Consider the following 49,513-nt stretch of genomic DNA (forward strand, 5'->3'; position numbering starts at 1 on the left):
CCGATGATGGCGCGCTCCAGGTACAAGGCGGGGTGCGGGTGACCTATGTACCCCAGGAGCCGGCACTGTCCGAGGAGGACACCGTATTCACCGCAGCCAGCGCCGGGCTCAAAGATGCCATCCTGGCCCGCGAGCAGTTCGAACGCGGCGGCGACGGCGCCGATCTGCACCAGCTGCAGGCGCGCATTGAAGCGCTGGATGCCTGGAACTGGGAAAGCCGGGTGGCGGAGACCCTGGACCGTCTGCACCTTGATCCGCAGCTTCGCATCGGCGCGCTCTCGGGCGGCAACCGCAAGCGCGTGGCGTTGGCGCAGGCGCTGGTGAGCCGGCCCGACGTGATCCTGCTGGATGAGCCCACCAACCACCTCGACCTCGACAGCATCACCTGGCTGGAAGACCTGCTGCTGGATTTCCCGGGTAGCGTGGTGGTCATCAGCCACGACCGGGCCTTTCTCGATCGCGTGACCACCCGCATCGTCGAACTCGACCGCGGCCGCCTGCTCAGTTTCCCGGGCAACTTTGCGCAGTACCAGGTGCTGAAGGACTCACAGCTCGCGCAGGAGGCGGTGATCAGCGCCAAGGCGGACAAGCTGCTGGCCCAGGAAGAGGTCTGGATCCGCAAAGGCGTGGAGGCGCGCCGCACGCGCGCCCAGGGCCGCATCGTGCGCCTGGAACGGCTGCGCGAGCAGCGCGCCAGCCGCCGCGATGCCGTGGGCCGCGTCAAGCTGGAGATCGACAGCGGCTCGGCGAGCGGCAAGATCGTCTCCGAACTGCAGGGGGTGAGCAAATCGTTCGCCCTGCCCGACGGCGGCCACAAGACGGTCGTTCGGGACTTCTCAGCCACCATCCTGCGCGGCGACAAGATCGGTCTTATCGGCCCCAATGGCGCCGGCAAGACCACCTTGCTCAAACTCATCCTGGGCGAACTGGCGCCCGACAGCGGCAGCGTGCGCCAGGGCAGCCGCGTCCAGGTGGCCTATTTCGACCAGATGCGCGAGCAGGTGAACCTGGACGCCACGCTCGAGGACTTCATCAGCCCGGGCAGCGAATGGATCGAGATCGGTGACAAGCGCACGCATGTCAAAAGCTACCTGAGCGACTTCCTCTTCTCACCGGCGCGCGCGAACGCACCGGTGCGGACCTTGTCGGGCGGGGAGCGCAACCGGCTCTTGCTGGCCCGCCTGTTCGCACGCCCGGCGAACGTGCTTGTGCTCGACGAGCCCACGAACGACCTCGATATCGACACGCTGGAGCTGCTCGAGGAGCTGCTGCAGCAATACGACGGCACCGTGTTCCTGGTCAGCCACGACCGCCGCTTTCTGGACAACGTGGTCACCAGCACGCTGGTGGCCGAAGGCGAAGGCCGCTGGCGCGAGTACGTGGGCGACGTGCAGGACTGGCTGACCCAGTCGGCCCGCGCGGCCGCGAGCGCCCCTGCGGCGCCCGTGGCCAAGCCCGCGGCTCGACCCGCCGCCCCCGCGCCGGCCGAGGCCGCGCCGCCGCGGCGCAAGCTGAGCTACAAGGAGCAGCGCGAGTGGGACGCGCTGCCCGGCCAGATCGCGGCGCTCGAGGCCGAACAGGCCGCGCTGTCGGCCGAACTCGGCGATGGCAGCCTGTACGCCAGCCATCCGGCGCGCGCCGCCGAGATCGCCGAGCGCCTGGTGGCGGTGGAAGAGGCCTGGATGGCCGCGCTCGAACGCCAGGAAGCACTGGGCGTGCGCTGACGCCGCGGCTCAGGCCTCGGCCACGCGGCGCGAAAACACGCGCCAGAAGGCGGCGTCCTGGGCGGTGGCGAAATTGATGCGCATCAGCGTGCTTGGCTGGCGCACGGCATGGAACAGGCCACCGGGCGCGATCAGGTAACCATCGTCGATCAGCCGCTGCGCCAGCGCATCGGTGTCCACGCCGGTGTCGAGCCATCCGAACAGGCCCATGGGCTCGGCCACGAAGCGGCAGCCGGCCGCCATCGCCAGCTTGACGCTACGCGCGCGGGCGGCGTCGAGCCGCGCGCGGATGCGCTCGGCGTGCCGGCGCAACTGCCCTTGTTCGATGCAGTGGGCCAACGCCTTTTCGAGCAGGGCCGGCGTGGTCAGCGTGCTGAGCAGCTTGGTGTCGAGCAGCGGCTCCACCAGGCCAGGCGGCGCGGCCATGAAGCCGATGCGCCAGTTGGGCGCCAGGATTTTCGCGAAGCCGCTCACGTAGATCGTGCGCTGCAGGCCATCGAGCGCACACAGCCGTGTGGCGTGTTCGGGCGCGATGTGACCGTAGGTATCGTCTTCGACGATGTGGAAGCCAAAGCGCTGCGCGAGCTGCAGCAGGCGGTGCGCACTGCCGGGCGACAGGCTGTAGCCGGTCGGGTTGTGCAGCACGCTCACGCTCACGAACAGCTTGGGTCGGTGCGCCTCGGCCAGCCGCTCCATCACGCCCAGGTCGGGGCCTTCGGGGCCGCGCGGCACGGGCAGCACGCGCATGCCCAGCGCGGTCAGGCGCGCGAACTCCACCGACCACCCCGGCTCCTCCACCAGCACCGGGTCGCCCGGGCGCAGCAGCGTGCGGCTCACGATGTCGAGCGCGTGCGTGGCGCCGACCGTGGTGATGATCTGCTCGGTGCCCGCATTCACGCTGATGGACGCGAGCTTTTGCGCCAGCACACGCCGCAGCCCGTGATCGCCCATGGGCTCACCGTAGTGCAAGGACGCGTCGTTGAGCGCCCGCGTGGCGACCACGCGGCGCACCGCGGCGGGCATGAACTCCGACTCCAGCCAGTCGGGCGGGAACGCGCCCATGCCGGGCTGGGGTTTGTCGCTCACGCGGTGGAACATGCCGCGGATCAGCGCCGTCGCATTGATCGGCCCCATGTTCTGCGGTGCGGCCGAGGGGCTGCGCGCATCGGTCCGCGGCGACAAGGCCTCGCGCACGAAGAAGCCGCGCTGCTTGCGCGCCTGCACCAGGCCTTGCGCCAGCAGCAGGTCGTAGGCGGCCACCACGGTGGACGGGCTCACGCCATGCAGCCGCGCGCATTCGCGCACCGAGGGCAGCCGCGCGCCAGGCGCCAGCAGCCGCTGCCGGATGCGTTCGGCGTATCGCTCGGCCAGTTGTTCGGTGAGCGACTGTGTCGCGCTCTTCATGAGCATGGGAAGCCCTCGGCTGTATGGACGGCATGGGCAGTACAGATTCACATCTGAGCCGGTGAACTGTATTGCTTGTGTATTGATGGGCGAGGGTACATTGATCGCCCCGACACCGCCAGCCCCCCATGTCCGCCACCGAACTGACCGCCCTGCTGCTCTTCTGCACCGCGATGAGCTTTTCGCCCGGGCCCAACACCACCCTGTCCACCGCGCTCGCGGCCAACTTCGGTCTGCGGCGCGCGCTGCGGTTCTGCCTGGCCGTGCCCACGGGCTGGACCCTGCTCATGCTGGTCACCGGCCTCGGCCTGGGCGCCCTCATCACCGGCGTGCCGCTGTTGCGCTGGGCGGTCAAGTTGGGGGGTGTCGCCTACATGCTGTGGCTGGCCTGGCAGTTGGCCCGGGCGGGCAGCCTGTCGCAGGCCGACCCGGCGCGGCTGCAGGTGGGCTTCTGGCAGGGGGTGGGCCTGCAGTTCCTCAACATCAAGGCCTGGATGCTCGCGCTCACGCTCAGCGCCGGCTGGGTGGTCAGCGCCGCCGGCGCGCCCGCGCCCAACCCGGGCGAGCGGCTGCTGCTGGTCTGCCTGGTGATGGTGCTGTTCGCGTTCTCGAGCAACTTCGCCTACGCACTCATCGGCTCGCTGCTGCGTGCCTGGCTGGCGCAGGGCCGGCGGCTGTTGTGGTTCAACCGCGTGCTGGCCGCCGTGCTCGTGGCCACCGCGCTGTGGATGCTCACCGTATGAGGCGCGGCATGAAGGGTGGCCTGATGAGCGACGAGACGCGCGGCCTGCTGCTCGGCCTGCTGGGTGTGGCGGTGTTCGGCCTCACCCTGCCCATGACGCGCCTGGCCACCGGCAGCGCCGACGCGCCGCAGCTCTCGCCCTGGTTCGTGACCTGGGCGCGCGCGGCCATCGCGGGCCTGCTGTCCATCGCCTACCTCGGGCTCACGCGCTCGCCGTGGCCGCAGCGCGCGCAGCGCGGTCCGCTGGCGCTCGCGGCGCTGGGCAACGTGCTGGGCTTTCCGCTGCTGCTGGGCTGGGCGCTGCGCCACGTCACGGCCAGCCATGCCGCGGTGTTCATCGCGCTGCTGCCGCTGGCCACCGCGGCCACGGCGGCCTGGCTCATGCACCAGCGCGCGCGCATCGGCTTCTGGCTGTTCGCGGGCCTGGGCAGCGCACTGGTGGTGGCGTTCAGCCTGCTGCGCGCCCACCAGATGGGTCACGGCTTCGGCTTCACCTGGGCCGACACCCTGCTCGTGGGCGCGGTGCTCGCGGCCGCGCTGGGCTACGTGGGCGGCACGCAGGTCACGCCGACGCTGGGCGCCGAGCGCGTGATCAGCTGGGTGTGCGCGCTCGCCCTGCCCATCACGTTGCCCGGCGCGCTGCTCACCTGGCCCACGCAGGCGGTGAGCGCCGGCGCCTGGATCGGCCTGGCCTACGTCGCGGTGTTCTCCATGTGGGCTGGCTTCTTCGCGTGGTTTCGCGGGCTCGCCCTGGGCGGGGCGCTGCGCGTGAGCCAGTTGCAGTTGATCCAGCCTTTCATCGCCATCGCGGTAGCGGTTCCCCTGCTGGGCGAATCGCTCGAAACGCTTACGCTCGTGTTCGCGCTGGCCGTGGTGGCCAGCGTGTTCCTCGGCCGCCGCTTCGGCGGCGCCCCTTCCGCCACCACGCCCCGTCCCACCGCCAAGGCCACGCCATGAACAAGCCCTCCTGGACCCTGTCGCGCCGCGCAGAGCGCATGAACCCCTCCGTGCTGCGTGAAATCCTCAAGGTCACCGAGCGCCCCGGCATCATCAGCTTCGCAGGCGGCCTGCCCTCGCCGCGGACCTTCCCGGTCAGCGCATTCGCCGAGGCCTGCGCCGATGTGCTGCGCAACGACGCCTCGGCCGCGCTGCAGTACGCGGCCAGCGAAGGCCATGCGCCACTGCGCGAATGGGTGGCACAGCAGCTGCCCTGGAACGTCGACCCGTCGCAGGTGCTGATCACCACGGGCAGCCAGCAGGGCCTCGATCTCGTGGCCAAGGTGTTGATCGACAGCGGCAGCCGCGTGCTGGTGGAAACGCCGACCTACCTGGGCGCGCTGCAGGCCTTCTCGCCCATGGAGCCGGTGTTCAATGGCGTGGCCGGCGATGCCGAGGGCGTGGACCCCGACGACCTGCGCCGCCAGGCGCCGGGCGCGCGCTTCGTCTACCTGCTGCCCAACTTCCAGAACCCCACGGGCCGCACCATGAGCGAAGCGCGCCGCGCCGCGGTGGCCCAGGCCGCGCTCGACACCGGCCTGCCGATCGTGGAAGACAACCCCTATGGCGACCTGTGGTTCGACGCCCCGCCGCCCGCGCCGCTGACCGCGCGCAACCCCGAGGGCAGCATCTACCTGGGCTCGTTTTCCAAGGTGCTCGCACCCGGACTGCGCCTGGGCTTTCTGGTGGCGCCCAAGGCCATCTACCCCAAGCTGCTGCAGGCCAAGCAGGCGGCCGACCTGCACACGCCCGGGTTCAACCAGCGCCTGGTGAGCCGTGTGCTCGAGGGCGGCTTCCTCGAGCGCCACGTGCCCACGATCCGCGCGCTGTACCAGGCGCAATGCCGCCACATGCTGGCCGCGCTCGAGCGCGACATGGCCGGCATGGACGTGCGCTGGAACGCGCCGGTGGGCGGCATGTTCCTGTGGCTGCGCCTGCCCGAGGGCATGGACGCGACCGCGTTGCTGCCGCACGCGGTCGAGCGCGGCGTGGCCTTCGTGCCGGGCGCGCCCTTCTACACCGACCTGCCCGACGCGCGCACGCTGCGCCTGTCCTTCGTGACCGCGAGCACCGAGCAGATCGACCGCGGCATCGCCGCGCTCGCGCAGACCGTGCGCGAGCACCTGCCCAGCCCCGTGGCCGCCTGACCCCATGGGCCTGCACCTTTGGGGCCGCCTGAGCTCGATCAATGTGCGCAAGGTGGTGCTGTGCGCGCAGTGGCTGGGTCTGTCGCTGCCGCGCACCGACGCCGGCATGGCCCACGGCGTGGTCGACACGCCGGGCTACCGCGCGCTGAACCCCAACGGCCTCGTGCCGCTGCTGCAGGACGGCGACTTCGCGCTCTGGGAGAGCAACGCCATCGTGCGCCACCTGTGCGCGCGCGAAGGCCGCGGCTACCCGGCCGACCTGCGCCAGCGCGCCGACGCCGACCGCTGGATGGACTGGCAGCAGACCACGCTCAACCGCGCGGGCGGGCCGGCCTTCGTGCAATGGATCCGCACCCCGGCCGAGCGGCGCGACCACGCCGCCATCGAGGCCTCGGTGCGCGCCACCGAGCCGCTGCTCGACTGGCTCGACGCCCACCTGGCGCAACGCGCCTTCATGGCCGGCACCGAGGCCACCATGGCCGACTTCCCCATCGTCTGCGAGCTGCACCGCTGGTTCGGCCTGCCGCAGCCGCGGCGCGCGCGGCCGCACCTCGACCGTTACTTCGAGCACTGGCTCGCGCAGCCCTGCAGCCGCGGTGTGCTCGACCTTCCCCTGCAATGAACCCGCCATGAAAACCCGCCCCTTCGCCCAGGTCGACGTCTTCACCGCCACGCCCTACCGCGGCAACCCGCTCGCGGTGGTGCTCGACGGCAGCGGCCTGAGCACCGAGCAGATGCAGCACTTCACGAACTGGACCAACCTGTCGGAGTGCACCTTCCTGCTGCCGCCCACGCAGGCCGGCGCCGACTACCGCGTGCGCATCTTCTGCCCCGGCCGCGAGCTGCCGTTCGCCGGGCACCCCACGCTGGGCACGGCCCACACCTGGCTCGCCGCGGGCGGCCGGCCCGCGGGCGAACACCTGGTGCAGGAATGCGGCGTGGGCCTGGTGAAAATCCGCCGTGACGGCGCTCGCCTGGCCTTCGCCGCGCCGCCGCTGCGCCGCTCGGGCCCGCTCGACGAGGCCGACGTGGCGCTGATCGCGCGCGGCCTGGGCGTGGCCCGTGGCGACATCGTGGCGCACAGCTGGTGCGACAACGGCCCGGGCTGGCGCGGCGTGATGCTGCGCAGCGCCGAACAGGTGCTCGCGCTCAGGCCCGACGCCGCGGTGCTCGCGGGCCTGGACGTCGGCGTGGTCGGCCCGCGCGGCAAGGTCGGCGTGGTCGGGGCCAGCGACAGCGAAGGCATCGCCTTCGAGGTGCGCGCCTTCTTCCCCGGCAACAACGGCCTGGCCGAAGACCCGGTGACCGGCAGCCTGAACGCCGCGCTCGCGCAGTGGCTGATCGGCGCGGGCATGGCGCCCGGGCGTTACGTGGCCTCGCAAGGCACGGCCCTGCAGCGCGCGGGCCGCGTGCACGTGGACCGCGCGGCCGACGGCACCGTGTGGATCGGCGGCGAAACCGTCACCTGCATCGAAGGCACGGTGCGCTTGTGACCGCGGCCTTCGACCACCTCGTGGTCGGTGCGGCCACGCTCGACGAAGCCGTGGCCTGGTGCGAACGCACGCTGCGACGCACGCCCGACCCCGGCGGCGCGCACCCGCTGTTCGGCACCCACAACCGGCTGCTGCGGCTCGACGGCTGCGAACGCGCCTACCTCGAGCTGATCGCGGTCAACCCGGCGGCCCGACCCACGCGCGCCGCCCCGCTCAAGCGCTGGTTCGACCTCGACCAGCCCGCCATGGCCCGGCGCCTGGCGGTCCACGGCCCGCAGGCCATCCACTGGGTCGCGCGCGTGGCGGACATCGAAGCCGCGCGGCGCACCTGGCTCGCACTCGGCATCGACCCGGGCCCGGTGCTCACCGCCTCGCGCGAAACGCCGCGCGGCCTGCTGCAATGGCGCATCACCGTGCGCGACGACGGCGCGCGCCTGTTCGACGGTGTGCTGCCCACGCTGATCCAGTGGGGCGGGCTGCACCCCACGAGCACCCTGCCGCCGTGCGGTCTGCAACTGCAGGGGCTGTCGCTTGCACACACCGAAGCCGCCACCGTGCGGGCCGCGCTCGACGCCATCGGCCTGCACACGGTGGCGGTGCGCCACGGCGCACCCGCCATCGGTGCGCAGCTACACGCCGCCGACCTGCCCGCCCTCACTTTGCACACGCCGCCATGAGCCCTGCCCTGCCCTGCCTCACCGACATCGAAGACGCCGCCGCCGTCGTCTACCGCGCGTTCGGCGCCACGCCCCAGTACCGCTGGGCCACGCTGAGCGCTCGGCTGGGCACCGAGTGCTGGCTCAAGCACGAGAACCACACGCCCGTGGGTGCGTTCAAGATCCGCGGCGGCCTCACCTACTTCCACGCGCTGGCCCGGCGCGGCGCGCTGCCCCGGGCCGTGATCAGCGCCACGCGCGGCAACCACGGCCAGAGCGTGGCCTGGGCCGCGCGCGCGCACGGCGTGCCCTGCACCATCGTCGTGCCGCACGGCAACTCGGTCGAGAAAAACGCGGCCATGCGCAGCCTGGGCGCTCGGCTCGTCGAGCACGGCGACGAGTTCCAGACCGCGCGCGAGCACGCGATCGAACTCGCCGCGCAACAGGGCGCCCACATGGTGCCCAGCTTCCACGCCGACCTGCTCAGCGGCGTGGCCACGGCATGGTGGGAATTCCTGCGCGCCGCGCCGCACCTCGAGGTGCTCTACGTCCCGATCGGCCTGGGCTCGGGCGTGTGTTCGGCCATCGCGGCCAAGCGCGCGCTGGGCCACGCGGTGCGCATCGTGGGCGTGGTGAGCGCCCACGCCACCACCTACGCCGATTCGCTCGCCGCCGGCCGCGTGGTGGAGGCGGCGGTGAGCACCGAACTCGCCGACGGCATGGCCTGCCGGGTGGCCGACGCCCAGGCCCTGGCGGTCATGGCCGAGGGCCTGGACCACCTGGTGCACGTGAGCGACGCCGAGGTGGCGCAGGCCATGCGCATGCTGTTCGCCGACACGCACAACGTGGCCGAAGGCGCGGGCGCCGCGGGCTTCGCGGCGGCCTGGAAGGAACGCGCGCAGCTGCGCGGCCGGGTGGTGGGCACCACGCTCAGCGGCGGCAACGTCGACAGCGCGCGCCTGGCGCAGGTGCTTGCGCCCGCGGCCACGCCGCTGGCGGCCGAGGCCACCGCCTGACCGGACTCAGGCCGCGGCCGGCTTGATCAGGCGCGCCACGACCTCGCAGAACTGGTCGACCGCGTCGGTCTTGAAGACCACCTCGCGCACGCCCGCGGCCTTGGCCTGGGCCTGCAGCTCGTCGGTGATGTAGCCCGAGGCCACGGCCACCGGCAGCGTGGGGTCGGCCTCGAGCGCCTGGCGCGCCACGTCCAGACCCGACAGGCCGGGCATGTTGTAGTCGGTGAGCAGCAAGGCGAAATGGCCCGGGCGTTCGCGCACCAGCGCGAGCGCTTCTTCCTGCAGACCCACCGCGGTCACGCGGTAGCCGCGGCGCTCGAGCAGGCGGCGCACCAGAAACACGAGCGTGTCGTCGTCGTCGAGGTACAGGACGTGCGGGGCCTGACCATCGTCGGCCAGCGGTCGGGGCGGGGCAGGGTTTTCCACGCGGGTCATTGTGACGGGTTTGGGAGCGGGTGCGGCCAAGGCCGGAGCGGCGGGGGGAAACAGCAGCGTGACGGTGGTGCCGGCGTCCACACTGCTGCGCAGCGCGATGTGGCCGCCATGGGCCTCCACGATACCCATCACCACCGGCAGGCCCAGGCCCGTGCCCTGGCCCACCGGCTTGGTGGTGAAGAAGGGTTCGAACACCCGGCGCAGCACGGTCTCGTCCATGCCGCAGCCTTCGTCGATGACGCGCAGGCGCAGCGCGGGCTGGTCCACCGCGCGGCAGGCCTGGGCCAGCTCGGGCGGCAGCTCGGGGGCGTCGGCGGCGACGGTGTCGAGCACGAAGCTCACACGGCCGCTGCGGGTCTGCATGGCATGCAGGGCGTTCGTGCCGAGGTTCACCAGCACCTGCTGCAGCTGCGTGGCGTCGCCCTCGATGTCGGGCACCGGGTCGGCCAGCGACTGCACCAGCTGCACCCGCGGCGGCAGCGCCGCGCGCAGCAGGGCGCACGACTCGCTCACCATCGCGGCCAGCTGCAGGCGTTCGCGCGCCAGGGGCTGCTGGCGGCTGAAGGCCAGGATCTGCCGCACCAGCTCGCGCCCGCGCCGCGCCGCGGTGGCGATCTCGGCCAGGCTCTCGTGCGCGCGCGCCGCCGGTGGCAGGTCTTCGCGCGCGATGTCGGCATTGCCCAGGATGGCCGCGAGGATGTTGTTGAAATCGTGCGCCACGCCGCCGGCCAGCGTGCCCAGCGCCTGCATCTTCTGCGACTGCGCCAGCCGCGCCTGCAGCGCCTTCTGTTCGGACTGCGCGGCCTTCATGGCCGTGATGTCGATGAAGGTCAGCACCACGCTGCGCAGGCCGCCGTGCGCATCGCTTTCGGGATAGCCGCTGCACAGCGCCCAGCGCGGCGGCTGGCCGGCCTCGCCGGGCAGGCCCACGATCACGTCGCGCACCGGCTGGCCCGTGACCAGCACGCGCTCGAAAGGCATGTCGTGGCGGCGCAGCGGCTGGCCGTCTTCACCGAGCAGCTTCCAGTCCACGCGCACCGGCTCGGGCAGCAGGCTGCTGCCACCGGTGACGGACCAGCCCAGCAGGCGGCGCGCCGCGGTGTTCACGCGCCACAGCGTCTGGTCGGGGTGGAACACCATCACGCCGGCGTCGAGGTTGTCCACCAGGCGGCGCAGGTCGGCCTCGCGCTGGCGCTGCTCCGCGCGCGCGGTGTCGGCGTCGTCGCGCAGGCGCAGCGTGACCAGGCCGTAGTAGGCGAGCGAATTGAAGAGGAAAACGAAGAAGAAGCAGAACAGCATCAGGCCGACGACCTGCTGCGGCTGCAGCTTCAGCGCCTGCGCCAGCACCAGCGAGGCCACCATGAGACTGGCCTGCGCGCGCAGCGCCCAGCGCACGGCCCGCCACTCCATGGGCAGGGGCCGCGGCGCGTGGCGGCGCACGTCGCGCATGATCAGCCCCACCAGCGTGAGGTTGGTCGCCGCCCACAGCAGGTGGCGCGCCCCCAGGCTGTCGAACCCGACGATGAAGTACACGTAGAGCGGGGCCTCTGCCGCGATCACCAGGGCCATGGTTTGCAGCAGCCGCCGCGTCGGCAGGCCCAGGTGCGCGCGCAGGCCGGTCCACAGCAGCGTGAACGCGCTGGTGAACAACAGGTTGGTCAGCGGCAGCGCGACCCCGGTCGGCAGCCAGGGCCGCACCGCGACCGACAGCAGCGCGAGCAGGTGCACGCCGCAGGCCAGCGCCCACCAGCCCGAGCCGGCCATGTGCCGCACGCGCCGGTGCTGCAGCAGGAAGGCCGCCGCCACCACGATGTCCACACCGATCCACAAGGCCAGCAGCGTTTGCAGGTCGTACCACATGTCGTTGTTCGGGCGGGGGTCGGAAGAGGCCGTTCAGCGGCCCTTCGGGGGACACCGTTGGACCTATTTCAACACGGGCCCACCCGCCCTGGCGGGCGGAAAAGCGGGGCCAAAAGCATGCATTCCTGCGTCGGGCGTGATCCCGGCGTGATGGGCTTTCGCGCAGGTGACAGCGCGGCGGCGGCCAGTCGCTGCGGGGACAAAACCCGCCGCGGCCCAGCGCCGAGAATCGCGCGCATGGGAATGCTTTACCTCGTGCGGCACGGCCAGGCCTCGTTCGGCGCCGACGACTACGACCAGCTCAGCGAGCTCGGCCAGCGCCAGTCGGTGCGGCTGGGCCGCTACTGGGCCGAGCGTGGCCTGCGCTTCGACGCCGTGATCACCGGCTCGCTCAAGCGCCATGCGCAGACCTTCGCGGGCATCGCCGAAGGCGCTGGCCTGGACCTGCAGCCCCTGGTGTGGCCTGGCCTCAATGAATACGACAGCGAGGCCGTGATCCGCGCCATCCACCCGCAGCCGCTGGCGCGGCCCGACACCCCCGAGCTGTACCGGCACCACTTCCGGCTGCTGCGCGACGGCCTCACGCAGTGGATGGCGGGCACGGTGAGCCCGCGCGGCATGCCGAGCTACGACGACTTCGTCAAAGGCGTCACCGGCGCGCTCGACCACGTGCGCCAGCAGCACGCGGGCCAGAACGTGCTGATCGTGTCCAGCGGCGGGCCGATCTCGACCGCCGTGGGCCATGTGCTCGGCCTGAGCCCCGAAGCCACGATCGAACTCAACCTGCGCATCCGCAACAGCGCGGTGAGCGAGTTCCAGTTCAACCCCAAGCGGCACAGCCTGCTCACCTACAACACGCTGCCGCACCTCGACCACCCGGACCACCGGGACTGGATCACCTACGCCTGAAGCGTCTCGGGCGGCAGCTGGTGGATCTCGGCGAGCAGCCGGGCCAGCGCGCGGCCGGCCGCGTCGAGCAGGGCCTGGCCGTTGTCAACGGTGGCGGCGGCCGCATTGCCCACCGCGCCCGAGGGATTGAGGTCCTGCGTCTGCCAGGCGAAGCGCGCACTGCGGCCGTTGCCCAGCAACGGGTAGGCCGCGGCGCGGTCTTCGCTGGTGGAGCGGAAGTGCTGCGCGAGCGCCATGCGCACGCGCTCGGGGCGCAGCGCCAGCATCAGGCCCGTCTCCACCTCACCGCCGTGGATGCCGAAGCGGTGTTCGTGCGCCGAAAAGCGCGCGTTCACGTCCTCGCCCCGGGCATCGAGCAGGGGCCACTGGAACCAGCTGGTGCTGAAGGCCATGAGGCCGCGGCGCGCGCGCAGATCGCGCGCCACCGGGTCGAGCAGCCCCACCTGGCCGCCATGGGTGTTGAAGAGCACGAAGCGCTTCACGCCCGCGTCGGCCACGCAGTCGCCGAGCTCGGTCCACACGCGGATCAGGGTGTCGGCCTTGAGCGTGAGCGTGCCCGCGAACGCGGTGTGCTCGGGCGAGAAACCCACCACCTGCGGCGGCAGGAACAGCACGGGCAACTCGGGGGCCAGGTGCGGCAGCGCCGCCTCGATCACGCCCTGCGCGATGTCGGCGTCCACCGACAGCGGCAGGTGCGGGCCGTGCTGCTCGATCGCGGCCACGGGCAGCACGGCGATCGTGCGCTCGCGGTCGAGGGCGCTGAAATCGGCGGTGGTGAGGTCGCTCCAGAAGCGCGACGGCAGGGCTTGCGGCATCGCGCGATCTTACGGCGCTCAATGCCCTTCGTAGAGCCAGCGGCGCGACCAGGGCAGCTCGCCGGCCACGCGGCCCGAGGGCCGGCACAGCACCTGGAACAGCGCGATCTGGTCGTGCTCGAAGGCCCAGGCGCAGCCGGCCAGGTAGACGCGCCAGATGCGCCAGGTCTTTTCGTCGACCATGGCGCGCAGCCGCTCGGCGCGGGCCTCGAAGCGCTCGCTCCACAGCGTGCAGGTGCGCGCGTAGTGCCGCCGCAGGTTCTCGATGTCGAAAGCCTCGAGCCCGCCCTCCTGCAGCGTGCTCAGCACGGTGCCGATGTGGGGCAGCTCGCCCTGCGGGAACACGTAGCGGTCGATGAAGCTGCCGCCGCCCTGGGCGGTTTCGCCGTCGTCGGGGTCGGTGCTGGTGATGCCATGGTTCATGGCCCAGCCCTCGGGCCGCAGCAGCTTGCGGATCTGCGCGAAGTACGGCACCAGGTGGTTCAGGCCCACGTGCTCGAACATGCCCACGCTGGTGATGCGGTCGAAGGGCGCATCGCTCACGTCGCGGTAGTCCTGCAGCCGGATCTCCACGCGGTCCTGCAGCCCGGCCCGCTTCACGCGCTCGGTCGCGAGCTCGTGCTGGTTCTTGGACAAGGTGATGCCCACGCAGCGCGCGCCGAAGTGCTGCGCCGCGCGCAGCACCAGCGCGCCCCAGCCGCAGCCGATGTCGAGCAGGCGCTGGCCGGGCTGCAGCCGGATCTTGCGCAGGATGTGGTCGATCTTGGCGAGCTGCGCCTGATCGAGCGACTCGTTGCCCTCTTCGAAGTAGGCGCACGAATACACCATGTTCTCGTCGAGCCACTCGCGGTAGAAGGCGTTGGACACGTCGTAGTGGTACTGGATGGCCTGGGCATCGCTCTCGCGCGTGTGCGAGAAGCTGCGCTTGATGCGCCCGAGCAGGCCGTTTTCGGGCTGGGCGTGTTCGGCCAGCGCGTGCGCGGTCTCGAGCACGTCGGGCAGCGAGCCCTCGACGTCGATCAGGCCTTCCACGTAGGCCCGGCCCAGCGTGTCCAGGTTGGGGTCGATGAGCAGGGGCAGGCCGCTTGCGTCCTTCACGCGGATGGTCACGGCCGGCTGCTCGAAGTGCCCCAGGTCCAGCGGTGTGCCGCCGTCGCGCCAGTACAGGCGCACCGGCAGGTTGACCTTGTCCTGCATGCGCCGCGCCCAGGGCAGCAGCGCCATTTCCACGATCGCTCCCATGTGGTTTCCCCCCAGATGGTGATGACGGTGTTGAGCCAGAAGACCGGTTGTACCGAAAAAGCGCTGGCCGCGTGAAGCCCCCGGGGCGGACGGGGCACCCCCGCGCGGAACTCGGGCGCCCATGGCCCCTCATACCCCGGTCGGCCCGCGCGGGCCGACAATCCCTGCGCCATGAACCTGTCCCTGCTGGCCGCCCGCGCGCGGCAAACCCTGTGCCTGCTCTCGGTGGCCCTGCTGGCGCCGCTGGCTTCGTTCGCCCCGCTGGCCGCGGCCCAGACCGGCCTGCCCGGCGGCGTGGCCAACGGCGTGTTTCAGTCGGCCCAGACGCGCGCCGAGCTCGTCGCCCACGCCCCCGACGGCGTGCGCCCCGGCCAGACGCTGTGGGTCGGCCTGCGCCTGGACCACGCGCCCGAGTGGCACACCTACTGGAAGAACGCGGGCGACTCCGGCCTGCCCACAGAACTGCGCTGGACCCTGCCCGAGGGCGTGAGCGCGGGCGAGATCGCCTGGCCGACGCCGCGCAAATTCCCCATCGGCACCCTGGCCAACTACGGCTACGACGGCAGCGTGGTGCTGCCCGTGCCGCTTCAGGTGAGCGACAACTTCCGCGGCAGCGCCCTGCCCGTCAAGCTCGATGCGGCCTGGCTGGTCTGCCGCAAGGAATGCATTCCCGAAGAGGCCAGCTTCACGCTGAACCTGCCGGCCAATGGCTCCACCGCGGGCCACGCCGCGCTGTTCGAGGCCATGCGCGCCGCGCAGCCGCGTGCGATCCCCGCGGGCACGAGCCAGCTCCAGCCCGAAGACGGCTTTCTGCGCGTGGCGCTCGACGGCCTGCCCGCCGACTGGCGCCAACGCCCGCTCGAGTTCTTCCCCGAACTCACGGGCGTGATCGAGCCCGGTGCGGCCTGGACCCAGGCCTGGGACGGCGCGCGCTGGACCGCGCGCATCCCGCTCTCGCCGCACCGCTTCGAAGCACCCACGCAGATGGCGCTGGTGGTGGCGCCGGCCAACCCGCCCGGCCAGGGCGCGGGCGCCGCGGGCGTGCGGCTCGATGTGCCGGTGCAAGGCGCCTGGCCCGCGGCCGCGCCGCTGCCGGCCGCCGTGCCCGACGCGCTGCAGGCCGCCCTCGATGCCAACGCGGCGCGCAATGGGCCGCCCGCGGCGGCGCCTGCCTCGTCGATCGGCTTCGGCGCGGCACTGCTCGGCGCGCTCATCGGCGGCCTGATCCTGAACCTCATGCCTTGCGTGTTCCCGGTGCTGGCGATCAAGGTGGTGGCCTTCGCGCGCCACGCCGACGACCGCCGCGCGCACCGCGCGGCCGGCCTGGCGTACACCGCGGGCGTGCTGCTGTCCTTCCTGGCCCTGGGCGCCTTGCTGCTCGGCCTGCGCGCCGCGGGCGAGCAGCTGGGCTGGGGCTTCCAGCTCCAGAGCCCGGCCGTGGTGGCCGCGCTCGCGGTGCTGTTCACCGTGATCGGCCTCAACCTCGCGGGCCTGTTCGAGTTCGGCCACCTGCTGCCCTCGCGACTGGCCGGCCTGCAGGCGCGCCACCCCACGGCCGACGCCTTCCTCACCGGGGTGCTTGCCACCGCCGTGGCTTCGCCCTGCACCGCGCCCTTCATGGGCGCCTCGCTGGGCCTGGCCATCGCGCTGCCGCCCGCGCAGGCGCTGGCGATCTTCGCGGTGCTGGGCCTGGGCATGGCCCTGCCCTACCTGCTCGCGAGCTGGGTGCCCGCGGTGGCGCAGCGGCTGCCGCGCCCCGGCCCGTGGATGCAGGGCTTCAAGCAGTTCATGGCTTTCCCGATGTTCGCCACCGTGGTGTGGCTGCTCTGGGTGCTGGGCCAGCAAAGCGGCATCGACGGCGCGGCCGCGCTGCTCATGCTGCTGGTGGGGCTCGCGCTCGCCATCTGGGCCTGGGGCCTGGGCGGCAAGGGCCGCGCGGTGCTCGGCAGCCTCTCGCTGCTGGCCCTGCTCGCCCTGGGCGTGGCCATCGGCCCGCAGGTGGTGAAGCTGCAGGACGCGCCCGCCGCGAGCACCTCCGCGCCCACGGGCGTGCAGGGCGTGGCCTGGGAGCCCTGGAGCCCGCAGCGCCAGGCCGAGCTCAGCGCGCAGGGCCGCACCGTGTTCGTCGATTTCACCGCCGCCTGGTGCGTGACCTGCCAGTACAACAAGCGCACCACCCTGGCCGATGCGCGCGTGCTCGGCGACGTGGCCGAGCGCCAGGTGGCGCTGCTGCGCGCCGACTGGACGCGCCGCGACCCCGCCGTGACGCAGGCGCTCGCCGCCCTCGGCCGCAACGGCGTGCCGGTGTACGCCGTGCACCGGCCGGGCCAGCCCGTGAAGGTGCTGTCCGAGGTGCTCAGCGTGGACGAGGTGCGCGCGGCGCTCGCCGGGCGCTGAGCCCCCTGTTTTTCAACCACCGCCCAGGAGATCCCGCCATGAAACGACGTCCCCTGCTCGCCCTTGGTGCCCTGTCGCCGCTCACGTCCTTCCTGCCCGCGGCGCACGCGGCCGCGGTGGGCCAGAGCGCGCCCGACTTCAGCCTGCCCGACACCGCCGGCAAGACCGTGCGCCTGTCGGACTTCCGCGGCAAGCACGTGGTGCTCGAATGGACCAACCCGGGTTGCCCCTTCGTGCGCAAGCACTACCAGGGCAACATGCAGGCGCTGCAGAAAGAGGCCGCGGCCCGGGGCGTGGTGTGGCTGGCCATCAACTCCACCGAGGACGCGAGCGCCGACTACCTGAGCCCGCCGCAGCTCGCGCGCTGGATGGGCGAGAAACAGGCCGCGCCCACCGCCACGCTGATGGACGAAGAAGGCACGGTGGCGCGCGCCTACGCCGCGCGCGTGACCCCGCACCTGTACATCGTCGACCCGCAGGGCCGCCTCGCCTACGCGGGCGGCATCGACAGCATCGCCTCGGCGCGCGTGGAAGACATCGCCCAGGCCACGCCCTACATCCGCCAGGCCTTGAACGAGATCGCGGCCGGCAAGCCGATCTCGGTGACCACCAGCCGCCCCTACGGCTGCTCGCTCAAGCTCAAGGGCGGCGCGGCCTGAGCCGCGCCCGGCGCGCGCCGGGGGGCGCATGGATAATCGTCCGGCCGATACTCCCCGGTGCCCCAGGCGCCCGCGCGACCCATGTCCTTTGCCCCCCTGAAGAACGACAGCTTCCTGCGCGCCTGCCTGCGCCAGGCCACCGACCACACGCCCGTGTGGCTCATGCGCCAGGCCGGCCGCTACCTGCCCGAATACCGCGCCACGCGCGCCAAGGCCGGCAGCTTCATGGGCTTGGCCACCAACGTCGACTACGCGACCGAGGTCACGCTGCAGCCGCTCGATCGCTACCCGCTCGACGCCGCCATCCTGTTCTCCGACATCCTCACCGTGCCCGACGCCATGGGCCTGGGCCTGTCGTTCGCGCTTGGCGAAGGCCCGAAGTTCGAGAAGACCGTGCGCACCGAGGCCGACGTGGCCGCGCTGGCCGCGCCCGACCTCGAGAAGCTGCGCTACGTGTTCGACGCCGTCACCTCGATCCGCAAGGCCCTGAACGGCCGAGTGCCCCTGATCGGCTTCTCGGGCAGCCCCTGGACCCTGGCCTGCTACATGGTCGAAGGCGGCGGCTCGGACGACTACCGCCACGTGAAGTCGCTGATGTACGCGCGCCCCGACCTGATGCACCGCATCCTCGCGGTCAACGCCGACGCGGTGGCGGCCTACCTCAACGCGCAGATCGAGGCCGGCGCGCAGGCCGTGATGGTGTTCGACAGCTGGGGCGGCGTGCTCGCCGACGGCGCGTTTCAGGCCTTCAGCCTTGCCTACACCGAGCGCGTGCTCTCGCAATTGAAGCGCGAACACGCGGGCGCGCGCATCCCGCGCATCGTGTTCACCAAGGGCGGCGGGCTCTGGCTCGACGAGATGAAACCGCTCGACTGCGACGTGCTGGGCCTGGACTGGACCATCTCGCTGGCCCGCGCGCGCGCCCTGGTGGGCGAAGGCCCGAACGCCAAGGCCCTGCAGGGCAACATCGATCCCAACGTGCTGTTCGCCCCGCCCGCAGCCATCGAAGCCGAGGTGGTGAAGGTGCTCGAGAGCTTCGGCCGACCGCACACGGGCCCGGGCACGGGCCCCACGCACGTGTTCAACCTGGGCCACGGCATCAGCCAGCACACCCCGCCCGAGCACGTCACCGCGCTGGTCGAAGCGGTGCATGCGCATTCGCGGCGCCTGCGCCAGTCGGCCTAGTGGTGTGAGGGCTGCGCGCTGCGGAATCCGCAGCGCGATGGACGGCCGCCCCCTGTCACACGGTCGTCACTCATGCGGCCATAGCACAAAAACCGGCGGAAAACGCACTTGACAGGCGCCAGTTATGCACAAAATTTGTGCTGCGGTGCGCCATCCCTCCCGGGCCGGGACCGGGCCTGGCTTCTCCCCTGAACAATCACGCAAGTGATTGATTCATATAGGCTTTGTGGATTGCCTGTTTTCTGAGCAAATTAAGCAAGGCCTTGATTTTCAAGGGCCGGGGCAACAGGAAAGCCAACTATCAACAAAGTTATCCACAGAAGCTCTGGATATGTCCGGCAGCCCTTTGACATCAAGCACTTAGCGCCGATTTCGCCGACGAACGTGAGGAACTTCGCATAAACATGTACCACTGGCCCGCCGTCGTCGTGGCCACCCCGGCGCACAGCGGGGTGGGCGACCTGCTGAGTTACCGCAGCGGCGCGGCGTTGGCGGCCGGCACGCTGGTGCGCGTGCCCCTGGGCTCGCGCGAGGTGCTGGGCATTGTGTGGCGCTGCGACGACGCACCGCCCGAAGGCCTGGCGCCCGGCCAGGCGCGCGACGTGGCCCAGGTGCTCGACGCCCTGCCGCCGCTGGACGCCGGCTGGCGCGAGCTGGTGGCCTTTGCCGCGCGCTACTACCAGCGCGGCCTGGGCGAGGTGGCGCTGGCCGCGCTGCCGCCGCCGCTGCGCGAGCTCACGCCCGAGCAGCTGGCGCGCCGTCTCAAGCGGCCGGCCAAGGCCGCCGCGGCCGAGATCGCCCCCGACCACGAACGCGCCCTCAGCCCCGAGCAGGCCACGGCCCTCGCGGCCATCGAAGGTGCGACCGCCCCGGTGCTGCTGTTCGGCACCACCGGCAGCGGCAAGACCGAGGTCTACCTGCAGGCCTGCGCGCACGCCCTGGCCAGCGAGGCCACGGCCCAGGTGCTCGTGCTGGTGCCCGAGATCAACCTCACGCCACAGCTCGAAGAGCGCTTTCGCGCGCGTTTCGCCGCGGTGCACGGCCACGACGCGGTGGTGAGCCTGCACAGCGGCATGACGCCGCCGCAGCGCCTGGCGGCCTGGATCGCGGCCCACACCGGGCGTGCGCGCATCGTGCTGGGCACGCGGCTGGCGGTGTTCGCCAGCCTGCCGGGCCTGCGGCTCATCGTCGTCGACGAGGAACACGACCCGAGCTACAAGAGCCAGGACGGCGCGCGCTACTCGGCGCGCGACCTCGCCATCTACCGCGCCAGGGTCGCCGGCGCGCGCGTGGTGCTGGGCTCGGCCACGCCCTCGCTGGAGAGTTGGCACGCGAGCGAGCAGGGCCGCTACCGGCGACTGGACATGCCCTCGCGCATCGGCGGCGGCGCGCTGCCACGCCTGCGCCTGGTCGACATGAACCACCAGCCCAAGGGCGCGCTGATCGCTCCGCCCCTGCTCGCGGCCATGGCCGAACGCGTGGCGCGCGGCGAGCAATGCCTGGTGCTGATCAACCGCCGCGGCTACGCGCCGGTGCTCGCCTGCCACGCCTGCGGCTGGAAAAGCGGCTGCCCGCACTGCAGCGCCTACCGCGTGTTCCACAAGCTCGACCGCACGCTGCGCTGCCACCACTGCGGCTTCACGCAGCGTGTGCCGCGCGCCTGCCCCGACTGCGGCAACCTCGACATCGAGCCCATCGGCCGCGGCACCGAGCAGGTGGAAGAACAGCTCGCGGGCCTGCTCGCCGAGGCGCGCCGCCCCGATGGCGGGCCCGCGCGCGTGGCGCGCATGGACGCCGACACCACCAAAGCCAAAGGCAGCCTCGAAGCCCAGCTCGCGGCGCTGCACGCCGGCGAGGTCGACGTGCTCGTGGGCACGCAGATGATCGCCAAGGGCCATGACTTCCGCCGCATCACGCTGGTGGCCGCGATCAACGCCGACGCCTCGCTGTTCGCCAGCGACCACCGCGCGCCCGAGCGACTGTTCGCGCTGCTGCTGCAGGCCGCGGGCCGTGCCGGCCGCGACGCGGCCCACAGCGCGGCGAGCGAGCTCTGGGTTCAGACCTGGCACCCCGAACACAAGCTGTTCGCGCACCTGCGCGCGCACGACCACCCGGGCTTTGCCAAGGCCGAACTCGCCGACCGCCAGGCCGCGGCCATGCCGCCGTTCGCGCACCAGGCGCTGCTGCGCGCCGACGCACGCACCCAGGAGGCCGCGCAGGGTTTCCTCAAGGCCGCGTCGCGCGCGGCGCAGGCACTGCCCCAGCGCGAGGCGGTCACGCTCTACCCCGCGGTGCCCTTGACCATCCAGCGCGTGGCCAACGTGGAGCGCGCGCAGTTGCTGGTAGAAAGCGATTCGCGCGCGGCGCTGCAGCGCTTCCTCACCGCATGGCAGCCGCTGCTGCTGCAGGCGCGCAGCGCGCCCGAGGCGCGCGGCCTGATCCGCTACGCGGTGGACGTGGACCCGCTGAGCGTCTGAGCGGACGCGGGCGGCACCACGTGCGCGCACAGCGCCTCGACGGTGTGCACCACGTCGTGGATCTTGAAGGGCTGCAACAGCAGGCGGCGGATCTTCAGCGCCTTCAGGCGCTGCACCGTGGTCGCATCGGCCGCCACGGCCATCACCGCCACGGGCGCGTCGGGCGCGCTCGAGAAACCGCCGGCGCGCAGGCGCTCGATCAGGTCGATCGCGGCATCCGCCTCGGACAGCGACAGCAGCAGCAGGTCCATCGCCTGCGCCTGCAGCATCTGCACCCCCACCGACAGACTGGCCGCCTGGTGCACCTGCGCGAGTTCGAGCTCGCGGCAGACGCCGGCCACGGTGTTGCGCACCAGGTTGTCGGGCTCCACCAACAGCAGCTGCGGCGGCATCACCTGCAGACTCACCCCGTTCATGCAACGTCCTCCGGCCGCACGAACGCCCGGGGCCGACGGTCTTCGCCGGCAGGCTCAGGCGCAACGATCATGTTCTCTCCCTGGCGGTGGTGGATCCACCCGAATGTCTTTCCATCGACAGTTACATGTTACAACTTAAGCCTTTCGTGACGGCACCGACCACCGCCGGTAGGCCAAAAGCAGAAACCCCGCGGGCCGGGGCCACGCGGGGTTTCCAAAAGCCGGAGCCGGTCGGCGCTCAGGCGAGGTCGAAGCGGTCCAGGTTCATGACCTTGGTCCAGGCGGCCACGAAGTCCTGCACGAACTTGTCCTGGCCGTCGGCGCTGGCGTACACCTCGGCGAGCGCGCGCAGCACCGAGTTCGAGCCGAACACCAGGTCGACGCGGGTGCCTGTCCACTTCACCGCGCCGCTCTGGCGGTCGCGGCCTTCGAAGAGCTCGCCGGCCGGCTTCCACTCGGTGCTCATGTCGAGCAGGTTCACGAAGAAGTCGTTCGTGAGCCGGCCCGGCTGGGCGGTGAACACGCCGTGGCGGCCACCGTCGAAGTTGGCGCCCAGCACGCGCAGGCCGCCCACGAGCGCGGTCATCTCGGGCGCGGTCAGCGTGAGCAGCTGCGCCTTGTCGACCAGCAGGTGCTCGGCCGGGATCGCCGACTTCGCCTTCTGGTAGTTGCGGAAGCCGTCGGCGAAGGGCTCGAGGTACTGGAAGGACTCGACGTCGGTCTGCTCGGCCGTGGCGTCGACGCGGCCCGGGGCGAAGGGCACCTCGACCGTGCGGCCCGCGGCTTTGGCCGCCAGTTCGATGCCGACACCGCCCGCGAGCACGATCACGTCGGCCAGCGAGAGCTTGCCGCTGGCCTTCTGGATCGCTTCGAGTTTGGGCAGCACCTTGGCGGCGATCTGGTTCACGGCCCAGTCCTTCTGCGGCGCCAGGCGGATGCGCGCGCCGTTGGCGCCGCCGCGTTTGTCACCACCGCGGAAGGTCGAGGCCGAGGCCCAGGCCGTGGCCACGAGCTCGGCCACGGGGATGCCGGCGGCCGCGATCTTCGCTTTCGCGTCGGCGATGTCGGCCGCGGTGGGCTGGTGCACCGGCGCGGGCAGCGGGTCTTGCCAGATCAGGTCTTCCTTCGGCGCCTCGGGGCCCAGGTAGCGCGACTTCGGGCCCAGGTCGCGGTGGGTCAGCTTGAACCAGGCGCGGGCATAGGCGTCGGCGAAGGCCTGCGGATCGTTGAGGAACTTGCGCGAGATCTTCTCGTAGGCCGGGTCGAAACGCAGCGACAGGTCGGTCGTGAGCATCGTGGGCTTGCGCTTGGGCGAGTCGGGCGTGGGGCCGGGGATGATGGCCTCGGCGTCTTTCGCTTCCCACTGGATGGCGCCCGCGGGCGAGCGGGTCTGCACCCATTCGTACTTGAACAGGAACTGGAAGAAATCGTTGCTCCAGCGCACGGGCGTGCTGGTCCAGGTGACTTCCAGGCCCGAGGTGATGGTGTCCTTGCCCTTGCCGGAGCCGTGGGTGCTGGTCCAGCCGAAGCCCTGCGCTTCGATCGCGGCGGCCTCGGGGTCGGCGCCCACGTGGCTGGCCGGGCCGGCGCCGTGGGTCTTGCCCAGGGTGTGGCCGCCCGCGATCAGCGCGACGGTTTCCTCGTCGTCCATCGCCATGCGCTTGAAGGTCTCGCGGATGTCGTGCGCCGCCGCGAGCGGATCGCCGTTGCCGTCGGGGCCTTCGGGGTTCACGTAGATCAGGCCCATCTGCACGGCGCCCAGCGGGTTCTCGAGCGTGCGCTCGCCCGGCTTGCTGTCGCTGTAGCGGCTGTTGGGCGTGTTGCTGCCGGCCAGCCAGGTGGTTTCCTTGCCCCAGTACACGTCCTGGTCGGGTTCCCACACGTCTTCGCGGCCACCCGCGAAACCGAAGGTGCGAAAGCCCGCGTTTTCCAGCGCCACGTTGCCGGCGAGGATCATGAGGTCGGCCCAGGAGATCTTCTGGCCGTATTTCTGCTTGATCGGCCACAGCAGGCGGCGCGCCTTGTCCAGGCTCACGTTGTCGGGCCACGAGTTCAGCGGGGCGAAGCGCTGCTGGCCCCGGCCCGCGCCGCCACGACCGTCGCCCACGCGGTAGGTGCCGGCGCTGTGCCAGGCCATGCGGATCATCAGGCCCGCGTAGTTGCCGAAATCGGCAGGCCACCAGTCCTGCGAATCGGTCATGAGCTTGTTCAGGTCGGCCTTGAGCGCCGCGTAATCGAGCGACTGGAAGGCCTCACGGTAGTTGAAGGCCTTGCCCAGGGGGTTGGACTTTTCGGAATGCTGGCTCAGCAGATCGAGGCGCAACTGGTTCGGCCACCAGTCCTTGTTCTGCGTGCCGCTACCGGCGGCGCCGTGGAAAGGGCATTTGGCTTCTGACATGGGGTCTCCTTTCGGGGGCTGTGTGGGAGGGGAGACACCGGACTGTAGAGAGGTGGAACGCGGCAGTCCAACCAATTGTCCGGATGAAACCAATAGTCGGCGGCTATTGCCATGCCCCCACCGCAGGGCAGTCGCTCAAGTCAGCCAGGTGACGGCGGCCGAGAACGTGAGGAAGGCCGCCGCGGTGGTGACCAGGATGATGCGCGCGATGCGCCCGTTGTCGGCGCCGAAGCGCTCGGCCAGCAGCGACACGTTGCTCGCGGCGGGCAAGGCCGCCGTGAGCACCATCACCGTGAGCGCGGTCTCGGACAGGCCCAGGCCGAGCCGCTGCGCGAGCAGGCCCATGACCAGCACCAGCAGCGGGTGCACCACCAGCTTGATCACCGACACCGGCAGGTAGTCGGACAAGGGCATGGGGTGGTTGGCCGTCATCTGCGCGCGCGCGAGCACCGCGCCGATGGTGAAGAGCGCCACGGGCGAGGCCGCGTCGGCCAGCAGCCACACCGTTTTCTCGACCGGCCCCGGCAGGCGGAAGGCCCAGGCCGAGGCCAAGCCGCCGAGCGTGATGGCCCAGGGCATGGGGTTGGTGAGCACGCCGCGCAAGGCCTTGCGGCCGGCCGCGAACACGGCCGCACGCCCTTCGCCACCGGCGCCGTCCAGGCGCGAGAGCGCGATGCACAGCGAGGTGGTGACCACCATGTCGACCACCATGGTGAGGATCACCGTGCCGCCCGCGACCGGGCCCAGCAAAGCCACGATCAGGGGCACGCCCATGAAGCCCGAGTTGGGGAAGGCCGCCACCAGCGCGCCCAGCGACGCATCGTTCCAGCGGATGCGCCGGTTGAGCGAGATGGCGATGGTGAAGGCCACGATAAGCAGGCCGCACAGCAGGTAGACCGCGATCACGCGCGCGTCGAGCAGTTGCGCGATCGGCGTCGTCGAGCCCATGCGGAACAGCATGCAGGGCAGCGCGAAGAACAGCACGAAGCCGTTGAGGCCGGGAATGGCCTCGAGCGGCAGCATGCGCCGGCGCGCCGCCACGTAACCGGCGAGCACGAGCGCGAAGAACGGGAAGGTAACCAGCAGAACCTGCAGCACGGGCGGCATTGTGTCAGCCCGAGGTCGCTGCACCAGCCGGCCTGAGCCCTGGGCGACACACCCGCTCGCTATGATCCCGGGCTTTGCCCCGCCGCCTTCCATGTCGTCCGCCGGTCTGAACCTCGCCCAGCTCGAAGCCGTGAACCACCTGGGCGGTCCCTGCCTGGTGCTCGCGGGCGCGGGCTCGGGCAAGACGCGCGTGATCACGCACAAGATCGCGCGCCTGATCCAGGCCGGTCTCGAAGCCAACCGCATCGCGGCCATCACCTTCACCAACAAGGCGGCGGCCGAGATGCGCGAGCGCGCGGGCCACCTGGTGGGCCGCGACGCGCGCAAGGTGCTGATCTGCACCTTCCACGCGCTGGGCGTGCGGCTGCTGCGCGAGGACGGTGCGGCCCTGGGCCTGAAGCCACAGTTCAGCATCCTCGACACCGACGACATCACCAGCCTGCTCAAAGACTGCGGCAGCACCACCGACGCGGCCACCGCGCGCCAGTGGCAGTGGACCATCAGCGCCTGGAAGAGCGCGGGACTCAACGGCGCGGCCGCGCTCGCGCAGGCACGCGACGAGGCCGAGCGCAGCACCGCGCTCATCATGCAGCGCTACGAAGAGCGCCTGGTGGCCTACCAGGCGGTGGACTTCGACGACCTGATCGCGCTGCCGCTCAAGCTGCTGCGCGAGCACGACGCGGTGCGCGAGCGCTGGCAGCAGAAGATGGGCCATGTGCTGGTCGACGAATACCAGGACACCAACGCCACGCAGTACGAACTGCTCAAGCTGCTGGTGGGCGAGCGCGCGCGCTTCACCGCGGTGGGCGACGACGACCAGTCGATCTACGGCTGGCGCGGCGCCACGCTCGACAACCTCAAGCGGCTGCCCCAGGACTACCCGCAGCTCAAGGTCATCAAGCTCGAGCAGAACTACCGCTCCACCAGCGCGATCCTGCGCGCGGCCAACAACGTCATCGGCCCCAACCCCAAGCTGTTTCCCAAGACGCTGTGGAGCGAGCTCGGCGAAGGCGAGCCGGTGCGCGTGGTGGACTGCGACAACGAAGAGCACGAGGCCGAGCGCGCGGTGGCGCGCATCCAGAGCCTGCGCGCGAACTCGGCGCACAAGGAGTGGCGCGACTTCGCCATCCTCTACCGCGCCAACCACCAGGCGCGCGCCTTCGAACAATCGCTGCGCCGCGCGCAGATCCCGTACAAGGTGTCGGGCGGCCAGAGCTTTTTCGACAAGGCCGAAATCCGCGACCTCTGCGCCTGGCTGCGGCTGCTGGTCAACAACGACGACGACCCGGCCTTCCTGCGCTCGGCCACCACGCCCAAACGCGGCATCGGCCACACCACGCTGCAGCAACTGGGCACCTTCGCCACGCAGTACAAGCTCAGCCTGTTCGAGGCGCTGTTCTCGCACTCGCTGCCCAGTGCGGTGTCCAACCGCGCCATCGGCGCGCTGCACGAGTTCGGCCGCCAGGTGAACGAGCTCGAATACCGCGCCCGCCACACCGTGGGCCACGAGGCCGCGCGCGCCTTCCTCAACGAGTGGCTCAAGGACATCGGCTATGAGCAGCACCTCTACGACAACGAGGACAACGAGAAGGTGGCCGCGGCACGCTGGACCAACGTGATGGAGTTCTGCGACTGGGTCGCGGGCCGCTGCGGCGGGCAGATCGAGGACGCGTCCGGCACCAGCACCGAAACCGAGCGCAAGACCCTGCTCGAGGTGGTGCAGACCATCGCGCTGATCTCCACGCTGTCCGAGCGCGAGCAGGACCAGAACGTGGTCACGCTGTCCACGCTGCACGCGTCCAAGGGCCTGGAGTGGCCGCACGTGGTGCTGGTGGGGGTCAACGAAGGCCTGCTGCCGTTCAAGGTCGACGACGACGAGCTGCCCGGCGAGGTGCAGCAGCAGCGCATCCAGGAAGAGCGCCGGCTGATGTACGTGGGCATCACGCGCGCCCAGCGCACGCTCGCGGTGAGCTGGCTCAAGCGCCGCAAGAAGGGCCGCGAGAGCGTGCCCGGCGCCGCGAGCCGCTTCATCGCCGAGATGGCGCTCGACAAGGAAACCGTGAAGGAAGACCCGCGCGAGAAGCTCAAAGCCCTGCGCGCGGAATTCGCGCAGCGCGCCAAGGCCGCGAGCGACACGCAGAAGGCGCAGGCATGAGGCGGCGCACCCTCGCCCTGCTGGCACTGGCCTGGCCGCTGTGGGCCGGCGCGCAGGCCCCGGCCTGCACCGTGCCCGATCACGTGCCCCCGGCCCAGCTCGCCGGCCTGTGGACGCTCACGCTGTGGCCCGAAGGCGCTCAGGAAACGCAGGCGAGCTCGCGCGGCGCCGTGCTGTTCGAGCGCCACCCCGAATACACCGCGGGCGTGCGCGGCGAGCTGCGCCGCAGCGGCGCGGGCAACGACCTGACCGCCGTGGTCTCGGGCGACGTCACCGAGGGCGAGTTCCACCTTGACGAATCCGACGACGGCAAGACCATGAGCGCCGTCTGGGACGGCGTGGCCCAGGACTGCGCGGGCCGGCTCAGCATCACCGGCACGCGCCGGCCGGCCGAAGGCCGGGGCGAGGGCACGGCCCTGCGCTTCCGGCTCGAACGCGCGTCGGGCTGGCGCTGACCGGCCTCAGACGGCCCTCAGACCACGCCCTGCGCGAGCATGGCGTCGGCCACCTTCACGAAGCCCGCGATGTTCGCGCCGTCCACGTAACTCACCGTGCCATCGGCGCGCCGGCCGTGGCGCACGCAGGCCGCGTGGATGCCCTGCATGATCTGCAGCAGGCGGGCGTCGACTTCTTCGCGCGGCCACGACAGGCGCAGCGCGTTCTGGCTCATTTCCAGGCCCGAGGTGGCGACACCGCCCGCGTTGCTGGCCTTGCCGGGCGCGAACAGCACGCCCGCGTCCTCGAAGGCCTTGGCCGCCTCGATGGTCGAAGGCATGTTCGCGCCCTCGGCCACGCACTTCACGCCGTTGCGGATCAGCAGGGCCGCGTCCTGTGCGTCGAGCTCGTTCTGCGTGGCGCAGGGCAGCGCCACGTCGACCGGCACGTGCCAGGGGCGCTTGCCGGCCTCGAAGTGCGCACCGGTGCGCGCGGCGTAGTCGCTCACGCGGCCGAAGTGGTGGTTCTTGACGTCCATGAGCACGGCCAGCTTCTCGGGCGAAAAGCCCTGCTCGTCGACCACCGTGCCACTCGAATCGGACACCGTGACCACCTTGGCGCCCAGGGCCATGGCCTTCTCCACCGCGTACTGCGCCACATTGCCCGAGCCCGACACCGACACGCGCAGGCCCTGGAACGACAGGCCGCGGGTCTTGAGCATCTCGTCGGCGAAGTACACCGTGCCGTAGCCCGTGGCCTCGGGGCGGATCAGCGAGCCCCCGAAGCTCAGGCCCTTGCCGGTGAACACGCAGTCGGCGCGGTTGCTGAGCTTCTTGGTCATGCCGGCCATGTAGCCCACCTCACGGCCACCCACGCCGATGTCGCCCGCGGGCACGTCGGTGTCGGCGCCCACGTGGCGGAACAACTCGGTCACGAAGGCCTGGCAGAAACGCATCACCTCGCCGGGGCTGCGTCCCTTGGGGTCGAAGTCGGCGCCGCCCTTGCCGCCGCCCATGGGCAACGTGGTGAGCGCGTTCTTGAAGGTCTGCTCGAAGGCCAGAAACTTGAGCACCGACAGGTTCACCGAGGGGTGGAAGCGGATGCCGCCTTTGTACGGGCCGATGGCCATGCTGTGCTGGATGCGGTAGCCGCGGTTGACCTGCACGGCGCCGTGGTCGTCGACCCAGGACACGCGGAACATCACCACCCGCTCGGGCTCCACGAGGCGGTCGAGCAGGCCGTGCTCCGCGTACCTGGGGTGGCGCTCGATGAAGGGCCACAGGCTTTCCATCACCTCGGTGACGGCTTGCAGGAACTCGGGCTGGCCGGGGTTGCGCGCGGCAACGTGTTGCAGGAATTGGTGGGCGCTCGCGTACTTCAAGAGATTTCCAAAATGGTGCATGGACAGGAAAAACGCACCATTTTTGCACGCGCGCTTCAGCGGGCCGCGCCCAATGCCGGGGCCCGGCCCCTGAGCATCCAGCGATCGCACAGCCGCTGCACCGCCACGCCGACGCCGATGGACAAAGCCCAGGCGAACGCGCTCCAGGCCAGGGCCGGCCCCACGCCGTGCAGGTCCAGGCGATTCCACAGGCCGCTCACGAGCAGGATGACGGCGAAGTGGCAGACGAAGATGCTGTAGGACATGTCGCTGAGGTGGGCGATGGCGCGGCGCAACGGCGTCGAGACGGCGGTCCAGCGCAGGTGCGCGCCCGCGCACAGCGCCAGGGCCGTGGCCATGGCCAGCAAGGGGCGCGGGCGCGGGTCCCAGGCCGCGTCGACCAGCACCAGGGCCAGCGCGGCCCACCACCAGGCGCGCGCGGGCGGGTGCAGGCGCGCCCAGGCGGCCAGCGCCCCGAGGCCATAGGCCGCGAGGTGGTAGATGGCCCACTCGTCGAGCGCAGGCCGGCGGCTGAACAGCAGCAGCGACAAGGCCGTGGCCACGGCCACCACCGCGGGCGCGACGCGGTTGGCCAGCGGCGCGTCCAGGCGGGCGGTGAACCAGGCGAGCACGGCGAACAGCGCGAACAACTGCAGGTCGATCGCCAGGTACCAGGCACCAGCGGTGAGCGAAGGAATGCCCAGCACGTCCTGCAGGAACAACACATGGGCGATCAGCACGCCCGCCGTGGGCAGGGGCGAGACCCAGTCTTCGTGCGCGAGCTCCTGACCCATGAGCCAGGTGGCCAGCACCACCAGCACCAGGGCCACGAGGAACTGCGGCAGCAGGCGCAGGTAGCGCTGCCACACCAGGGGCAGCGGCGAATGCAGGTGGCGCTGGTGCAGCGAGTGCACGGTGAGGAAGCCGCCCACCACCAGGAAGGGCTGCACGGCCAGCCGGCCCTCCTGGTGGAGGAAGGCCATGAAGCCGGGCCAGGCCGTCGCGAGCCAGTCGGCCATGGGCGCGTACAGCGAGAGGTGGTGCAACACGATGAGTTGCGACGCCACGGCCTTGACCGTGTCGATCAGCAGCGAGCGACCCATGCGAGGACTACAGGAACAACTGGAGGAGGGATGCCGCCGCGTCCACACCCGTTTCCGCGGCACCAAACAAAACGCCCAACCGATGGGCTGGGCGTTCTGAAGATTCTGGTGGCCTGGGGCGGAATCGAACCACCGACACGCGGATTTTCAATCCGCTGCTCTACCAACTGAGCTACCGGGCCTTGGAAAGACAGCGAGTATAGCAGCTCGCGAAGCGCCTCAGCCGAGCTGGCCGCGCTTGGCGCGCGCGAGGTCGACACCGAGCTGCTTGAGCTTGCGGTAGAGGTGGGTGCGTTCGAGGCCGGTCTTCTCGGCCACCCGCGTCATCGAGCCCGACTCTTTGGCCAGGTGGTACTCGAAATAGGCCTTCTCGAATTCGTCGCGGGCTTCGCGCAGCGGGCTGTCGAGGTTGAAGGTCTGTTGCGGTTGCGGGCCCAGCGGCAGGTGGGCCAGGCCGGCGCCGTTGAAGGTCGTTGCGCCATTGAGGCCGACCGCGTGCGCGGACAGGGTCATGGTCATGGCCTCTTCCACCGTGACCTCGCTGCCCGGCAGGCGCTGCGGCGCGAGCAAGGGCGAGGCGGCCACCTTGGGCGGCGGCACGGCCTTGTTCAGGCCCTGGTCGACGGCCTTGAGCAGCTTCTGCAGCGTGATGGGCTTTTCGAGGAAGGCGCTGGCGCCGATGCGCGTGGCCTCGACGGCGGTGTCGATGGTGGCGTGGCCGCTCATCATGATCACGGGCATGGTCAGCAGGCCGGTGCTCGACCACTCCTTGAGCAGCGTGACGCCGTCGGTGTCGGGCATCCAGATGTCGAGCAGCACGAGGTCGGGGCGCAGTTGCTGGCGGATGTTGCGCGCTTGCGCGGCGTTCTCGGCCAGCTCGACGGTATGGCCCTCATCGTTGAGGATTTCGGAAAGCAGATCGCGGATGCCGTGTTCGTCGTCCACCACCAGAATCGTTGCCATGCGTGCGCTTTCCCTCGGGACCTGTTGTCAATTTGCAACTGCGAATGATAGCGACACTTGCGCGCCGATCACGCGTCCATCCGTCATCCGGTTGGCAACGTCCACGCGTCCGCCGTGTTCGTCCATGATCTTCTTGACCACGGCCAGGCCCAGGCCCGTGCCCTTGGCCTTGGTGGTCACGTAGGGCTCGAAGGCGCGCTTGAGGATGTTCTCGGCAAAACCCGGGCCGCTGTCGATCACCACCAGCCGCACCCACTGCCCGCTGTCCGAGCGGCGGGTGCGCAGCAGCACCTCGGCCCCGGCCAGGCCGGCCATGGCGTCCTGCGCGTTCTGCACCAGGTTGTGGATGAGCTGGCGCAGCTGCTGGGCGTCGGCCTTCACCAGGGGCAGGTCGTCGGCGAGTTCGCAGCGCACCGGCACGGCCGCGTGGTCGTACAGGCCCAGGGTGTCGCGCACCGCGGCGTTGAGGTCGAGCGGGGTGAGCTGGGCCGCGGGCAGGCGCGCGTAGTCGCGGAACTCGTTCACCAGGCGCTTCATGGCCTCCACCTGGTCGCCGATGGTGCGCACCGATTTCTGCAGCAGGGCCTGCTCGGTGGGCTGCAGCTTGCCTTCGAGCTTCATGGCCAGGCGCTCGGCCGAGAGCTGGATGGGCGTGAGCGGGTTCTTGATCTCGTGCGCCAGCCGGCGTGCCACCTCGCCCCAGGCCTTGGCGCGCTGCGCCGACACCACCTCGGTCACGTCGTCGAACACCAGCAGTCGCTCGTTGTGCGGCAGCAGTGCGCCGCGCGCGATCAGCGTGATCGTCTGGTCGAACGAGGTCTGGTTGTCGGCGCTGAGCTCGAAGGACTGCAGCCAGTAGCCACCCTCGTGGGGCGTGTCTTCGGCCAGGAAGCGCTCGAACTGCTGCAACACGCCGCTGGCCAGGGCCTCGAGGCCGGGCACTTCGGTGATGGGTTCGCCCAGGTGCACGTTGAGCGGGGCGTGCAGGATGCGCGCGGCGCCGGGGTTGGCGCTCACCAGCCGGCCCTGTTCGTCGAACACCACCACGCCCGCGGTGAGGTTGTCGAGGATGGTCTGCAGGTTTTCGCGCGCGGCGTCGACCTGCGTCATGCTGTGCTGCACCGCCTCGCGCGCGTCGGCCAAGTCCTGCGTCATGTGGGCGAAGGTGCGCGTGAGGCCGGCGAGCTCGTCGCGCGAGGGCAGCGCGGCCTTGGGCGTGAGGTTGCCCGCCGCCACCTCGCGCATGCCCTCGGCCAGCACGATGAGCGGGCGGATCAGCTGGTTGCCCAGCAGCACGGCGAGCAGCACCGCGCCGAACACCGCCAGGCACAGCGCGAGCGTGAGCGTGCCGATGTACATGCTGCGCAGGCCTTCGCGCGCCAGCGCGCGTTCCTGGTACTCGCGGTTGGCGGCCTGCACCGCCAGCGCGTCGATGATCAGCGGCGTGGGCAAGGGCACCACCACCTGCAGAAAGCGCGGCTCGGCATCGAAGCTGAAGCTGGGCGGGTTGACCAGCGCAAGCACCTTCACGCGCGCGTGGTTCGCGGCCAGGGCCGATTGCAGGTCGCCCGCGTCGGCGTCTTCCAGCCCCTCGATCTGGGCCAGCACGCGGTTGCTGCGCACGTTGCGCAAAGTGGCGGCCGACGGTCGTTCGGGCGCGATGTCGAAGCGCGAACTGCCGGCGCTGCCCAGGGGCTGGCCCGCGGCACCGAACAGCACCACATCGGTGGCGCCGAGCTGCTCGCGCACGCGGTCGAGCGCGAGCACGGCGCCGCTGTTGTTCTGGCGCGCGAGGCTGTCGGCGGCCACGCGGGTCTTGTTGGCGGCGTCGGCGGCCAGGGTGTCGAGCGTGGTGCGGCCCAGGTTCAGGCCCGCGGCCAGCGCACTCTCCACGCGCACGTCGAACCAGCTCTCGATGGAGCGCGCCACGAACTGGTACGACACGGTGTAGATCAGCAGGCCCGGCAGGATGCCCACCAGGCCGATGATGGCCGCGAGCTTGACCAGCAGGCGGCTGCCGAACTTGCCGCGCTTGAGGCGCACGAACAGCCGCACCGCGAGCCACAGGATCACCAGCCCCAGGCCGACGGCCGCGGCCACGTTGATGGACACCAGCAGCGCGAAGTTGCGCTCGTAGAAGGCGCTGTTGCGCGTGCCCAGCGTGAGCAGGAACAGCAGCACCATGCCCAGGCCGGTCATGAAGATCAGCCCGGCCACCACCGCCCAGCGCAGGGCCGCGGGCTTGGGGGAATGGGTGTGCAGCGGGTTCACGAATCGGACGCGGTTTCGGCCGTGGGCGCGTTGGGCACCTGCAGTTCCTGGCTGAACTGCATGGACCACTCGGCCTGCGAGCCCAGGCCGATCTGGAACGGCCGCGGCAGCAGGGTCAGGTCGAGGCGGAAGTCGAATTGCACGCGGTGCTCGGCGCCGGGTTCGAGCTGGCCGGCGTCGGCCAGGCGCCAGCGCGAGGCGCGGCCGATCGCGGCCAGCGCCTCTTCCAGGGTGTCGTGGTTCTGGTGCAGCGCGTACTGCAGGCCGGCGCCGCCGGTGCCACCGCCGTTGTCGGTCGACAGGCTCACGCGCCAGAGCCGCGTCAGCGGCTGGTAGGCCAGGCGCAGCACGCGGCGCTGCGCCGCGACGCGGCGGTCGGTCCAGTACCAGCGTTCGCGCAGCACCGTGGCCTCCCACACGAAGTACAGCGGCACGCCCTTGAGCAGCGCGTCCTGCACCGCGCCATGCGGGGTGATGCCGAGCCGGGCGTTGAGGTAGAGGGCTTCGGGGGTGCGCTGCAGCGACAGCTGGCGGACCTCGGGCGGCTGCGACCAGGCCAGGGGCAGGCCGAGCAGCAGGACCAGCGCCAGTGCGCGCCACGCGGCATGCAGCGTGCGTACCACGCCGCCACGGCCGGCTCGGCCGGGTTCAGCGGGCGCGGGCCTTGTCGATGCAGGCGTAATAGAAGCCGTCCGGTCCACGCGATCGATTGTCGTTGAACTCCCCCACCGTATCGGGAAGCCCTGGCAACAGGTGGCCCGGGGCGGGGGCGGAAAGCGCGTCGGTGTGGCGCTGAAGGAACGCTTGCAGCTGCTCGCTGCCCTCGGCGCGGAACACCGAGCAGGTGGCGTACACCAGCCGACCGCCTTCGCGCAGCAGCGGCCAGAGGGCGTCGAGCAGCGCGCGCTGGGTGCGCGCGAGCGTGGCCACGTCGCTGTCGCGGCGCAACCAGCGCACGTCGGGGTGGCGGCGCACGATACCCGAGGCGGTGCACGGCGCGTCGAGCAGGATGGCGTCGAAAGGCCGGCCGTCCCACCAGGTGGGCGGCTGTGCGGCGTCGGCGCAGCGCACCTCGGCCTGCAGGCCCAGGCGCTGCAGGTTGTCGGTGATGCGCTGGCAGCGCTGCGGGTCGACGTCGAGCGCGAGCAGATCGGCGTCGGCGCGTTCGAGCAGGTGCGCGGTCTTGCCGCCGGGCGCGGCGCAGGCGTCGAGCACGCGCGGGCGCGCCCCGGCGGGCAGGCCTTGCAGCAGCAGCGGGGCGGCGAGCTGGGCGGCCTCGTCCTGCACCGAGCAATTGCCGGCGGCGAAGCCGGGCAGCTGCTCCACGGGCAGGGCCCGCGCAAGCTCCAGGCCATCGTCGCCCACCGCGCGGCTGGCCACACCCTGCTGCGCAAGCGCCTGCGCCAGCGCCTCGCGCGTGGTGCGGCGGCGGTTCACGCGCAGGGTCATGGGCCCGGGGTGGTTGTTGGCCGTGAGGATGGCCCGCCAGGCCTCGGGGTGGTCGCGCTGCACGCGTTCGATCCACCAGCGCGGGTGGTTCCACTGCGCCACCGGGTCGCTCGCGACCGCGGCGCGCAAGGCCTCGGTCTCGCGCAGGTAGCGGCGCAGGCAGGCGTTGAGGAAGCCGGCCTGGCGCTGCCAGCGCGGCTCGTGCTGCGCGGCGCGCACCGCCTGGTCGACCACGGTGTGCGCCGCGTAGCGCGCGCCGGGCACGTCGGGTGCGGTCAGCAGCGCCAGCGCCGCGCACATCAGCGCGCGCAGGGGCGGCGGCGGCGCGCGCTCGGCGAGCTGTGCGACCAGGGCCTCGCAGGTGCCGAGCTCGCGCAGTGAGTGAAAGGCCAGCGCCTGCACGCCCGCGCGCAGTGGTGCGGGCACATCGGCCAGTGCGTCGGTGAGCGAGCGGCCCTGGCGCACCGCGAGCACGGCACGGGCCGTGTGCGCGAGCTGCTGGCCCAGGGTGGGGGCTGAGGGGGAAACGGAAGGAGCGCTCATGCGGGGTGGACGGTGGGATCGCCCACGGGCTCGGGCCGCGCGAGCGGCAACGGGCCCATGGGCCGGCCATAGATGCGGCGCACACGCTCGGCCAGCGGCGGGTGCGAATCGAGCCAGCGGTCCAGGCGGCCGGGGGCGTTGCCGACCAGCAGCAGGTGCTGCAGCGGCGCGCCGATGGCGCGCGCTTCAACGCCTTCGCGCTGCTGCGTCATGACCTTGCGCAGCACCCCGCCCAGGCCGTCGCGGCTGCGCGTCCATTGCACGGCGCGCGCGTCGGCGAGGAACTCGCGCTGGCGCGACACCGCGGCCTGCAGCGCATGGCCCGCGACCCAGCCGAGCCAGCCCGCGGCCATCAGGAAGAAACCCATCACGGCCCACAGGAAGCGGCCGCCGCGTTCGTCGGGTTCGAGCAGGCGCTGCCCGAGCCGGTAGACCATTTCGAGGCCGAACACCATGCCGGCGAGGCGCAGGTTCAGCCGGGTGTCACCCTCGCCGATGTGGCCCAGCTCGTGCGCCACCAGGCCTTGCAACTCTTCGCGCGTGAGCTGGTCGAGTGCGCCCTGGGTGACGGCCACGACCGCACCGTCGGCATCCCAGCCGGTGGCGAAGGCGTTGATGGCGGCGTCGCGCGCAACCACCATGGCCACCGGGCGAGGCAGGCCCGAGGCGATGGCGAGTTCGTCCACGATGTTCGCGAAGCGCTGCTCGGCCGGCTCGCCCGAGGGCCTGAGCGCGCGTGCGCCCATGCGTTCGGCCAGCCGCACCGCGCCCTGGTGCTGCAGCTGCGAGGTTTCGAGCCACCAGCCCCCGAGCACGAAGAACAGCGTCATGCCGGTGTTGACGGCCCAGAAGTGGCGCGGGAACCGCAGTGCCCCGGAGAAGAAGAAGCCCCCGCTGAGCCACCAGCCGAGCGCGAGCGCGAGGTTGACCGCGAGCACCAGCAGCAGCACCGTGAGCCCGAAGGCCAGCACCAGGCGCCGGCTGCGCGCGCGGGCCTCGCGTTGGGACTCGAAGAAACGCATCGCGCTCCGGGCCGGCCGCGGCCGCTCAGAACTGCACCCGCACGGGCTGCCGCTCGGCGTCGCTGGTGGTCGATTCGAGCATGGCCTGCGGCGTGAAGCCGAACAGGCGCGCCAGGATCAGCGCCGGGAATTCCTGCACCGCGTCGTTGTAGGCCAGCGTGTGGTCGTTGTAGGCCTGGCGCGCGAAGCCGATGCGGTTCTCGGTGCTCGCGAGCTCTTCGCTGAGCTCGCGCATGGTCGCGTCGGCCTTGAGTTCGGGATAGTCCTCGGTCACGGCCATGAGGCGGCCGAGCGCGCCGCCGAGCAACTGCTCGGCGCCCGACAGCGTGCCCACGACGCCCGCGGCCAGCGGCGCGCCCGCCGCGGCCTGCTCGGCCGTGCGCGCCTGGTTGCGCGCGGCGATCACGGCCTCGAGCGTCTGGGCTTCGTGCGCGAGGTACTTGCGCGCCACTTCCACGAGGTTGGGTACCAGGTCGTGGCGGCGCTTGAGCTGTACGTCGATCTGCGCAAAGGCGTTCGCGATGCCGTTGCGCAGGCGCACCAGCCGGTTGTAGGCCCCGACGGCCCAGAAGCCGATGACCAGCACCAGCACCAGCAAGACCCATTGCGCAACGCTCATCGTTCCCACTCCTCGTGTGTGCGCGCCATGCGCGCGCCGGCGATCTTGCCGCAAGGTCCGGCGCCGCAGAAAGAAAGGCCCCCGGCCTTGCGACCGGGGGCCTTGCCTTGCGGATGAACGCGGCGGATTACTCGGCCGCTTCGCCCGTGGCGGCCGCATCGGCCTGGTCGGCCGCGAGCGACAGTGCGTCGGCTTCGGCGATGGCGCGGCGTTCTTCGTCGTCCATCTTCTCGCGGGCGCGGCGCGCCTCGTGGTAGGCCATGCCGGTGCCCGCGGGGATCAGGCGACCGACGATGACGTTTTCCTTCAGACCACGCAGTTCGTCGCGCTTGCCCATGATGGCCGCTTCGGTCAGCACGCGCGTGGTTTCCTGGAAGGACGCCGCGGAGATGAACGAGTCGGTCGACAGCGAGGCCTTGGTGATACCGAGCAGCACGTTGCTGTAGGTCGCGGGGATCTTGCCGTCGGCGCGCAGGGCGTCGTTGGTGTTGAGGATCTCCGAACGCTCGACCTGCTCGCCGGCGATGTAGGACGAATCGCCCGGGTTCTCGACCACGACGCGGCGCAGCATCTGGCGCACGATCACCTCGATGTGCTTGTCGTTGATCTTCACGCCCTGCAGGCGGTAGACGTCCTGCACCTCATCGACGATGTAGCGCGCGAGCTCTTCCATGCCCAGCAGGCGCAGGATGTCCTGCGGATCGGCGGGGCCGTCGACGATGCTCTCGCCCTTGTTGACCACCTGGCCTTCGTGCACCAGGATGTTCTTCTCTTTCGGGATGAGCTCTTCCCAGACCTTGCCTTCGGGGTCGGTGATCTGCAGGCGGATCTTGCCCTTGGTCTCCTTGCCGAACGACACGGTACCGGTCATTTCCGCGAGGATGCCGGCGTCCTTGGGCGAACGCGCCTCGAACAGCTCGGCCACGCGCGGCAGACCACCCGTGATGTCGCGGGTCTTCTGGCCTTCGACCGGGATGCGGGCCAGCACTTCGCCGGGGCCCACGTCCTGGCCATCGCGCACCTGGATCAGCGCGCCGACCTGGAAGCCGATGGTCACGGCGTGATCGGTGCCGGGGATCTTCACCTCGCTGCCCGAGGCGTCGACCAGCTTCACCTGCGGACGCACCACCTTGGTGGCGCCGCGGCGCTTGGGATCGATCACCACCAGCGTGGACAGACCGGTCACGTCGTCGACCTGCTTGGCGACGGTGAGGCCCTCTTCCACGTTCTCGAACTTCACCGTGCCGGCGAATTCCGTGATGATGGGTCGGGTCAGCGGGTCCCAGTTGGCCAGGATGGTGCCGGCCTTGATCTGCTGGTCGGCCTTGATGGTCAGGATGGCGCCGTACGGCACCTTGTGGCGCTCGCGCTCGCGGCCGTGTTCGTCCTGGATGATGATCTCGCCCGAACGCGCGATCACCACCAGCTCGCCCTTGGAGTTGGTCACGTAGCGCATGGTGGCGTTGAAGCCGATCACGCCGCTGGACTTGGCTTCCACGCTCGAGGCCACCGCCGCACGCGAGGCCGCACCACCGATGTGGAAGGTGCGCATGGTCAGCTGGGTGCCGGGTTCACCGATGGACTGCGCGGCGATCACGCCCACCGCTTCGCCGATGTTGGCCAGGCCGCCGCGGCCGAGGTCGCGGCCGTAGCACTTGGCGCACAGGCCGTAGCGGGTTTCGCAGGTCAGCGCGGTGCGCACCTTCACCTCGTCCACGCCCGCCGCTTCCAGCATGTCGAGCATGTCCTCGTCGAGCATCTCGCCCGCGGGCACGAGCACCGCGCGCGTCTCGGGGTGGATCACCTCTTCGGCCGTGGTGCGGCCGAGCACGCGGTCGCGCAGCGATTCGATGACTTCACCGCCTTCGACGATGGCGCGCATCAGGGTGCCGTTGCTGGTGCCGCAGTCCTGCTGGGTCACCACCAGGTCCTGCGTCACGTCCACGAGACGGCGGGTCAGGTAACCCGAGTTCGCGGTCTTCAGCGCGGTGTCGGCCAGACCCTTTCGCGCACCGTGCGTGGAGATGAAGTACTGCAGCACGTTGAGACCTTCACGGAAGTTCGCCGTGATGGGGGTCTCGATGATGGAGCCGTCGGGCTTGGCCATCAGGCCGCGCATGCCGGCGAGCTGGCGGATCTGCGCCGCGGAACCGCGGGCGCCCGAGTCGGCCATCATGTAGATGGAGTTGAACGACTCCTGGTCCACTTCCTTGCCGCTGCGGTCGGTGGTCTTCTGCTTGGCCAGCTGGGCCATCATGACCTTGGAGATCTCGTCACCGGCCTTGCCCCAGATGTCCACCACCTTGTTGTAGCGCTCGCCGGCGGTCACGAGACCGGAGGCGTACTGCTGGGCGATTTCCTTCACCTCGGACTCGGCGCGCTCGATGATGCCGCTCTTCTCCTTGGGCACCAGCATGTCGTCGACGGCGATCGAGATGCCGGCGCGCGTGGCCAGGCGGAAGCCGTTCTGCAGCAGCTTGTCGGCGAAGACCACGGTCTCCTTGAGGCCGCACTTGCGGAAGCTCGTGTTGATGAGACGCGAGATTTCCTTCTTCTTGAGCGGCTTGTCCAGCACCGAGAAGGGCAGGCCCTTGGGCAGGATCTCGGACAGCAGCGCGCGGCCCACGGTGGTGTCGACCAGCTTGAGGTTGGACACGAACTCGCCCGTGGCCTTGTCCTTGGTCCATTCGACCAGGCGCACGCTCACGCGCGCGGTGAGCTCCACCACGCCGTTGTCGAGCGCGCGTTGCAGCTCGGGCAGGTCGGCGAAGATCATGCCTTCGCCCTTGCCGTTGATCTTCTCGCGGGTGGCGTAGTACAGGCCCAGCACCACGTCCTGCGAGGGCACGATGGAGGGCTCGCCGTTGGCGGGGAACAGCACGTTGTTGGAGGCCAGCATCAGCGTGCGGGCTTCCAGCTGGGCTTCCACCGACAGCGGCACGTGCACGGCCATCTGGTCACCGTCGAAGTCGGCGTTGAAGGCCGCGCAAACGAGCGGGTGCAGCTGGATCGCCTTGCCCTCGATCAGGATGGGCTCGAAGGCCTGGATGCCCAGGCGGTGCAGCGTGGGCGCGCGGTTCAGCAGAACCGGGTGCTCCTTGATGACCTCTTCGAGGATGTCCCACACCACGGGGGTGCCGGCTTCCACTTCCTTCTTCGCGGCCTTGATGGTGGTCGCGATGCCCATGGCTTCGAGGCGCGAGAAGATGAAGGGCTTGAACAGCTCGAGCGCCATCAGCTTGGGCAGGCCGCACTGGTGCAGCTTGAGCGTCGGGCCCACCACGATGACCGAACGGCCCGAGTAGTCGACGCGCTTGCCCAGCAGGTTCTGGCGGAAGCGGCCGCTCTTGCCCTTGATCATGTCGGCCAGCGACTTGAGCGCGCGCTTGTTGGCGCCCGTCATGGCCTTGCCGCGGCGGCCGTTGTCGAGCAGGCTGTCGACGGCTTCCTGCAGCATGCGCTTCTCGTTGCGCGCAATGATCTCGGGCGCCTTGAGTTCGAGCAGGCGCTTGAGACGGCTGTTGCGGTTGATGACGCGGCGGTACAGGTCGTTGAGGTCGGAGGTCGCGAAGCGGCCACCGTCCAGCGGCACCAGCGGACGCAGGTCCGGCGGCAGCACGGGCAGCACGTCGAGCACCATCCACTCGGGCTTGATGCCCGAGCGCTTGAAGGCCTCGATGACCTTGAGGCGCTTGGCGTTCTTCTTGATCTTGAGCTCGGAGCCGGTCAGGTCGTTGCGCAGCTTCTCGATCTCGACGTCGAGATCGATGTTCTCCAGCAGCTCCTTGATGCCCTCGGCGCCCATCTTGGCGACGAACTCGTCACCGTATTCCTTGCGCTTGGCGTCGTAGTCGTCCTCGGACATGATGCTGAACTTCTTCAGCGGGGTCATGCCGGGGTCGGTCACCACGTAGGCTTCGAAGTACAGCACGCGCTCGATGTCGCGCAGCGTCATGTCGAGCACCAGGCCCAGGCGCGAGGGCAGCGACTTCAGGAACCAGATGTGCGCGCAGGGCGCGGCCAGGTCGATGTGACCCATGCGCTCGCGGCGCACCTTGGTCTGCGTGACTTCAACGCCGCACTTCTCGCAGATGACACCGCGGTGCTTGAGGCGCTTGTACTTGCCGCACAGGCACTCGTAGTCCTTGATGGGGCCGAAGATCTTGGCGCAGAACAGGCCGTCGCGCTCGGGCTTGAACGTGCGGTAGTTGATGGTCTCGGGCTTCTTGACTTCACCGAAGGACCAGGAGCGGATTTTTTCCGGCGAGGCCAGGCCGATGCGGATCGCATCGAAATGCTCGTCGGGCGTGAACTGCTTGAACAGGTCGAGCAAGGATTTCATGTGAGCTTTCCTTTACTTCAGTGGATCACGAACGCTCGAGTTCGATGTCGATACCGAGCGAGCGGATCTCTTTGACCAGCACGTTGAACGACTCGGGCATGCCCGCGTCGATGGTGTGCTCGCCCTTGACGATGGACTCGTACACCTTGGTGCGGCCCTGCACGTCGTCGGACTTGACGGTGAGCATCTCTTGCAGGATGTACGAGGCGCCGTAGGCTTCGAGCGCCCACACCTCCATCTCGCCGAAACGCTGGCCACCGAATTGCGCCTTGCCGCCCAGCGGCTGCTGGGTGACGAGCGAGTACGGGCCGGTGGAGCGGGCGTGCATCTTGTCGTCGACCAGGTGGTGCAGCTTCAGGAAGTGCATGTAGCCCACGGTGGTCTTGCGCTCGAAGGCGTCGCCGGTGCGGCCGTCGTAGAGCTGCGCCTGCGTGCGGGTCTCGGTGAGGCCCTTGAGCGCGGCGATGTCGTCCGGGTAGGCCAACTTGAGCATGGCGCGGATCTCGTCTTCCGACGCGCCGTCGAACACGGGCGACGCGAAGGGCACGCCGTGCTGCAGGTTGTCGGCCATCTCGAGCACCTCGGCGTCGGACAGCGCGGAGAAGTCTTCCTTCTTGCCCATCTGGTTGAAGACGGTGTCGAGGTACTGGCGAATTTCCGCGACCTTGGCTTCGCGCTGCAGCATGTCGCCGATGCGCTGGCCCAGGCCCTTGGCGGCCCAGCCCAGGTGCACTTCGAGCACCTGGCCCACGTTCATGCGCGAAGGCACGCCCAGCGGGTTGAGCACCACGTCGGCGGGCGTGCCGTCGGCCATGTAGGGCATGTCTTCCACGGGCACGATCTTGGAGACCACACCCTTGTTGCCGTGACGGCCGGCCATCTTGTCGCCAGGCTGCAGGCGGCGCTTGACGGCCAGGTAAACCTTGACCATCTTGAGCACGCCGGCGGGCAGCTCGTCGCCTTGCGTGAGCTTCTTGCGCTTCTCTTCGAACGCGAGGTCGAAGCTGTGGCGGGTCTGCTCCATCGAGTTCTTGATCGACTCGAGCTGGGCGGCCACGTTCTCGTCCGCGGGGCGGATGTCGAACCAGTGGTACTTCTCGACGTCGGCCAGGTAGGCCTTGTCGATGGTGGTGCCCTTGTTGAGCTTCTTCGGACCGCCGTTGGCGACCTTGCCCACGAGCAGCTTCTCGATGCGGTCGAAGGCGTCGGCCTCGACGATGCGCAGCTGGTCGTTCAGATCGAGGCGGAAGCGCTTGAGCTCGTCGTCGATGATCTGCTGGGCGCGCTTGTCGCGCTGGATGCCTTCGCGGGTGAACACCTGCACGTCGATCACGGTGCCCTGCGAGCCCTGCTCCACGCGCAGCGAGGTGTCCTTCACGTCGGACGCCTTCTCGCCGAAGATGGCGCGCAGCAGCTTCTCTTCGGGCGTGAGCGTGGTCTCGCCCTTGGGCGTGACCTTGCCGACCAGCACGTCGCCGGGCAGCACTTCGGCGCCCACGTAGATGATGCCGGACTCGTCGAGGCGGTTGAGCTGCTGCTCGGCCAGGTTCGGGATGTCGCGGGTGATCTCTTCGGCGCCCAGCTTGGTGTCGCGCGCCATCACCACCAGCTCCTCGATGTGGATGCTGGTGTAGCGGTCGTCGGCCACCACGCGTTCGCTGATGAGGATCGAGTCCTCGAAGTTGTAGCCGTTCCAGGGCATGAAAGCGATCAGCATGTTCTGGCCGATCGAGATCTCGCCGAGGTCGGTGGACGCGCCGTCTGCGATCACGTCACCCTTGGCCAGCTTGTCGCCCTTCTTCACGATGGGGCGCTGGTGGATGTTGGTGTTCTGGTTGGAGCGCTGGTACTTGATGAGGTTGTAGATGTCCACGCCGACCTCGCCGGCCACCGCCTCCTCGTCGTTCACGCGGATCACGATGCGGGTGGCGTCGACGTAGTCGACCACGCCGCCGCGGTTCGCGGTGACCACGGTGCCGGAGTCGACCGCGGCCACGCGCTCGATGCCGGTGCCCACGAAGGGCTTCTCGGGACGCAGCACGGGCACGGCCTGGCGCGACATGTTGGCGCCCATCAGCGCGCGGTTGGCGTCGTCGTGCTCGAGGAAGGGCACGAGCGAGGCGGCCACCGAGACGATCTGCGCCGGCGACACGTCCATGTACTGGATGGTGTCGGGGCCGGTCAGGATCGATTCGCCTTTTTCACGGGCGGACACCAGCTCTTCGGTCAGGCGGCCGTCCTTGTCGAGCACGGCGTTGGCCTGCGCGATCACGTACTTGCCTTCTTCGATGGCCGACAGGTAGTCGATCTGGTTCGTGACCTTGCCGTCGACCACGCGGCGGTACGGCGTTTCGATGAAGCCGTACTCGTTGAGGCGCGCATACAGGGCCAGCGAGTTGATCAGGCCGATGTTCGGACCTTCCGGCGTCTCGATCGGGCACACGCGGCCGTAGTGCGTGACGTGCACGTCGCGCACCTCGAAGCCGGCGCGCTCGCGCGTCAGACCACCCGGGCCCAGGGCCGAGACGCGGCGCTTGTGCGTGATCTCGGCCAGCGGGTTGGTCTGGTCCATGAACTGCGACAACTGCGAGGCGCCGAAGAACTCCTTGAGCGCCGCGGAAATCGGCTTGGAGTTGATCAGGTCGTGCGGCATCAGCGGGTCTTGCTCGGCCTGGCCGAGGCGCTCCTTCACGGCCTTCTCGATGCGCGCGAGGCCGGTGCGGTACTGGTTCTCGGCCAGTTCGCCCACGCAGCGCACGCGGCGGTTGCCCAGGTGGTCGATGTCGTCGACTTCGCCGCGGCCGTTGCGCAGGTCCACGAGGATCTTGACCACGGCCAGGATGTCTTCGTTGGACAGCACCATCGGGCCGGTCGCTTCGTTGCGGCCGACGCGGGCGTTGAATTTCATGCGGCCCACGCGCGACAGGTCGTACGTGTCCGGGTTGTAGAACAGGCGGTGGAACAGGGCCTGCACGGCGTCTTCGGTCGGCGGCTCGCCGGGGCGCATCATGCGGTAGATGGCCACGCGGGCGGCGAACTCGTCCACCGTCTCGTCGATGCGCAGGGTCTGGCTGATGTAGGCGCCCTGGTCGAGTTCGTTGGTGTAGATGCAGGCCAGGTCCTGGATGCCGGCGGCGCGCAGCTTCTTGAGCAGCGCTTCGGTCAGTTCGTCGTTGGCCTTGGCCAGGATCTCGCCGCTGTCGGGGTCAACGATGTTCTTGGCGACCACGCGGCCGATCAGGAAGTCTTCGGGCACGCTGATGTGCGTGGTGCCCGACTGCTCGAGTTCGCGCGTGTGGCGCGCGGTGATGCGCTTGTCTTTCGCGACCACGACCTTGCCCGACTTGTCGGTGATGTCGAAGCGCGCCACCTCACCGCGCAGGCGCTCGGGCACGAAGGCCATCTGCGCGCCGCTGTCCATGATGCGGAAGTGGTCGTTGACGAAGAAGTTGGCCAGGATCGATTCCGGCGTCAGGCCGATGGCCTTGAGCAGGATGGTGACCGGCATCTTGCGGCGGCGGTCGACGCGGAAGAACAGCACGTCCTTGGGGTCGAATTCGAAGTCGAGCCAGGAGCCGCGGTAGGGAATGATGCGGGCCGAGAACAGCAGCTTGCCCGAGCTGTGCGTCTTGCCCTTGTCGTGTTCGAAGAAAACGCCCGGCGAGCGGTGCAGCTGCGAGACGATCACGCGCTCGGTGCCGTTGATGATGAACGAGCCCTTGTCGGTCATCAGGGGCACTTCGCCCATGTAGACCTCTTGCTCCTTCACCTCTTTGACCACCTTCGATTGCGGGGTGGACGACTCGCGGTCGTAGATGATGAGCTGCACACGCGCGCGCACGGCCGACGCGAAGGTCAGGCCGCGGGTCTGGCACTCGCGCACGTCGAACGCGGGCTTGGCCAGGTTGTACTCGACGAACTTCATCTCGACGAAGCCGTTGTGCGAGACGATGGGGAACGCCGAGGTGAACGCGGCCTGCAGACCTTCGTTGGTGCGCTGCTTGGGCGGCGTGTCGGCCTGCAGGAAGGCGGTGTACGCATCCTTCTGCATCTGCAGCAGGTAAGGAATGGTCAGCACGTTCTCGCGCGTGCCGAAACTTTTCCGGATGCGCTTGCGTTCGGTGTACGAGTAATTCGATGCCATGAGATCTCCGGGCTTGAGGTCTTGGCGACTGTCGGTCAGCGGCGCGCTGCGCTGACGAGCTTGGTGGCTGGCCTCTACCAACCGATGGCGGACGGCCCGCGCATTGCACGCGGGCCCGAACCAAGTGGTCTTCTGCAGTCGGGGTCAGAAGACACTTGAAAACCGGCGCGGGGGTGGTTTTCAGGTGTGCTCTGAAAGCACACAAGGCTGGAGGCCCTTTCGAGCACTCCAGCCTGCGGGGTCGAGCGGATTACTTGAGCTCGGCCTTGGCGCCGGCTTCCACCAGCTTCTTCACGGCGGCTTCGGCGTCGGCCTTGGCAATGCCTTCTTTCACGTTCTTGGGCGCGCCGTCGACCAGGTCTTTGGCTTCTTTCAGGCCCAGACCGGTGATTTCGCGCACGGCCTTGATGACGGACACCTTGTTGGCGCCGGCGTCGGTCAGCACGACGTTGAATTCGGTCTTCTCTTCAGCGGCGGCGGCAGCGGCGCCACCACCGGCGGCGGCCGGAGCGGCCATGGCCGCGGCGCTCACGCCGAACTTCTCTTCGATGGCTTTCACCAGGTCGTTGAGTTCCATGACCGACATGCTGTCCAGGGCGGTCAGAAATGCGTCTTTATCGAATGCCATTTGGGTTTCCTATCAATCGGTTGAATGGGGGGACACTGCGCGCGCTCAGGCGGCAGCGGTTTCGCCTTCGCCTTTTTTCGCGGCCAGCGCGCCGAGGACCACCGCGGTGCGGGAGATCGGCGATTTGAGCAGGCCACAAAGCTGCGCGAGCAGGACCTCTTTCGAGGGGATGCTGGCGAGCTGCTTCACACCTTCGACGTCCAGCGCCTTGCCCGCGTAGACACCGCCGCGAATGACCAGCTTGTCGTTGGTCTTCGCGAACTCGGCCACCACCTTGGCGGCGGCCACAGCGTCTTCGGAGAAGCCGTAGACCAGCGGACCGGTCATCTTGTCGGCCACGACCTCGAACGGGCTGCCGGCGACCGCACGGCGGGCCAGGGTGTTTTTCAACACGCTCAGGCTCACGCCGCTGTTGCGGGCGGTCACACGCAGCTTGTCCATGGAAGCGACCGTGATGCCGCGGTATTCCGCGATCACGAGGGTTTGAGCTTTGGCGGCGAGGCCGGTCACTTCGGTGATGACCGCTTCTTTCTCACTGCGATTCAGACTCAAGGTTCACTCCTTCAATGTGCGGGGGTGTTGCCACCCTTCACACGCCTCATTGCAGCGATCAACCGATGTCCGAAACCCTGGGATTTCTTTCAGCGGCGGGATCGCCATCTGCGTTGGCCCCCGGTGGGGAATTAAGTGGGCCCGTGAAGGCCCACGCCAACGGTCTTGGATGGCCCCGGGGCCGGCGTTGCCGCCCGCTCCGGACCCACCACACCCGGGCGGCCGAGGCCGCCCGAATTCTTCAAACCATCAGGCCGACAGCGTCTGGGTGTCCACGCGGACACCCACACCCATGGTCGACGAGACGGCCAGCTTGCGCAGGTACACGCCCTTGCTGGTGGCCGGCTTGGCCTTGTTCAGGGCGTCGATCAGCGCCAGCAGGTTGCCCTGCAGCTTGGCGGCGTCGAACGAACGGCGGCCAATGGTGCCGTGGATGATGCCGGCCTTGTCGACGCGGAACTGCACCTGACCGGCCTTGGCGTTCTTCACCGCGGTGGCCACGTCGGGCGTCACGGTGCCGACCTTGGGGTTGGGCATCAGGCCGCGAGGACCGAGCACCTGACCCAGGGTACCGACCACGCGCATCGCGTCGGGCGAGGCGATGACCACGTCGAAATCGATGTTGCCGGCCTTCACCGAAGCGGCGAGGTCGTCCATGCCGACGATGTCGGCACCGGCGGCCTTGGCTTCTTCGGCCTTGGCGCCCTGGGCGAACACCGCCACGCGCTTGGTCTTGCCGGTGCCGTTGGGCATCACGACGGCGCCGCGCACCACCTGGTCGGATTTCTTGGCGTCCACGCCGAGCTGGATCGAGACGTCGATCGACTCATCGAACTTGGCGGTGGCGAATTCCTGAACGATCTTCAGGGCGTCGGTCAGGGGGTACAGCTTGTTGCTGTCGACCTTGCCTTCGGACAGTTTCTGCTTTTTGGTGAGCTTGGCCATTTACACGCCCTCCACGATCACGCCCATCGAACGGGCCGAACCGGCGATCGTGCGCACAGCGGCGTCCACGTCGGCAGCGGTCATGTCCTTCATCTTGGTCTTGGCGATTTCCTCGAGCTGGGCCCGGGTGATCTTGCCGACCTTGTTCTTGTTGGGCACCGAAGAGCCCTTGTCGAGCTTGATGGCCTTCTTGATCAGGGTCGTCGCCGGCGGCGTCTTGATGATGAAGGTGAAGCTCTTGTCCGCGAAGGCCGTGATCACCACGGGCAGCGGCAGACCGGGCTCGACGCCCTGGGTCTGGGCGTTGAACGCCTTGCAGAACTCCATGATGTTCAGACCGCGCTGACCCAGCGCCGGACCGATCGGGGGAGAGGGGTTGGCCTTACCAGCTGGCACCTGCAGCTTGATGAAGCCGACGATTTTCTTCGCCATGTTTCAGCTCCTGCGAGTTCAAACGGTGGGTATCAGCCACCTCCTCGCGCTTGGGGACCCGGAAAAATCAAGGCGCTCGCGTCGGGCCGACCCGCGAACGCCGGAAACGATCAGGTCTTTTCGACCTGGCTGAATTCGAGCTCGACCGGCGTGGCGCGACCGAAGATGGTCACCGACACGCGCATCTTGTTCTTCTCGTAGTTGACTTCTTCGACCGTGCCGTTGAAGTCGGTGAAGGGGCCTTCCTTGACGCGCACGTACTCGCCCACCACGAACTCCACCTTGTGGCGCGGCTTGTCGGTGCCTTCCTGCATCTGGCTGACGATCTTCTGAACGTCCTCTTCCGAGATGGGCACGGGGCGGTTCTTGGCACCGCCGACGAAGCCGGTCACCTTGTTGGTGTGCTTGATCAGGTGCCAGGTGTCGTCGTCCATCACCATTTCCACCAGCACGTAGCCGGGGAAGAACTTGCGTTCGGTGGTGCGCTTCTGGCCGTTCTTGACCTCGACCACCTCTTCGGTGGGCACGAGGATGCGGCCGAACTTGTCCTGCATGCCGGCGCGGTTGATGCGCTCGATGATGTTGCGCTCGGCGGCCTTCTCCATGCCCGAATAGGCATGCACCACATACCAGCGCATGCCTTCGGCGGGGGCCAACTGGGCCGCGGACGTCTGTTGTTCGGTCATTGGGTCATCTCCAGCGCAGGATCAGGTCGTAGAAGACCCATTCCAGCGTTTTGTCGGTCAGCCACAGGAAGATCGCCATCACCACCACGAAGACGAACACGTAGGCGGTCATCTGCATGGCTTCCTTGCGGGCCGGCCACACCACCTTCTTGACCTCTTTCCACGAGTCGCGGCCGAAAGCGATCAGCTGCTTGCCCGACTCGGACACCGCGAACACCGCGATGCCCGCGGCCAGCGCGACGATCAGCGCGCCCCACTGGGCCAACGCGCCGCGGCCACCCAGCAGGTAGAAGGCCACGAAACCGCCCAGCACCAACGCCACGGCCAAGCCCAGCTTGGCTTTGTCGGCGCCAGAAGAAACGGTTTGAACGTCGGAGGAGGCCATGAGATTCAGACGATGGTTGTTCGGACCGCGGGGTGCGCACCCCGGGGGCATGAGACACGCAAGCCCACCAGAGGTCTCAGCGACTTCGGTGGGCTTGTGATCCACGAAACAGGTGATCGGATCGGACGGATGCGGTTCCTGTCAGGTGGCAGGGGCAGAGGGAATCGAACCCCCAACCTTCGGTTTTGGAGACCGACGCTCTGCCAATTGAGCTATACCCCTACGCGGCTGTTGCCCTGGTTGCCCAGGCGATTACTCGATGATCTTGGCCACGACGCCGGCGCCGACGGTGCGGCCGCCTTCGCGGATGGCAAAGCGCAGGCCTTCTTCCATGGCGATGGGCGCGATCAGCTTGACGGTGATCGACACGTTGTCGCCA

General features: G+C 69.7%; 38 protein-coding genes, 2 tRNA genes and 1 pseudogene (1 of these 41 cut by a window edge). 15 read left to right on the forward strand and 26 right to left on the reverse strand.

The window, feature by feature from the left end:
• Window positions 1-1,724, forward strand: the 3' portion of a protein-coding gene (gene abc-f / locus WDZ95_RS06825; RefSeq protein ID WP_425777186.1) for a ribosomal protection-like ABC-F family protein. Its footprint begins 163 nt before the window's first position; the window shows 1,724 of its 1,887 coding nt (coding positions 164-1,887); its start codon lies off the left edge, out of view; its stop codon occupies window positions 1,722-1,724.
• Between the two features lie 9 nt (window positions 1,725-1,733).
• Here the strand turns inward: abc-f and WDZ95_RS06830 are convergent, their stop codons facing one another.
• A complete protein-coding gene (locus WDZ95_RS06830) occupies window positions 1,734-3,134 on the reverse strand; it encodes a PLP-dependent aminotransferase family protein (RefSeq protein ID WP_425777188.1) in 1,401 nt (466 codons plus the stop codon).
• 122 nt (window positions 3,135-3,256) lie between these two features.
• Here WDZ95_RS06830 and WDZ95_RS06835 point away from each other — a divergent pair, with 122 nt between their 5' ends.
• The 7 genes from WDZ95_RS06835 to WDZ95_RS06865 are packed head-to-tail and all read left to right on the forward strand — an operon-like array spanning window position 3,257 to window position 9,179.
• Window positions 3,257-3,871 carry a LysE family translocator gene (locus WDZ95_RS06835; RefSeq protein ID WP_425777190.1) on the forward strand — a complete coding sequence of 205 codons (615 nt, stop codon included), beginning with the start codon at window positions 3,257-3,259 and terminating at the stop codon, window positions 3,869-3,871.
• Between the two features lie 8 nt (window positions 3,872-3,879).
• The gene (locus tag WDZ95_RS06840; RefSeq protein WP_425777192.1) at window positions 3,880-4,827 is read left to right on the forward strand and encodes a DMT family transporter; all 948 of its coding nucleotides are present in this window, start codon (window positions 3,880-3,882) and stop codon (window positions 4,825-4,827) included.
• Window positions 4,824-6,014, forward strand: coding sequence for a PLP-dependent aminotransferase family protein (locus WDZ95_RS06845; protein ID WP_425777194.1), 1,191 nt, complete (start codon window positions 4,824-4,826; stop codon window positions 6,012-6,014). The genes WDZ95_RS06840 and WDZ95_RS06845 overlap by 4 nt, the downstream gene beginning before the upstream one ends.
• Before the next feature lie 4 nt (window positions 6,015-6,018).
• On the forward strand, window positions 6,019-6,636 hold the full coding sequence (locus tag WDZ95_RS06850; RefSeq protein ID WP_425777196.1) for a glutathione S-transferase family protein: 618 nt from the start codon (window positions 6,019-6,021) through the stop codon (window positions 6,634-6,636).
• Window positions 6,637-6,643: 7 nt separating this feature from the next.
• On the forward strand, window positions 6,644-7,507 hold the full coding sequence (locus WDZ95_RS06855; RefSeq protein ID WP_425777198.1) for a PhzF family phenazine biosynthesis protein: 864 nt from the start codon (window positions 6,644-6,646) through the stop codon (window positions 7,505-7,507).
• Window positions 7,504-8,184, forward strand: a complete 681-nt coding sequence (locus WDZ95_RS06860) for a VOC family protein (protein ID WP_425777200.1) — start codon at window positions 7,504-7,506, stop codon at window positions 8,182-8,184. The genes WDZ95_RS06855 and WDZ95_RS06860 overlap by 4 nt, the downstream gene beginning before the upstream one ends.
• Window positions 8,181-9,179 (forward strand): threonine dehydratase, encoded by a 999-nt coding sequence (locus WDZ95_RS06865; protein WP_425777202.1) that lies wholly within the window; start codon window positions 8,181-8,183, stop codon window positions 9,177-9,179. The genes WDZ95_RS06860 and WDZ95_RS06865 overlap by 4 nt, the downstream gene beginning before the upstream one ends.
• A 6-nt stretch (window positions 9,180-9,185) precedes the next feature.
• Here the strand turns inward: WDZ95_RS06865 and WDZ95_RS06870 are convergent, their stop codons facing one another.
• Window positions 9,186-11,474: a hybrid sensor histidine kinase/response regulator gene (locus WDZ95_RS06870; protein WP_425777204.1), complete on the reverse strand. Its 2,289-nt coding sequence runs from the start codon at window positions 11,472-11,474 to the stop codon at window positions 9,186-9,188.
• A gap of 237 nt (window positions 11,475-11,711) precedes the next feature.
• On the opposite strand from WDZ95_RS06870, the gene WDZ95_RS06875 reads away from it, so the two are divergent.
• Window positions 11,712-12,383 carry a histidine phosphatase family protein gene (locus WDZ95_RS06875; protein WP_425777206.1) on the forward strand — a complete coding sequence of 224 codons (672 nt, stop codon included), beginning with the start codon at window positions 11,712-11,714 and terminating at the stop codon, window positions 12,381-12,383.
• Here WDZ95_RS06875 and WDZ95_RS06880 read toward each other — a convergent pair.
• On the reverse strand, window positions 12,374-13,198 hold the full coding sequence (locus WDZ95_RS06880; RefSeq protein ID WP_425777208.1) for a creatininase family protein: 825 nt from the start codon (window positions 13,196-13,198) through the stop codon (window positions 12,374-12,376). The two genes, WDZ95_RS06875 and WDZ95_RS06880, sit on opposite strands and share 10 nt — an antisense overlap.
• Window positions 13,199-13,216: 18 nt before the next feature.
• Window positions 13,217-14,440 (reverse strand): class I SAM-dependent methyltransferase, encoded by a 1,224-nt coding sequence (locus tag WDZ95_RS06885; RefSeq protein ID WP_425777210.1) that lies wholly within the window; start codon window positions 14,438-14,440, stop codon window positions 13,217-13,219.
• A 171-nt stretch (window positions 14,441-14,611) separates the two neighbouring features.
• Here WDZ95_RS06885 and WDZ95_RS06890 point away from each other — a divergent pair, with 171 nt between their 5' ends.
• The 4 genes from WDZ95_RS06890 (at window position 14,612) to priA (ending at window position 21,158) form a co-directional block, all read left to right on the forward strand.
• A complete protein-coding gene (locus WDZ95_RS06890) occupies window positions 14,612-16,837 on the forward strand; it encodes a protein-disulfide reductase DsbD family protein (protein WP_425777212.1) in 2,226 nt (741 codons plus the stop codon).
• A 38-nt stretch (window positions 16,838-16,875) separates the two neighbouring features.
• A complete protein-coding gene (locus WDZ95_RS06895; RefSeq protein WP_425777214.1) occupies window positions 16,876-17,496 on the forward strand; it encodes a thioredoxin family protein in 621 nt (206 codons plus the stop codon).
• An 81-nt stretch (window positions 17,497-17,577) separates the two neighbouring features.
• The gene (gene hemE / locus WDZ95_RS06900; RefSeq protein WP_425777217.1) at window positions 17,578-18,681 is read left to right on the forward strand and encodes a uroporphyrinogen decarboxylase; all 1,104 of its coding nucleotides are present in this window, start codon (window positions 17,578-17,580) and stop codon (window positions 18,679-18,681) included.
• 404 nt (window positions 18,682-19,085) lie between these two features.
• The gene (priA, locus tag WDZ95_RS06905) at window positions 19,086-21,158 is read left to right on the forward strand and encodes a replication restart helicase PriA (protein WP_425777219.1); all 2,073 of its coding nucleotides are present in this window, start codon (window positions 19,086-19,088) and stop codon (window positions 21,156-21,158) included.
• Here priA and WDZ95_RS06910 read toward each other — a convergent pair.
• The 3 genes from WDZ95_RS06910 to WDZ95_RS06920 all read right to left on the reverse strand — a co-directional run bounded on the left by WDZ95_RS06910 (window position 21,125) and on the right by WDZ95_RS06920 (window position 25,070).
• On the reverse strand, window positions 21,125-21,574 hold the full coding sequence (locus WDZ95_RS06910; protein WP_425777221.1) for a histidine kinase: 450 nt from the start codon (window positions 21,572-21,574) through the stop codon (window positions 21,125-21,127). The genes priA and WDZ95_RS06910 overlap by 34 nt on opposite strands.
• A gap of 238 nt (window positions 21,575-21,812) precedes the next feature.
• Entirely contained in the window at window positions 21,813-23,972 is a 2,160-nt protein-coding gene (katG, locus tag WDZ95_RS06915; protein ID WP_425777223.1) for a catalase/peroxidase HPI, read from the reverse strand.
• 135 nt (window positions 23,973-24,107) lie between these two features.
• Complete coding sequence (locus WDZ95_RS06920; protein ID WP_425777225.1) at window positions 24,108-25,070, reverse strand: AEC family transporter; 963 nt, start codon at window positions 25,068-25,070, stop codon at window positions 24,108-24,110.
• 100 nt (window positions 25,071-25,170) lie between these two features.
• Between WDZ95_RS06920 and WDZ95_RS06925 the strand changes: the two genes are divergently transcribed.
• The gene (locus WDZ95_RS06925; RefSeq protein WP_425777227.1) at window positions 25,171-27,234 is read left to right on the forward strand and encodes an ATP-dependent helicase; all 2,064 of its coding nucleotides are present in this window, start codon (window positions 25,171-25,173) and stop codon (window positions 27,232-27,234) included.
• Complete coding sequence (locus WDZ95_RS06930; protein WP_166229700.1) at window positions 27,231-27,689, forward strand: hypothetical protein; 459 nt, start codon at window positions 27,231-27,233, stop codon at window positions 27,687-27,689. The genes WDZ95_RS06925 and WDZ95_RS06930 overlap by 4 nt, the downstream gene beginning before the upstream one ends.
• A gap of 17 nt (window positions 27,690-27,706) precedes the next feature.
• Here the strand turns inward: WDZ95_RS06930 and gdhA are convergent, their stop codons facing one another.
• From gdhA to WDZ95_RS07025, 19 genes and pseudogenes are all read right to left on the reverse strand, one after another.
• Window positions 27,707-29,050, reverse strand: a complete 1,344-nt coding sequence (gdhA, locus tag WDZ95_RS06935; protein ID WP_166229698.1) for an NADP-specific glutamate dehydrogenase — start codon at window positions 29,048-29,050, stop codon at window positions 27,707-27,709.
• Window positions 29,051-29,106: 56 nt separating this feature from the next.
• A complete protein-coding gene (locus tag WDZ95_RS06940; protein WP_425777229.1) occupies window positions 29,107-30,153 on the reverse strand; it encodes an acyltransferase family protein in 1,047 nt (348 codons plus the stop codon).
• A 106-nt stretch (window positions 30,154-30,259) separates the two neighbouring features.
• Window positions 30,260-30,335, reverse strand: a tRNA-Phe gene (locus WDZ95_RS06945).
• A 37-nt stretch (window positions 30,336-30,372) separates the two neighbouring features.
• A complete protein-coding gene (locus WDZ95_RS06950; RefSeq protein WP_425777231.1) occupies window positions 30,373-31,116 on the reverse strand; it encodes a response regulator in 744 nt (247 codons plus the stop codon).
• A 27-nt stretch (window positions 31,117-31,143) separates the two neighbouring features.
• Window positions 31,144-33,387, reverse strand: coding sequence for an ATP-binding protein (locus WDZ95_RS06955; protein ID WP_425777233.1), 2,244 nt, complete (start codon window positions 33,385-33,387; stop codon window positions 31,144-31,146).
• Entirely contained in the window at window positions 33,384-34,010 is a 627-nt protein-coding gene (locus tag WDZ95_RS06960; RefSeq protein ID WP_425777235.1) for a DUF4390 domain-containing protein, read from the reverse strand. Before WDZ95_RS06960 ends, WDZ95_RS06955 begins: the two co-directional genes overlap by 4 nt.
• 25 nt (window positions 34,011-34,035) lie before the next feature.
• Complete coding sequence (gene rsmB, locus WDZ95_RS06965) at window positions 34,036-35,379, reverse strand: 16S rRNA (cytosine(967)-C(5))-methyltransferase RsmB (protein WP_425777237.1); 1,344 nt, start codon at window positions 35,377-35,379, stop codon at window positions 34,036-34,038.
• Entirely contained in the window at window positions 35,376-36,401 is a 1,026-nt protein-coding gene (locus WDZ95_RS06970) for a M48 family metalloprotease (RefSeq protein WP_425777239.1), read from the reverse strand. The genes rsmB and WDZ95_RS06970 overlap by 4 nt, the downstream gene beginning before the upstream one ends.
• Window positions 36,402-36,426: 25 nt before the next feature.
• Window positions 36,427-37,020, reverse strand: coding sequence for a LemA family protein (locus WDZ95_RS06975; RefSeq protein ID WP_425777241.1), 594 nt, complete (start codon window positions 37,018-37,020; stop codon window positions 36,427-36,429).
• Between the two features lie 127 nt (window positions 37,021-37,147).
• A complete protein-coding gene (gene rpoC / locus WDZ95_RS06980) occupies window positions 37,148-41,362 on the reverse strand; it encodes a DNA-directed RNA polymerase subunit beta' (RefSeq protein WP_425777243.1) in 4,215 nt (1,404 codons plus the stop codon).
• Window positions 41,363-41,387: 25 nt separating this feature from the next.
• Window positions 41,388-45,506: a DNA-directed RNA polymerase subunit beta gene (gene rpoB / locus WDZ95_RS06985; RefSeq protein WP_425777245.1), complete on the reverse strand. Its 4,119-nt coding sequence runs from the start codon at window positions 45,504-45,506 to the stop codon at window positions 41,388-41,390.
• 250 nt (window positions 45,507-45,756) lie between these two features.
• Window positions 45,757-46,134, reverse strand: coding sequence for a 50S ribosomal protein L7/L12 (rplL, locus tag WDZ95_RS06990; RefSeq protein ID WP_166229683.1), 378 nt, complete (start codon window positions 46,132-46,134; stop codon window positions 45,757-45,759).
• A gap of 45 nt (window positions 46,135-46,179) precedes the next feature.
• Window positions 46,180-46,686 (reverse strand): 50S ribosomal protein L10, encoded by a 507-nt coding sequence (gene rplJ / locus WDZ95_RS06995; RefSeq protein WP_166229681.1) that lies wholly within the window; start codon window positions 46,684-46,686, stop codon window positions 46,180-46,182.
• A 249-nt stretch (window positions 46,687-46,935) separates the two neighbouring features.
• Complete coding sequence (rplA, locus tag WDZ95_RS07000; protein ID WP_166229679.1) at window positions 46,936-47,631, reverse strand: 50S ribosomal protein L1; 696 nt, start codon at window positions 47,629-47,631, stop codon at window positions 46,936-46,938.
• A complete protein-coding gene (gene rplK / locus WDZ95_RS07005; RefSeq protein WP_137922451.1) occupies window positions 47,632-48,063 on the reverse strand; it encodes a 50S ribosomal protein L11 in 432 nt (143 codons plus the stop codon).
• Between the two features lie 110 nt (window positions 48,064-48,173).
• Window positions 48,174-48,749: a transcription termination/antitermination protein NusG gene (gene nusG, locus WDZ95_RS07010; protein ID WP_425777248.1), complete on the reverse strand. Its 576-nt coding sequence runs from the start codon at window positions 48,747-48,749 to the stop codon at window positions 48,174-48,176.
• Between the two features lie 4 nt (window positions 48,750-48,753).
• A complete protein-coding gene (secE, locus tag WDZ95_RS07015) occupies window positions 48,754-49,134 on the reverse strand; it encodes a preprotein translocase subunit SecE (protein WP_166229675.1) in 381 nt (126 codons plus the stop codon).
• 146 nt (window positions 49,135-49,280) lie between these two features.
• A tRNA-Trp gene (locus WDZ95_RS07020) sits at window positions 49,281-49,356 on the reverse strand.
• Window positions 49,357-49,386: 30 nt separating this feature from the next.
• A pseudogene (locus WDZ95_RS07025) lies at window positions 49,387-49,513 on the reverse strand (elongation factor Tu); the annotation flags it as partial.

This window comes from Hydrogenophaga sp. T2, assembly GCF_049843535.1.
GTDB classification, from domain to species: Bacteria; Pseudomonadota; Gammaproteobacteria; order Burkholderiales; family Burkholderiaceae_C; genus Hydrogenophaga; species Hydrogenophaga crocea.

Coding starts and splice junctions, on each gene's coding strand:
- WDZ95_RS06830 (WP_425777188.1), bottom strand. CDS start 3,134: ATGCTCATGAAGAGCGCGACACAGTCGCTCACCGAACAACTGGCCGAG.
- WDZ95_RS06835 (WP_425777190.1), top strand. CDS start 3,257: ATGTCCGCCACCGAACTGACCGCCCTGCTGCTCTTCTGCACCGCGATG.
- WDZ95_RS06840 (WP_425777192.1), top strand. CDS start 3,880: ATGAAGGGTGGCCTGATGAGCGACGAGACGCGCGGCCTGCTGCTCGGC.
- WDZ95_RS06845 (WP_425777194.1), top strand. CDS start 4,824: ATGAACAAGCCCTCCTGGACCCTGTCGCGCCGCGCAGAGCGCATGAAC.
- WDZ95_RS06850 (WP_425777196.1), top strand. CDS start 6,019: ATGGGCCTGCACCTTTGGGGCCGCCTGAGCTCGATCAATGTGCGCAAG.
- WDZ95_RS06855 (WP_425777198.1), top strand. CDS start 6,644: ATGAAAACCCGCCCCTTCGCCCAGGTCGACGTCTTCACCGCCACGCCC.
- WDZ95_RS06865 (WP_425777202.1), top strand. CDS start 8,181: ATGAGCCCTGCCCTGCCCTGCCTCACCGACATCGAAGACGCCGCCGCC.
- WDZ95_RS06870 (WP_425777204.1), bottom strand. CDS start 11,474: ATGTGGTACGACCTGCAAACGCTGCTGGCCTTGTGGATCGGTGTGGAC.
- WDZ95_RS06875 (WP_425777206.1), top strand. CDS start 11,712: ATGGGAATGCTTTACCTCGTGCGGCACGGCCAGGCCTCGTTCGGCGCC.
- WDZ95_RS06880 (WP_425777208.1), bottom strand. CDS start 13,198: ATGCCGCAAGCCCTGCCGTCGCGCTTCTGGAGCGACCTCACCACCGCC.
- WDZ95_RS06885 (WP_425777210.1), bottom strand. CDS start 14,440: ATGGGAGCGATCGTGGAAATGGCGCTGCTGCCCTGGGCGCGGCGCATG.
- WDZ95_RS06890 (WP_425777212.1), top strand. CDS start 14,612: ATGAACCTGTCCCTGCTGGCCGCCCGCGCGCGGCAAACCCTGTGCCTG.
- WDZ95_RS06895 (WP_425777214.1), top strand. CDS start 16,876: ATGAAACGACGTCCCCTGCTCGCCCTTGGTGCCCTGTCGCCGCTCACG.
- hemE (WP_425777217.1), top strand. CDS start 17,578: ATGTCCTTTGCCCCCCTGAAGAACGACAGCTTCCTGCGCGCCTGCCTG.
- priA (WP_425777219.1), top strand. CDS start 19,086: ATGTACCACTGGCCCGCCGTCGTCGTGGCCACCCCGGCGCACAGCGGG.
- WDZ95_RS06910 (WP_425777221.1), bottom strand. CDS start 21,574: ATGAACGGGGTGAGTCTGCAGGTGATGCCGCCGCAGCTGCTGTTGGTG.
- katG (WP_425777223.1), bottom strand. CDS start 23,972: ATGTCAGAAGCCAAATGCCCTTTCCACGGCGCCGCCGGTAGCGGCACG.
- WDZ95_RS06925 (WP_425777227.1), top strand. CDS start 25,171: ATGTCGTCCGCCGGTCTGAACCTCGCCCAGCTCGAAGCCGTGAACCAC.
- WDZ95_RS06930 (WP_166229700.1), top strand. CDS start 27,231: ATGAGGCGGCGCACCCTCGCCCTGCTGGCACTGGCCTGGCCGCTGTGG.
- WDZ95_RS06940 (WP_425777229.1), bottom strand. CDS start 30,153: ATGGGTCGCTCGCTGCTGATCGACACGGTCAAGGCCGTGGCGTCGCAA.
- WDZ95_RS06950 (WP_425777231.1), bottom strand. CDS start 31,116: ATGGCAACGATTCTGGTGGTGGACGACGAACACGGCATCCGCGATCTG.
- rsmB (WP_425777237.1), bottom strand. CDS start 35,379: ATGAGCGCTCCTTCCGTTTCCCCCTCAGCCCCCACCCTGGGCCAGCAG.
- WDZ95_RS06970 (WP_425777239.1), bottom strand. CDS start 36,401: ATGCGTTTCTTCGAGTCCCAACGCGAGGCCCGCGCGCGCAGCCGGCGC.
- WDZ95_RS06975 (WP_425777241.1), bottom strand. CDS start 37,020: ATGAGCGTTGCGCAATGGGTCTTGCTGGTGCTGGTGCTGGTCATCGGC.
- rpoC (WP_425777243.1), bottom strand. CDS start 41,362: ATGAAATCCTTGCTCGACCTGTTCAAGCAGTTCACGCCCGACGAGCAT.
- rpoB (WP_425777245.1), bottom strand. CDS start 45,506: ATGGCATCGAATTACTCGTACACCGAACGCAAGCGCATCCGGAAAAGT.
- rplL (WP_166229683.1), bottom strand. CDS start 46,134: ATGGCATTCGATAAAGACGCATTTCTGACCGCCCTGGACAGCATGTCG.
- rplA (WP_166229679.1), bottom strand. CDS start 47,631: ATGGCCAAGCTCACCAAAAAGCAGAAACTGTCCGAAGGCAAGGTCGAC.
- rplK (WP_137922451.1), bottom strand. CDS start 48,063: ATGGCGAAGAAAATCGTCGGCTTCATCAAGCTGCAGGTGCCAGCTGGT.
- nusG (WP_425777248.1), bottom strand. CDS start 48,749: ATGACCGAACAACAGACGTCCGCGGCCCAGTTGGCCCCCGCCGAAGGC.
- secE (WP_166229675.1), bottom strand. CDS start 49,134: ATGGCCTCCTCCGACGTTCAAACCGTTTCTTCTGGCGCCGACAAAGCC.